The sequence below is a fragment of the Streptantibioticus rubrisoli genome (genome assembly GCF_024436055.1).
GTDB classification, from domain to species: Bacteria; Actinomycetota; Actinomycetes; order Streptomycetales; family Streptomycetaceae; genus Streptantibioticus_A; species Streptantibioticus_A rubrisoli.
The window spans coordinates 1-57076 of the sequence record NZ_JANFNH010000037.1; the positions used below are offsets into that span (position 1 = coordinate 1).

Annotated in this window: 52 protein-coding genes and 6 pseudogenes (1 of these 58 cut by a window edge); 21 read left to right on the forward strand and 37 right to left on the reverse strand. The window is 69.9% G+C overall.

Annotation, left to right across the window (positions count from 1 at the left end; translation table 11 throughout):
- Nucleotides 1-17: 17 nt before the first annotated feature.
- Both NON19_RS24425 and NON19_RS24430 read left to right on the forward strand, forming a co-directional pair.
- Nucleotides 18-98, forward strand: coding sequence for a DALR anticodon-binding domain-containing protein (locus tag NON19_RS24425; protein ID WP_255930763.1), 81 nt, complete (start codon nucleotides 18-20; stop codon nucleotides 96-98).
- 175 nt (nucleotides 99-273) lie between these two features.
- On the forward strand, nucleotides 274-660 hold the full coding sequence (locus tag NON19_RS24430; RefSeq protein WP_255931216.1) for a transposase: 387 nt from the start codon (nucleotides 274-276) through the stop codon (nucleotides 658-660).
- On the opposite strand, the gene NON19_RS24435 is transcribed toward NON19_RS24430, so the two are convergent.
- The 4 genes from NON19_RS24435 to NON19_RS24450 all read right to left on the reverse strand — a co-directional run bounded on the left by NON19_RS24435 (nucleotide 599) and on the right by NON19_RS24450 (nucleotide 3027).
- The gene (locus NON19_RS24435; protein WP_255931217.1) at nucleotides 599-1261 is read right to left on the reverse strand and encodes a cupin domain-containing protein; all 663 of its coding nucleotides are present in this window, start codon (nucleotides 1259-1261) and stop codon (nucleotides 599-601) included. The genes NON19_RS24430 and NON19_RS24435 overlap by 62 nt on opposite strands.
- 295 nt (nucleotides 1262-1556) lie before the next feature.
- Nucleotides 1557-2441, reverse strand: coding sequence for an NAD(P)H-binding protein (locus NON19_RS24440; protein WP_255931218.1), 885 nt, complete (start codon nucleotides 2439-2441; stop codon nucleotides 1557-1559).
- An 86-nt stretch (nucleotides 2442-2527) separates the two neighbouring features.
- On the reverse strand, nucleotides 2528-2728 hold the full coding sequence (locus NON19_RS24445) for a hypothetical protein (protein WP_255931219.1): 201 nt from the start codon (nucleotides 2726-2728) through the stop codon (nucleotides 2528-2530).
- Nucleotides 2695-3027 (reverse strand): YncE family protein, encoded by a 333-nt coding sequence (locus NON19_RS24450; RefSeq protein ID WP_255931220.1) that lies wholly within the window; start codon nucleotides 3025-3027, stop codon nucleotides 2695-2697. Before NON19_RS24450 ends, NON19_RS24445 begins: the two co-directional genes overlap by 34 nt.
- Before the next feature lie 690 nt (nucleotides 3028-3717).
- On the opposite strand from NON19_RS24450, the pseudogene NON19_RS24455 reads away from it, so the two are divergent.
- Nucleotides 3718-4646, forward strand: a pseudogene (locus tag NON19_RS24455) (LysR family transcriptional regulator).
- A gap of 447 nt (nucleotides 4647-5093) precedes the next feature.
- On the opposite strand, the gene NON19_RS24460 reads toward NON19_RS24455, so the two are convergent.
- Nucleotides 5094-5801: a TetR/AcrR family transcriptional regulator gene (locus tag NON19_RS24460; protein ID WP_255931221.1), complete on the reverse strand. Its 708-nt coding sequence runs from the start codon at nucleotides 5799-5801 to the stop codon at nucleotides 5094-5096.
- A gap of 309 nt (nucleotides 5802-6110) precedes the next feature.
- Between NON19_RS24460 and NON19_RS24465 the strand changes: the two genes are divergently transcribed.
- The 4 genes from NON19_RS24465 to NON19_RS24480 all read left to right on the forward strand — a co-directional run bounded on the left by NON19_RS24465 (nucleotide 6111) and on the right by NON19_RS24480 (nucleotide 10994).
- Nucleotides 6111-7316, forward strand: a complete 1206-nt coding sequence (locus tag NON19_RS24465; protein ID WP_255931222.1) for an amidohydrolase family protein — start codon at nucleotides 6111-6113, stop codon at nucleotides 7314-7316.
- A gap of 63 nt (nucleotides 7317-7379) precedes the next feature.
- Nucleotides 7380-8942: an MDR family MFS transporter gene (locus NON19_RS24470; protein ID WP_255931223.1), complete on the forward strand. Its 1563-nt coding sequence runs from the start codon at nucleotides 7380-7382 to the stop codon at nucleotides 8940-8942.
- 522 nt (nucleotides 8943-9464) lie between these two features.
- Nucleotides 9465-9905: a lasso peptide biosynthesis B2 protein gene (locus NON19_RS24475; protein WP_372514268.1), complete on the forward strand. Its 441-nt coding sequence runs from the start codon at nucleotides 9465-9467 to the stop codon at nucleotides 9903-9905.
- A 180-nt stretch (nucleotides 9906-10085) separates the two neighbouring features.
- Nucleotides 10086-10994 (forward strand): glycoside hydrolase family 19 protein, encoded by a 909-nt coding sequence (locus tag NON19_RS24480; protein ID WP_255931224.1) that lies wholly within the window; start codon nucleotides 10086-10088, stop codon nucleotides 10992-10994.
- 356 nt (nucleotides 10995-11350) lie between these two features.
- On the opposite strand, the gene NON19_RS24485 is transcribed toward NON19_RS24480, so the two are convergent.
- Both NON19_RS24485 and NON19_RS24490 read right to left on the reverse strand, forming a co-directional pair.
- A complete protein-coding gene (locus NON19_RS24485) occupies nucleotides 11351-12016 on the reverse strand; it encodes a hypothetical protein (RefSeq protein ID WP_255931225.1) in 666 nt (221 codons plus the stop codon).
- A gap of 230 nt (nucleotides 12017-12246) precedes the next feature.
- Nucleotides 12247-12402 carry a hypothetical protein gene (locus NON19_RS24490; protein WP_255931226.1) on the reverse strand — a complete coding sequence of 52 codons (156 nt, stop codon included), beginning with the start codon at nucleotides 12400-12402 and terminating at the stop codon, nucleotides 12247-12249.
- Between the two features lie 79 nt (nucleotides 12403-12481).
- Here NON19_RS24490 and NON19_RS33940 point away from each other — a divergent pair.
- Nucleotides 12482-13487: pseudogene (locus tag NON19_RS33940) on the forward strand (IS630 family transposase).
- A gap of 28 nt (nucleotides 13488-13515) precedes the next feature.
- Here NON19_RS33940 and NON19_RS24505 read toward each other — a convergent pair.
- Nucleotides 13516-14388: an SDR family oxidoreductase gene (locus NON19_RS24505; RefSeq protein ID WP_255931227.1), complete on the reverse strand. Its 873-nt coding sequence runs from the start codon at nucleotides 14386-14388 to the stop codon at nucleotides 13516-13518.
- A gap of 144 nt (nucleotides 14389-14532) precedes the next feature.
- Between NON19_RS24505 and NON19_RS24510 the strand changes: the two genes are divergently transcribed.
- Nucleotides 14533-14937: a winged helix-turn-helix transcriptional regulator gene (locus NON19_RS24510; RefSeq protein WP_255931228.1), complete on the forward strand. Its 405-nt coding sequence runs from the start codon at nucleotides 14533-14535 to the stop codon at nucleotides 14935-14937.
- Between the two features lie 368 nt (nucleotides 14938-15305).
- Here NON19_RS24510 and NON19_RS24515 read toward each other — a convergent pair whose 3' ends face one another.
- From NON19_RS24515 to NON19_RS24600, 18 genes and pseudogenes are all read right to left on the reverse strand, one after another.
- Nucleotides 15306-15911 (reverse strand): NADase-type glycan-binding domain-containing protein, encoded by a 606-nt coding sequence (locus NON19_RS24515; RefSeq protein ID WP_255931229.1) that lies wholly within the window; start codon nucleotides 15909-15911, stop codon nucleotides 15306-15308.
- A 592-nt stretch (nucleotides 15912-16503) separates the two neighbouring features.
- On the reverse strand, nucleotides 16504-17067 hold the full coding sequence (locus tag NON19_RS24520) for a phage tail protein (protein ID WP_255931230.1): 564 nt from the start codon (nucleotides 17065-17067) through the stop codon (nucleotides 16504-16506).
- Nucleotides 17064-19028: a putative baseplate assembly protein gene (locus tag NON19_RS24525; RefSeq protein WP_255931231.1), complete on the reverse strand. Its 1965-nt coding sequence runs from the start codon at nucleotides 19026-19028 to the stop codon at nucleotides 17064-17066. Before NON19_RS24525 ends, NON19_RS24520 begins: the two co-directional genes overlap by 4 nt.
- A complete protein-coding gene (locus NON19_RS24530) occupies nucleotides 19028-19462 on the reverse strand; it encodes a GPW/gp25 family protein (protein WP_255931232.1) in 435 nt (144 codons plus the stop codon). Before NON19_RS24530 ends, NON19_RS24525 begins: the two co-directional genes overlap by 1 nt.
- Nucleotides 19459-19770 (reverse strand): PAAR domain-containing protein, encoded by a 312-nt coding sequence (locus NON19_RS24535; RefSeq protein ID WP_255931233.1) that lies wholly within the window; start codon nucleotides 19768-19770, stop codon nucleotides 19459-19461. The genes NON19_RS24530 and NON19_RS24535 overlap by 4 nt, the downstream gene beginning before the upstream one ends.
- Nucleotides 19771-19849: 79 nt before the next feature.
- Nucleotides 19850-21679, reverse strand: a complete 1830-nt coding sequence (locus NON19_RS24540) for a VgrG-related protein (protein WP_255931234.1) — start codon at nucleotides 21677-21679, stop codon at nucleotides 19850-19852.
- Nucleotides 21676-22398, reverse strand: a complete 723-nt coding sequence (locus tag NON19_RS24545; protein WP_255931235.1) for a CIS tube protein — start codon at nucleotides 22396-22398, stop codon at nucleotides 21676-21678. Before NON19_RS24545 ends, NON19_RS24540 begins: the two co-directional genes overlap by 4 nt.
- Before the next feature lie 82 nt (nucleotides 22399-22480).
- Nucleotides 22481-22909, reverse strand: coding sequence for a phage tail protein (locus tag NON19_RS24550; protein WP_255931236.1), 429 nt, complete (start codon nucleotides 22907-22909; stop codon nucleotides 22481-22483).
- Between the two features lie 18 nt (nucleotides 22910-22927).
- Nucleotides 22928-23488, reverse strand: a complete 561-nt coding sequence (locus NON19_RS24555) for a hypothetical protein (RefSeq protein WP_255931237.1) — start codon at nucleotides 23486-23488, stop codon at nucleotides 22928-22930.
- A gap of 2473 nt (nucleotides 23489-25961) precedes the next feature.
- Nucleotides 25962-26120 carry a DUF6760 family protein gene (locus NON19_RS24560; protein ID WP_188273132.1) on the reverse strand — a complete coding sequence of 53 codons (159 nt, stop codon included), beginning with the start codon at nucleotides 26118-26120 and terminating at the stop codon, nucleotides 25962-25964.
- A complete protein-coding gene (locus NON19_RS24565; protein ID WP_255931238.1) occupies nucleotides 26117-26608 on the reverse strand; it encodes a hypothetical protein in 492 nt (163 codons plus the stop codon). The genes NON19_RS24560 and NON19_RS24565 overlap by 4 nt, the downstream gene beginning before the upstream one ends.
- Nucleotides 26605-27045 carry a phage tail protein gene (locus NON19_RS24570; RefSeq protein ID WP_255931239.1) on the reverse strand — a complete coding sequence of 147 codons (441 nt, stop codon included), beginning with the start codon at nucleotides 27043-27045 and terminating at the stop codon, nucleotides 26605-26607. The genes NON19_RS24565 and NON19_RS24570 overlap by 4 nt, the downstream gene beginning before the upstream one ends.
- Before the next feature lie 85 nt (nucleotides 27046-27130).
- On the reverse strand, nucleotides 27131-28690 hold the full coding sequence (locus NON19_RS24575) for a phage tail sheath family protein (RefSeq protein ID WP_255931240.1): 1560 nt from the start codon (nucleotides 28688-28690) through the stop codon (nucleotides 27131-27133).
- Between the two features lie 380 nt (nucleotides 28691-29070).
- Nucleotides 29071-29269: pseudogene (locus tag NON19_RS24580) on the reverse strand (IS982 family transposase); the annotation flags it as partial.
- A 58-nt stretch (nucleotides 29270-29327) separates the two neighbouring features.
- Entirely contained in the window at nucleotides 29328-31469 is a 2142-nt protein-coding gene (locus tag NON19_RS24585) for an ATP-binding protein (protein ID WP_255931241.1), read from the reverse strand.
- The gene (locus NON19_RS24590) at nucleotides 31466-32170 is read right to left on the reverse strand and encodes a Pvc16 family protein (protein ID WP_255931242.1); all 705 of its coding nucleotides are present in this window, start codon (nucleotides 32168-32170) and stop codon (nucleotides 31466-31468) included. Before NON19_RS24590 ends, NON19_RS24585 begins: the two co-directional genes overlap by 4 nt.
- Nucleotides 32167-35322, reverse strand: coding sequence for a hypothetical protein (locus NON19_RS24595; RefSeq protein ID WP_255931243.1), 3156 nt, complete (start codon nucleotides 35320-35322; stop codon nucleotides 32167-32169). The genes NON19_RS24590 and NON19_RS24595 overlap by 4 nt, the downstream gene beginning before the upstream one ends.
- Nucleotides 35323-35465: 143 nt before the next feature.
- Nucleotides 35466-36188, reverse strand: coding sequence for a helix-turn-helix transcriptional regulator (locus NON19_RS24600; protein ID WP_255931244.1), 723 nt, complete (start codon nucleotides 36186-36188; stop codon nucleotides 35466-35468).
- A 275-nt stretch (nucleotides 36189-36463) separates the two neighbouring features.
- Between NON19_RS24600 and NON19_RS24605 the strand changes: the two genes are divergently transcribed.
- Together NON19_RS24605 and NON19_RS24610 are read left to right on the forward strand one after the other, a co-directional pair.
- Nucleotides 36464-37777, forward strand: coding sequence for a COG1470 family protein (locus NON19_RS24605; protein ID WP_255931279.1), 1314 nt, complete (start codon nucleotides 36464-36466; stop codon nucleotides 37775-37777).
- A 90-nt stretch (nucleotides 37778-37867) separates the two neighbouring features.
- A pseudogene (locus tag NON19_RS24610) lies at nucleotides 37868-38020 on the forward strand (DUF6444 domain-containing protein); the annotation flags it as partial.
- Between the two features lie 465 nt (nucleotides 38021-38485).
- On the opposite strand, the gene NON19_RS24615 reads toward NON19_RS24610, so the two are convergent.
- The gene (locus NON19_RS24615) at nucleotides 38486-40285 is read right to left on the reverse strand and encodes an eCIS core domain-containing protein (protein WP_372514270.1); all 1800 of its coding nucleotides are present in this window, start codon (nucleotides 40283-40285) and stop codon (nucleotides 38486-38488) included.
- A gap of 279 nt (nucleotides 40286-40564) precedes the next feature.
- Nucleotides 40565-41116, reverse strand: a complete 552-nt coding sequence (locus NON19_RS24620; protein ID WP_255931245.1) for a sigma-70 family RNA polymerase sigma factor — start codon at nucleotides 41114-41116, stop codon at nucleotides 40565-40567.
- A 651-nt stretch (nucleotides 41117-41767) separates the two neighbouring features.
- Between NON19_RS24620 and NON19_RS24625 the strand changes: the two genes are divergently transcribed.
- The gene (locus tag NON19_RS24625; RefSeq protein WP_255931246.1) at nucleotides 41768-42232 is read left to right on the forward strand and encodes a GNAT family N-acetyltransferase; all 465 of its coding nucleotides are present in this window, start codon (nucleotides 41768-41770) and stop codon (nucleotides 42230-42232) included.
- 9 nt (nucleotides 42233-42241) lie between these two features.
- Here NON19_RS24625 and NON19_RS24630 read toward each other — a convergent pair.
- Nucleotides 42242-42685, reverse strand: a pseudogene (locus NON19_RS24630) (integrase); the annotation flags it as partial.
- A 237-nt stretch (nucleotides 42686-42922) separates the two neighbouring features.
- On the opposite strand from NON19_RS24630, the gene NON19_RS24635 reads away from it, so the two are divergent.
- From NON19_RS24635 to NON19_RS24665, 7 genes and pseudogenes are all read left to right on the forward strand, one after another.
- Entirely contained in the window at nucleotides 42923-44251 is a 1329-nt protein-coding gene (locus tag NON19_RS24635; protein WP_255931247.1) for an IS701 family transposase, read from the forward strand.
- 80 nt (nucleotides 44252-44331) lie between these two features.
- A pseudogene (locus NON19_RS24640) lies at nucleotides 44332-44574 on the forward strand (integrase); the annotation flags it as partial.
- Between the two features lie 326 nt (nucleotides 44575-44900).
- Complete coding sequence (locus NON19_RS24645) at nucleotides 44901-45404, forward strand: RNA polymerase sigma factor (protein ID WP_372514274.1); 504 nt, start codon at nucleotides 44901-44903, stop codon at nucleotides 45402-45404.
- Entirely contained in the window at nucleotides 45401-46231 is an 831-nt protein-coding gene (locus NON19_RS24650) for a zf-HC2 domain-containing protein (RefSeq protein ID WP_255931249.1), read from the forward strand. The genes NON19_RS24645 and NON19_RS24650 overlap by 4 nt, the downstream gene beginning before the upstream one ends.
- 32 nt (nucleotides 46232-46263) lie before the next feature.
- On the forward strand, nucleotides 46264-47073 hold the full coding sequence (locus NON19_RS24655) for an ABC transporter ATP-binding protein (RefSeq protein ID WP_255931250.1): 810 nt from the start codon (nucleotides 46264-46266) through the stop codon (nucleotides 47071-47073).
- Nucleotides 47070-48461 (forward strand): hypothetical protein, encoded by a 1392-nt coding sequence (locus NON19_RS24660; RefSeq protein ID WP_255931251.1) that lies wholly within the window; start codon nucleotides 47070-47072, stop codon nucleotides 48459-48461. Before NON19_RS24655 ends, NON19_RS24660 begins: the two co-directional genes overlap by 4 nt.
- Nucleotides 48458-49024, forward strand: coding sequence for a hypothetical protein (locus tag NON19_RS24665; RefSeq protein ID WP_255931252.1), 567 nt, complete (start codon nucleotides 48458-48460; stop codon nucleotides 49022-49024). Before NON19_RS24660 ends, NON19_RS24665 begins: the two co-directional genes overlap by 4 nt.
- Nucleotides 49025-49091: 67 nt before the next feature.
- Here NON19_RS24665 and NON19_RS33490 read toward each other — a convergent pair whose 3' ends face one another.
- The 3 genes from NON19_RS33490 to NON19_RS24680 are packed head-to-tail and all read right to left on the reverse strand — an operon-like array spanning nucleotide 49092 to nucleotide 50170.
- Nucleotides 49092-49556: an integrase core domain-containing protein gene (locus NON19_RS33490; protein ID WP_308213728.1), complete on the reverse strand. Its 465-nt coding sequence runs from the start codon at nucleotides 49554-49556 to the stop codon at nucleotides 49092-49094.
- A 9-nt stretch (nucleotides 49557-49565) separates the two neighbouring features.
- On the reverse strand, nucleotides 49566-50018 hold the full coding sequence (locus NON19_RS33495) for a helix-turn-helix domain-containing protein (RefSeq protein WP_308213729.1): 453 nt from the start codon (nucleotides 50016-50018) through the stop codon (nucleotides 49566-49568).
- On the reverse strand, nucleotides 49910-50170 hold the full coding sequence (locus NON19_RS24680) for a hypothetical protein (protein WP_255931253.1): 261 nt from the start codon (nucleotides 50168-50170) through the stop codon (nucleotides 49910-49912). The genes NON19_RS33495 and NON19_RS24680 overlap by 109 nt, the downstream gene beginning before the upstream one ends.
- 255 nt (nucleotides 50171-50425) lie before the next feature.
- On the opposite strand from NON19_RS24680, the gene NON19_RS24685 reads away from it, so the two are divergent.
- A complete protein-coding gene (locus tag NON19_RS24685; protein ID WP_255931254.1) occupies nucleotides 50426-52384 on the forward strand; it encodes a transglycosylase domain-containing protein in 1959 nt (652 codons plus the stop codon).
- A 27-nt stretch (nucleotides 52385-52411) separates the two neighbouring features.
- Here NON19_RS24685 and NON19_RS24690 read toward each other — a convergent pair whose 3' ends face one another.
- From NON19_RS24690 to NON19_RS24710, 5 genes are all read right to left on the reverse strand, one after another.
- Nucleotides 52412-53281, reverse strand: coding sequence for a hypothetical protein (locus tag NON19_RS24690; protein WP_255931255.1), 870 nt, complete (start codon nucleotides 53279-53281; stop codon nucleotides 52412-52414).
- A complete protein-coding gene (locus NON19_RS24695; RefSeq protein WP_255931256.1) occupies nucleotides 53278-53838 on the reverse strand; it encodes a SigE family RNA polymerase sigma factor in 561 nt (186 codons plus the stop codon). Before NON19_RS24695 ends, NON19_RS24690 begins: the two co-directional genes overlap by 4 nt.
- Nucleotides 53839-54150: 312 nt before the next feature.
- Complete coding sequence (locus NON19_RS24700; protein ID WP_372514272.1) at nucleotides 54151-54606, reverse strand: integrase core domain-containing protein; 456 nt, start codon at nucleotides 54604-54606, stop codon at nucleotides 54151-54153.
- A gap of 73 nt (nucleotides 54607-54679) precedes the next feature.
- Nucleotides 54680-54829, reverse strand: coding sequence for a hypothetical protein (locus NON19_RS24705; RefSeq protein ID WP_255931258.1), 150 nt, complete (start codon nucleotides 54827-54829; stop codon nucleotides 54680-54682).
- A 98-nt stretch (nucleotides 54830-54927) separates the two neighbouring features.
- Nucleotides 54928-56235, reverse strand: coding sequence for an MFS transporter (locus tag NON19_RS24710; RefSeq protein ID WP_255931259.1), 1308 nt, complete (start codon nucleotides 56233-56235; stop codon nucleotides 54928-54930).
- 123 nt (nucleotides 56236-56358) lie between these two features.
- On the opposite strand from NON19_RS24710, the gene NON19_RS24715 reads away from it, so the two are divergent.
- Nucleotides 56359-57076, forward strand: partial view of a phytanoyl-CoA dioxygenase family protein gene (locus NON19_RS24715; protein WP_255931260.1) — the 5' portion only. 197 nt of this gene lie beyond the right edge of the window; 718 of the gene's 915 nt are visible here — the first part of the coding sequence; the start codon lies at nucleotides 56359-56361; the stop codon falls past the right edge of the window.

Below are 57076 nucleotides of genomic sequence, written 5' to 3' on the forward strand. Positions count from 1 at the left end.
ACCTCACCTGTGCCCGGCTGTGGTTGACGGAAGCCAGCACGCTGGTGCTGCGCAATGGGCTGCGGCTGCTCGGAGTCTCGGCACCGGAGCGAATGTGAGTACGGACCGCTGCCCACTCCCCGCTAAGGGGTCGTGCTCTCCCGGGCGTTTCACCCCGGGGAGGAGGGCGGCTGAGATGTGGCTGATGCTCTGGAAGCCGTACGAGCCGATGGCTAGACGCTACTTGGCTTGGGGGGAGAGGCCGACTGACCTTCCCCTCGTAGCGTAGCGACCATGACTGCAGGGGAAGTTGCTAGTCATGATGGGCAAGCGGCTGAAGTTCGACGGGAGTTCTGTGAGGGGGCTGTGCGGATCGTCATCGAGAGCGGCAAGCCGGTCGCGCAGGTCGCGAAGGAACTGAAGACCAACGAGACTACGCCAGCCAGCTGGGTGTCCCAGGCTCGCAGGTCCAGCGGGGCCGGGCGGGTGGGTGAGAGGGGGGAACTCGCGCGGCTGCGGCGGGAGAACGCGCAGCTGAAGAAGGCGTCGTACGCATCTCCGACTGATCCGATACTCGCGGCGATGCCGTCCGTGTCGAGGGGCGAGGCCCTGGAACTGGTCACTGTTCTGCGGTCGGGATCGGTTCGTGCAGGAAGAGGATCGTGCAGCCCGTCCCGCTGAAGGTCTGGTGCTCGATGGGGTGCGGGTAGTCGACGAAGTCGCCCTTGGACCGGTGCGCCGTGCGCCGGGTGCCGTCGGGGAAGACCAGCTCGTCGTCGGCCTCACCGTCGAGGAACAGGAAACGGTGGGCTGTATGGTGCGGGTGCCGGGGCGAGGAGGAGCCCGGCTCGAAATAGGACAGCCCAACGACCCGCTCGTCGAAGTTCTCGTCGAAAGTGACGTCGAGGAGCAGCCGGAACCACTGGCCCGGACCCGACTCCTGCCACCCCTGCGGGCTGAACACGTCGTCGGCCGGTGCTCCCAGCCGCCTGCCGGTCAGTACGAGGGCCAAGGCGCCGTCGGCGCTGGACACGACGTTCCTGTCCCCGGGCAGCGCGGCGTACGCCCCGCTTCGGTGGTCCGCGGCGCGTCCGGTGCCGTCGGCCGCGATCGAGAGTCGGCCGTCCAGCACGAGAATCCGGTCCTCCGCGGACCCCGTAAGAGCGCATTCGCCTCCCGCCGCGAGACGCAGCAGCGAGAACGAGTCGCCCTGGGCGGAGTTCAACAGCTCTTTCGTCCAGACCCCTGGTACCTGCTCGCCGCCGCTGCGGGTCGCCGCCACCCACCTGACGGGACTGAAAGTTGAGGCATGGCTCGGCATTGTCCTCCTCCGCTGGTCGGCAACCCTGCCAGATCGCACCTGTTCAGTACGCCACCCGATCCGGCGACGTCGGCGCCGCACCGCCCGGCCCGGCTGCGCTGATCCGACCTGCCGCTGCGGTGCCGTGTCAGTGTGGTCCGCCAACAGCAGTTGTCGGAAGGGGTATTCACGAGCCGGGCCGAATTCGCGGTTCGCCGCTAGGCGGGGGCAGGACCGGCGGTGTGCTGACGCCGGTCGTGACCTTCGGTCTGCGGGCTCAGGCCGTCACGGCCGGCTTGAGGATCTCCTCGCACCACTGCCGGAACGTGGTCGGGGTCGTCGACTCCGAGGTGCGCGGTTCGGCGTTGTCGAGGCCCTTGTTCTTGGCGTCGAACATGTCGGCCATCCCCTGCGCCATCCCCTCCGTCATCCCGAAGCCGGTCATGCGCGCCTTGAAAGCCGAGCCCGGAATCTGCTGGTAGGCCACCTCGGTGCCGAGGACGTCGGAGATGATCCGCGCCATGTCGCTGGGCGACAGGTCCTCGGGCCCGAGACAGGCGACCTGGCTCACCCCCTCCCACGCGTCGTTGAGCAGCAGTTGCGCGGCAGCGGCGGCGATGTCGCGGGTGGCGACGGTGGGGGCCTTGAGGTCCGGGTCGATCATCATGGAGAACTTGCCCTGCTCCTTGATCGCACGGGCGTGGTTGAGGAGGTTGTGCATGAAGGACGGGCAGGCCACCGCCCGGAAGGCCACGCCCGATCCGGCGATCAGGTCGCACATCGCCAGGGACGAGGTCACCAGGCCGGCGTGCTCGGCCAGGGGCGTCCCGCGGCCGAGCGCCGTGATGGCCACGACGCGCGGGACGCCGTGCCGGGCGAACGCCTCGGCCGCGGGACGCGTGAAGTCGACGTACGCGGCCTGGGTGCTCGGTGCGTCGCCGTCGTCCGGCGCGAGCCAGAAGACGGCCTCGGCGCCGTTACACGCCCGGTCGATGACAGCGGCGTCGCCGTGCGAGCCCTCGACCACCTCGGCCCGCTCGTGGACCCCGGGTGCGAGGCGCGAGGGGGCGCGGGCAACGAGGCGCAGCGACGCCCCGCGGTCGAGCAGTTCGTCGACGAGCAGACGGCCGATGGTGCTGGTGGGCGCGGTGATGACAATCACGGTTGTGCCTTTCTGGCTCTGGTTGGCGGGTGACGAACGTGGGCGCGCGGCGGCCTGTAGCGAGATCACCCGCCGACGGGGTGGGGTCAGGCCGGGCGCGGGATGTAGGCCAGGCCGTGGGCGCCGGACTCGCCGAACTCGGCGTGGTCAAGACGGGTCAGGTGCTGCAGCGTCTCCAGGTCGACGACGTCGACGGTGGACGAGGCGTAGCAGGCCACATAGGCGATCCGACCGTCGGGAGACGAAGTGATGGTCAGCGAGCAGAGCCCCGCCTCGACCTCGCCCAACTGCTCGCGGGTGTCGGCGGAGAATCCGTGAGGCGACCGGGCGCCATGTGGTTGGTTCCGGACGCCGGGTCGGGTTCCCCGCGCACTTCGCCCACGAGCAGCTTTCCCGTCGAGGCCAGGTGCATCGGCATGGCGGCGTTCTCCATGGGCAGGGTGTCGACGACGGACGCCGTCCGGGTGTCGACGACCTTGATTCCAGGGACCGTTGTCTCCTCGGAGGAGAAGGAGCCCTGGTACGGCGAGGCGACGAAGGCGTGCGTGCCGTCGGCGGAGACGGCGAGTCCCTCACTGCCCGGCACCTCGACCTTCGCGGTGAGGTTCCCCGTTCGAGATCGAGGACCGACACGAACGGCGCCTCCTTGTTGGCGACGTACCCGATGCCTCCGGCCGCATCGATGGCGACCCAGTGCGAGCCGGATGCGTCGGTGTCGATCCTGCCCAGGGGCTGACGGGTCTGGGTGTCGATCACCACGACACCGCCGGGCCGGTCCGCGGAGCCTTCCACGGTGACGTACAGGCGACCACGCGCCGCATCCAGCGCGAGCCCGTGCGGCGCGTGTTCCGGGGCGAGGTCGACGACCTCGACGATGCGGCGGGTGTCGGGGTCGATGACGGTCAGCTCGGTGCGCCGACCGTTGTTCGCGTGGTAGAAGCCCGAGTGGTACGTCGTCGTGCACCACAGCAGCCGCTGGGTTGGGTCGAAGCACAACTCGTGTGGCTCGGCAAGGGTTTCGAGGGAACCGAGGTGCTGGTCGCAGGCGGCGTCGCAGAACGAGACCGAGGGCCCGCTCTGGCTGACGACGGCCACCACATCGCCTTCTCGACAGGCGCGTGGGGACTGTTTCATGGTGAATTCTTCTCCACAGTGGATGGTTGGTCCGGTGTTCTCGCGGACATCTCCGCTCTCCGCACGCGCGGGTCCGGCAACAATGCAAGGATCGGCACTCAATCATTGACTCAGACGCAAAAGTGCAGCTCAGGAGTAACTCGTGGACCTCAACCTGCTGCGCGCCCTGGACGCTCTTCTCCAGGAGAGCAGCGTGACCCGCGCGGCCGAGCGCCTCGGCACGTCACCCGCGGCGGCCAGCCGCACCCTGGCCCGACTCCGGCGTGCCGTGGGCGACCCACTCCTGGTCCGCGCCGGCCAGGGCATGGTCCCCACCCCCAGAGCCCTCGAACTCAGAGAGGAGGTGAGGGCGTTGCTGCGCGGCTGCGACAACGTCCTGCGGCCCGGTGCCGGCTTCGAGGCCTACATCTCCAGCGCACCTTCACCGTGCAGTCCACCGACCTGCTCCCGGCGGGCCTTGCCGGTCCCTTGACCGACCGGATTCGGGCCGAGGCCCCGCACGTGGACGTGGTCTTCCTGCCGGAGGCGCTGGAGGGCGGCCCCGCGCTGCGGCAGGGCTCAGTGGACGTCGAACTCGGCGTCCTCGGACAGCTGGACCCGGAGATCAGAACCCAACCCCTCGTCCAGAGGGTGCTGGTGGGGGTCGCCCGGAGCGGTCACCCCCTCTTCGAGAAGCGGATCGACGTCCGCCGTTTCGCCGCGGCCGACCACATCGGCATCTCCCGGCACGGAAGACGTCTCGGCCCCATCGACCAGGCCCTCGTGAAGCGCGGGCTGCAGCGCCGCATCGCGGTCGTCGTCCCCAGCCACACGAGCGCGATGATCCTCGCCCGGGACACCGACCTCGTCGCCCTCACCCTGGCCGACTGGCTCCCCGAGACCACCGCCGCACTGGGACTGCGCACCTTCCCCATTCCCCTCGACCTGGCACCCCTCGACCTCGGAATGGCCTGGCACCCCCGCAACTCGGCCGATCCCGGGCACCGGTGGTTCCGCGACCACGTGGCAGCCGCCGTCCTGGCCCCGTCAGGGCCGGGGGACGATACGTCTCAGGGGAGCACGGCGTCGTAGAGGCGAAAACGGCGGGCGTGCGCACTCAAGTTCTCACCCGGGCCCGCTCCCACCACCGGGGCGGATGAAGTTTTCGGCGGGGGCAGGAGTCTGCTGCGCGCGGCAGGCGGCCGTTCACAGACGGAACGCGGTTCTATGCGTCTACGCGCTCCGGCAACTTCCCCTGTCCGTCGTCTCGTTGATTTCTTTGCCCGAAGACGGCCGTCTGTGGCTGGCAACGCTGCTCACCATGGCCGGGATGATAGAGGTCGGCGATGCGGCTGTGGGTCCGCGGCGGCGAAACCCCGGGATGGTGCTCGGTGCGGGCGCGGCCGCACTCGTCCCTCTCGGTCGGCGTGGCGGTGGCTGTGCTGACCAGCGCCACTTCGGACGAGATGGGTCGCAGCCTCCGGATGGCACCGCTGCCGCGCGGAGAGATGGCCCAACTCGGCAGCACCACCGGGGCCTTCACGCGGGATGGGTGTCTGGGGCGGGGGCGGGGGCGGTGAGGATGCCGTTGAGGAGGACCTGGAAGGTCCAGGTGCGTCGTTCGCGCGGGCTGCCGGTGAACAGAACGTCGGATGTCGCTGCCAGGTGCGGGTAGCGCTCGGGTGAGGCGGCACGCAGTGCATCGGTGAAGGCGGTCCACTCCTCCCGCGCTTCCGGTGCCTGGCGCCGGCTTCCGTGCTCGGCGGCAGCCGCGGTGGCGAACTGCAGGAGAAGGTCGACGGCCCAGCCGGCGCGTTCGCCTTCGATGCCACCGGACTTGAGGATCGCCAAGAGCCCTTCGAGCAGGGCGAGGTAGTGCTCTCCCCGCGGGCGCGCTACCAGGGCGGAGCGGGCCAGGCTGGGGTGCTCGTACAGGACCTGGATGTAGGACGTGAGGACGTCGATGAGACGCTCGCGCCAGGGCCCGTCTTCCGGCACGGAGCCGAGGTCGACTTCGCCGAGCAACTCGTCGAGGACCGCGGCGTGCAGCTCGGCGGTGTTGCGGAAGTACACGTACAGCGAGGCCGGACCGGTGTCGAGTTCTTGGGCCAGGCGGCGCATCGTCACCCGCTCCAGTCCTTCGCTCCTCATGAGCGCGACCGATGCAGCGACGATCCCGGCGCGACTCAGGGCGGGCTTGGCTGGGCGCTCCCGGCGGCTCTTCGCAGCCTCGGTGCGTGCTGTCATGTGGACAGCTTAACGAACATGTTCGCGGACTCCAAGCGGGGCAACGGCTCATGAGGCTGGCGGCAGGGGCGCTTCGTTGCCTTCGACTGCTGTTGGTTCGCTACAGAGCGTAAGAACGTCCGTTCTCCTGTGTGGAAAAGGCTGAAAAGCGCTCCTGTAACGAACTTGTTCGTAGCGAACATGTTCGTTACGCTGGCCGTGTCAGCGCCCACCTTGAGAGCCGTCACTGAGACTCGTGACGGCCGAACGAGGTCGGACGGGTCTCGGTCCGGCAGGCTTCGGGCGCACGTCAATCACGAGGAGCGGTGCATGTCCACGTTCATTGCGAATGTTCGGATCTTCGACGGCGAACATGTTCGTTCGGAACGGACGGCGGGGATCGAGGGAACCGAGATCGTTTCCGTCGGTCAGGAGCCCCCCAAAGGGGCGGAGGTTGTCGACGGGCGGGGCGGGACGCTGCTACCGGGTCTGATCGACGGCCACGTCCACACCTCGCTGGACGGGCTGAGGCTCGCGCGGATCTTCGGCGTGACCACCGAGCTGGAGATGCAGGGCTACTGGACGCCGCAGCAACGCAAGGAGATCGACGAGGACGACGACCTCGCCGACGTCCGCTCGGCGCTGCTGTCCCTGATGGCGAAGGACGGCCATCCCCACGAGTTGATCGCCGAGCTGGCCGAGCACCGGCCTGGCGGGGGCGGCTGGACACCGCCGTCGGTCTCAACCCCGGCTGAGGCGGTGGCCCACGTCCGGGCGATGGTCAGCCAGGGGGCCGACTACATCAAGGTCATGATCGAAGAAGGCACCGTGATGGGCCACCCCGGGCTGCCCATGATCAGCACGGAGGCGCTCAAGGCCGGCGTGGCGGAGGCGCATCTGCTGGGCAAGAAGGTGATCGCGCACGCGATGACGCTGGCCGCCACCGAGCAGGCAATCGAGGTCGGAGTGGACGGCCTGGCGCACCTGTTCATCGACCGACCGCACACCGAGGAGATCGTCTCGGCGATCGCTGACGCCGGCATCTTCGTCACCCCGTGCTTGGTGATCAGCTCCTCCGTCATGGGAGGCACCGGCCAGGCGCTGGCCGACGACCCGCGGGTGGGCCCCAAGCTGCCGCCTGAGTGGCTTGCCACGCTGCGCGGCACGTTCAACAAGTACCCGCAAGGCAGTCTGGACCAGGTGCTGGCGAGCGTGGCCGCCCTGCACAGCGCACGCGTTGACATCATCGCCGGCACCGACGCCTCCATCCCCGTCCCCACCCACGGCGGGGTGGTGCACGGCGCGAGCCTGCACCACGAACTGCGACTCCTGGTCGAGGCCGGGCTGACGCCCCTGGAAGCGCTGCGCGCCGCCACCTCCGTCCCGGCGCGGCGCTTCGGCCTGGACGACCGCGGTCGGATCGTCCCCGGGGCGCGCGCCGACCTCGTCCTAGTGGACGGTGACCCGACGACCCGCATCGAGGACGGTTTGTCCGTTCGGGCGGTCTGGCGCCGTGGCGCCGTCTCCACCGACTAGCCGTTCAGGCCCGCTCGCCGTCGGGCGACCCGTGCCGCCCCGTTCTGAAAGGAGTGGTCCGCCATGACCACACCCAACTCCGCACCGCCTGACGGGGTTTCCCAGCCCGTCGTCCCCAACAACATCCGCTGGGTGCTGCTCGGCATCATGCTGGCCCTGCTGCTGTCCCAGCTCGACGGCCTGATAGTCGGCACCGCGATGCCCACGATCACGAACGACATCGGCGGTGTGGATAGCCTGTCGTGGGTCGTGACGGCCTACACCCTCACCACCGCCTGCTCCACGCCGATCTGGGGCAAGTTGGGGGACCTGTACAACCGCAAGGCCATGTTCCTGGCCTCCATCGTGGTCTTCCTGGGCGCGTCCGCACTGTGCGGGATGGCCTCGACGATGAACGAGCTCATCATCTTCCGGGCCCTGCAGGGCGTCGGCGCTGGCGGCCTCGGCGCGGGTGCCTTCGCGCTGATCGGCGCCCTGCTGCCGCCCCGGGAACGCGGCCGCTACCAGGGCATGGTCGCCATCGTCATGGCGGTCGGCAGCATCGGCGGCCCGCTGGCGGGCGGCGTCATCACCGGCCACCTCGGCTGGCGCTGGGCCTTCTACATCAACCTGCCCATCGGGCTGATCTGCATCGCGTGGTGCCAACTGCTACTGCACGTCCCGCACACCCGCCGCGGCAAGGTCGTGATCGACTGGCTGGGCATCACCTTGATGACTGCCATGGTCGGCACCATCGTGATGGCGGCCACCTGGGCGGGCAACACGTATGCCTGGGGCTCGTGGCAGATCCTCACGCTCGCCGCGGCCGCGGTGGTCCTGTTCGTTGCCTTCATCGTCTCCCAGCGGCGTTCCACCGAGCCGCTGCTGCCGCTGCGCATCTTCACCGGCAGCCGCAACTTCCCGCTGGCCGCCGTGCTGCTCGTCGTGGCGGGCGTGGCCATGTTCGGCGGCACGCTCTATCTGCCGCTGTACCAGCAGACCGTGCAGGACGCCTCCGCCACCAACTCCGGCCTGCTGTTGCTGCCGATGATGATCGGCACCGTCATCGCCTCCAACATCGCGGGCAAGGTCATGACCAAGACCGGCCACTACAAGATCTTCCCCGTCATCGGCGCGGTCTGCCTCACCATCGGCATGGCCCTGCTGTCCTCGATGGACATCCACACCTCACGAACCGTCACCAGCGCCTACATGGTCCTGGTCGGCGTCGGCACCGGGTTCACCCTGCAGATGGCCAACACCATCGCGCAAAACAGCGTCGAACTCCGTGACATGGGCGCCGCCTCGGCCTCCACCAACCTGTTCCGCACACTCGGCGGCTCCCTGGGGGTCGCGGTGTTCGGCTCCCTGTTCACCCGGGCCATCCAAGGCCACGCCCCGGCCGACGGCGCACCCGGCGAGGGCGCACACTCGGGCGGCTTGGCAGTTGCCCACCTGCCGCGGGCGGCCAAGGACGCCTACCTGCAGGCAGTCGTGCACGGCACCCACCACATCTTCCTTGTGGCCTCGATCGTGGCGGCCGCCGGCCTCGCCGCCGCGGTCCTCATCAAGGAGGTGCCGCTGCGCGGCAAGCCCGCACAGGTGCGTACCGCACCCGGGCCGAAGGTGCGAATGGCAGCGAAGTAGCGCTGGCCTCGGCAAGTGGTCGCGGGCGGCCACTCGTCCGGCCGCGGGCGTGGCTGGCCGGGTGCTCGCCAGCTCGTCCGGCAACTTCGAGGTCCCGGACAGCCAGCCTGGGCCGCGGGGGCAGATGAACGCCTTGTGCGCCCGCAGTCGCCACACCTGCACCGGCGCGTCCGCGCCCACGTTGCTTAGGGTGTCCGTCCAGCCCCCCAGCGCGTCGGCGGGGCGGCGGCCTCGGGCGAGGAGACCCGCGAGGGCGATCGCGTAGAGCTCCCCCCACTTCTACTTCGCTCAGCAATGACGCATGCCACCTACGTTGCCGCCGAAGGGGGTTCAAAAAGCCCCGTGGAAATCCGTTTCCGACCAGCGGGGACAACGCACACGATCTGGACGCTGCGGGAGATGACCGAGACGGTGCTTATGGAGATTGAGTCGGCTCACGCCTGATCGTTGTGCGAAGTCCTGGGACACCGGGGTCCGTCCGCTCCCGGCATCTCCCCATGGCGGCAAGGCGGTTGGCGCATCGTGCACGCCCGCGCGACGACTCGGTTCATCGGCGTCACGTCTGGGTGGTCGTATCGGCGCGCGGGGCGGGCGTACCTCGCGGTCGCCACGGCTCGACTGCTGACCACACTGCCGCCCGCACACATCCGGACGGCCTTGCGCATCGCCCGCTGCAGCGCCGCACCAGCCGATGTCGCACAGGCGCAGGCCGCCCGCGACGCCGTCGTTGCCGTCAGCACTCGCTGCGCGGGGCAGGGCTGCCTGCAACGGTCCCTGGCCACAACATTGTTGTGCCGTCTCGGCGGCACCTGGCCCACCTGGTGTACCGGCGTGCGCACCGTTCCCTTCCGCGCCCACGCATGGGTGGAGGTCGATGAGGTGCCCGTCGGTGAACCCACCCCTCCCGGCTACTACACCCCCACCCTCACGGTCCCCTGTCGATCTCGTCCAGAGCGCGCCTGAACAGTCGTGCAAGTCCGAGCTACCACAGCTGAACGGGGTCCGGCCCCACCAACTACCGGCCAATGCCGGGTAGTTGGAGAAGCTTTACCGGTCTCCACCTTGACTGGTCCAGACCAGTGTGGGTTGAGTGGTGCACGCTCGTCGAGCCAGCGTCCCCCCACGCAGTAAAGGAGTGATCACGTGTTGAAACGGCGCGTCACAGGTTTACTCGCCGCGCTCGCGGTGGCCGCCACCATGGCAGTCGCCCTGCCCGTGTCCGCGTCCACCGCCTCGGCGGCACCACGCCAGGCGCTGAGCTGCGGCAACTACCCAGACTGGGTCGCCGGCAGGTCGTACGTCGCCGGGGACATCGTCAGATACTCCAACGGCCAGTACTACCGGGCCAGTCACGACAACCCGGGCTATGACCCCACTATCAGCACCTGGTACTGGGACCCTTACAGCTGCAGCGGTCCAGGGTCCGGTTCTTCGGGATTCGTGGTGAGCGAGGCCCAGTTCAACCAGATGTTCCCCAACCGGAATCCCTTCTATACCTACAGTGGGTTGACCGCCGCCCTCAGCGCGTACCCCGGCTTCGCCACCACTGGCGGCGACACCGTCCAGAAGCAGGAGGCAGCGGCCTTCCTCGCCAACGTCGCCCACGAGACCGGCGGTTTGCAGTACGTGGTGGAACAGAACACCGCGAACTACTCCCACTACTGCGACTACAGCCAGCCCTACGGCTGTCCGGCCGGGCAGTCTGCCTACTATGGCCGCGGTCCGCTCCAACTGAGCTGGAACTTCAACTACAAGGCGGCCGGGGACGCCCTCGGCATCGACCTGCTCGACAACCCGTACCTGGTACAGAACGACTCCGCGGTGGCGTGGAAGACCGCCCTGTGGTTCTGGGACACCCAGAACGGCGCGGGCAGCATGACCGCCCACAACGCCATGGTCAACGGCGTCGGCTTCGGGGAGACCATCCGTAGCATCAACGGCAGTGTGGAGTGCAACGGCGGCAACCCCGCCGAGGTACAGGATCGCATCAACTACTACCAGAGCTTCACACAGATCCTCGGTGTCACCCCCGGCGGCAACCTGGGTTGCTGACCCGGCCGAAGGCGCCCCAAGGTCGAGTGTGGTTGTCGTCGCACCCCGCCCCCTGCGCGGCCTGGCGGACCTGTGGACGAAGAAGCCGCCGATCACCTGCTGCTCGACATCCTGGTGACCAACCCGCGTGACACCGCCGGGGTGGGTGCGAGAAATGCGCGAGCGCGGGAGAGCACGGCATCAGGACGCCGGGCTGTCCGCAGCGGTCTTGACCGCCACACGGGACGGGCCGAGGAGGGGGCGCCGAAGACCAGCCTGAGCTTCGCTCGGCCAGGATGGCTCTCCCCGGCCCCCCGATACGTCGAGGAGAGAAGCCTGCGGGGCCTCGCACGGCGCGGGGTGCGCGGTGCGGGGTCTTACGGGTGGTACTTCTCCTCGACCGTCTCGGCACCGCCGGACTTGGGGTTCATGGTGACGCGGACGGTCACACTGCTGGTCTTCGCAGCCGTCTCCAGCTGGTCCACGGTGCACTTCGACGTGCCATAGCCGTCGTGGCCCATGGTCACGCGGCCGTCGGTGCCGGAGCAGATCGCGGCCGCGCCGAGGATCTGCGTGGCGTTGGAGACCAAGAATGCCTGCTCCGTGCCGCCGCCCTGGGGCTTGACGATCAGCTTGCCGGGCGCGAGGTACTCCAGCGTGCCGACAATCGTGCGATGGTCACCCGCGTTGGCGACGCCGCTCCCGGCAGAGGCGGACACCGGCGGGCAGTAGCCGGTCTGCTCGCCAATGGCGTTGATCTCGGCGTTGGACCTTGTGTCTCCCGCGTAGTCGATCTGGTTGGTGCAGCTTATCCCAGGTTTCTTGGGGGTACCTGACGGCCTGGCGTGGTCGGAGCCGTGGCTGGCCTTGACACCGGATTGGGAACCGGATTGTCCAGAACTCGTGGACGCGGACGAACTCGTGGACGCGGAGGAACTGGCGGAGGATGAGGCGCTGTCGGTGCCGTCGTTGCTGCATGCCGTGAGCGACAGGCCGACAGCTAAGGCGGCAAGGGTAAGCGCCGAGATCTTCCGAACGGACATCTTTTCTCCTTTGGATGGGGTGTGCTCCCGGTGAACACGCCCGCTGACTATTCAGACCGAACCTCTGTCAGATGCGTTGCAGGCAAAGGGTCGTTAAGACACACCTGTGACATGGATGGCGTATGCACACTCACCATGCTGCGGAACCCGACCGGGAGAGAGATCCGCTACCGTCGAACTTCGCCGTCGACCGCGTGGATCCGCGGAAGCACCCATCCGCTGGTAGGACTTCAGCAGCGCCAGCAGCGCCAGCTGATGGCCGCCGGAGTTGGTCCGTGCCTCGCCCACTCCACCTCCTCCCGGCTCGGCGCGAAGAACAGGTGCAGCTCACGTGCGGTGATCAGCCGCTTGAACCACGGATACGCGGTCCGCTCGATCGCCGTCATCCCTGAAGTCCTCTACTGGGGTTGAACTCGTGATGTCGTAGGGACTGATGGCTCGTCGTCCGTGCGGTATCACCGGAGCATGCGGTATCCACAAGGAGGCGGGGTGACTGCCGAACGGCAGTAGTTTCGCGAGCAGTTACGGCTCAAGGCAGCCGAACGGTTCGCCCAGGGCGAGGCGAGCACGGTCATCGCCAAGGCCCTGCGCATCAACGTCCGCTCGGTACAACGGTGGCGGCAGAAGCGGGAGGAGGGCGGTCCTCGGGCCCTGCGGTCGCAGGGGCCGGCATCGCTGCCGAGGCTGAGCCAGGAACAGTTCGCGCAACTAGAGGCGGAGCTGGCCAAGGGGTCGGCTGCGCACGGCTGGGAGGACCAGCGTTGGACACTGGCGCGGACTGCTGGCGCGTAACGGCTGGTCCTGGCAGGTCCCGGCCCGACGGGCCATGGAGCGGGACGACGAGGCGGTGGCCGGCTGGGGCAAGGAGGTGTGGCCCTGCGCGGAAGACTTGCGGCGGTCCGTGGAGCCTGGCTCGTCTTCGAGGACGAAGCCGGATTCTCCATGACGCCGCCGCACGCGAAGACCTGGTCACAGCGCGGCCGGACCCCGGTGGTGCGGCTCCGCGGCCGCTCCCGCAGACGGATCTCCATCGCCGCGCTGACCTGCTACAAACCCGGTCACCGCTCCAGGCTCATCTACCGGCCCCGCCATGACGACGGCCGTCGCGATGGGCGCAAAAGCTTCTCCTGGCGCGACTACCGGGACCTGTTGATCGCAGCACACCAGCAGCTCGGCGGCCCGATCGTTCTCGTCTGGGACAACCTCAACGTCCACAAGGCCGCCGACCTGCGAAAGTTCGCCGAGACCCGGGACTGGCTGGCCATCTGCTATCTGCCGCCCTACGCGCCCGACCTCAACCCCGTCGAGGGGATCTGGTCCCTCCTGCGACGCGGCTGGCTCTCCAACGTCGCTCAGCACCCCCGAACACCTCGTCCAGCGCATCCGGCGCGGCCTACGGCACATCCAGTACCGCAGCGAACTCCTAGACGGCTGCCTCGCCGAGACCGGCCTGACGATCAGACTCACCTGAGGAACCCGGCCACATCACGAGTTCAACCTCAGTAATGCAGGGCGGCCGCGAGTGCCTCGGCCAGGGTCATGGGCGGTCGGCCGATCAGGCGGCGCAAGTCGCCAGAGTCGGTGTACATCTCGCCGTGGCTCATGCCGCGGTCAGCGTCAGCGAGGACCTCCGCCAGCTCGGCGGGTAGGCCCGCGGCGGCCAGTGCCTGGGCGAAGTCGGTCACCGGGAGGTCAGCGTAGGTAACCTGCCTTCCGGCCACAGCGGAGATCGCGGTGGCGAGCTCGGTGAGGGTGAAGGATTCGTCGCCGCCGAGCTCGTACACGGTGCCGGTGTGGCCTTCGGCGGTGAGGACGACCGCTGCGGCCTCGGCGTAGTCGGCGCGGGACGCGGCGCTGATACGCCCCTCGCCTGCCGCGCCGACGACGGCGCCGTTCTGCAGGATCTGCGGCAGTTGGCTGGTGTAGTTCTCCAGGTACCAGCTGTTGCGCAGCAGCACGCTGGGGATTCCGCGGTCCAGCAGATACTCCTCGGTCTCGCCGTGCGTGGCACCGATGACGGTGGTGGCCGTGTCCGCGTGCGTCGTGCTCGTGTACGCCACCAGCGACACGCCTGCGGACGCTGCGGCGTCGATCACGCGGCGGTGGTTGGCGACTCGATCGCCCACGGGGACCGAGGCCGAGATCAGCAGCAGCCTGTCCGCCCCCGCGAATGCCTCGGCCAGGCCGTCGGTGTCCGCGAAGTCGGCGCGGCGTACCGTGATGCCTCGGTCGGCCAGGTCCTTGATCCTGGTGATGTCCCGGCCGGTCGCGATGATGTCCGCGGCCGGGATCCCGCGCCGCAGCAGTGCCTCGACGGTGAGCCTGCCCAACTGGCCGGTGGCTCCGGTGACGACGATCGCCATGATGGTCATTCCTTCCTTCCGCGCGTGCCTCGCACGCCTGCCGCGGTCCGTCCGCGGCTGGATGGAACACAGACTGACCTAGATACTCTCTGCTGGGGAGTAGCCACTTCTTGGTAGGGTACTTACTGGACCGATAGCATTGAGGTGAGCCGTATGGCTGCTGTGGAAAACGTGACCGGGCCCCTACCGTCATTCGATCCGTACGAGCGCGGCTGCCCGTCGAGGGACCTGCTTGACCAGATCGGCAGCAAGTGGGCGGTCCTCGTGCTGGGCGAACTCGGCCGGAACGGGACCTCCCGGTTCGGCCAGCTCCGGCAGGCGCTCGCGGGCGTGAGCGAGAAGATGCTCACCCAGACGCTGCGCACCCTCGAACGCGACGGGCTGGTCAGTCGTACCGTCTACCCAGAGGTGCCGCCGCACGTGGAGTATGAGCTGACCCCGCTCGGCCAGACGCTGCGGGAACCGCTGAAGGCGCTCACGGAGTGGTCCGTGCTGCACATCGAAGAAGTCATCACCGCCCGCGAAGAGTACGACGACCGCACTGAGCGCACCAGGTAATCGGCGGCGGCCGGCGGTCTGGTCATAAACGGCTGCCTCGCCGAGACCGACCCGACAATCAGACTGACCTGAGCAACCCGGCGACATCACGAGTTCAACCTCAGTAACCCGACGCCAGAAGTCAACGCGAGCGACGCACGCCCGCACTGGCGTGGCGAGCTGGATCACTTCCTGCGCCTGGGCGAGTTGATTCCCGGCCAAAGGCGAAGTCTCGGCCCGAACCTTGTGTCCTGCGAACAGCGAGCGGGTGGGCGGGAACCAAGGGGACCAGCGACCTACGAGGCGTGTAGGAATGCCGAACTTCGGCTCTGCTGGGGCGAAGTGACGTCACGGGCGTATGTTTCTCCCGCCTCCGGGGCGCGGTCCCGTCAGCTGCGCTTGAAGAACTCGACCTCCGCCAGGGCGATATGGCGCCCGGGACCCGTACCCGCCGCCGAGCGCACGATGAGTTGGACCGTGACGACGTCGCTGATGCCCGTCGGCACGGTCTGCGGCCCCGGCTTGTCGTTGAGCGTGATCGCCTTGTGCGCCACCTGCCCCTTCGATGTGATCGTGACGAGGTCGACAGCGATGGGCCGCGCCTCGCTGTGGTACACCTGAGGGTCCGTCGACGCTCCATTGGTCACCACGAGGTCCACTAGGCGGAACGGCGCCAGGAACCTGAACGTCAGCGAGTCGCCGACCGCGGGGGCGCCCCAATAGCTGTTGCTGAAACCGTCCGTGGCGTTGCTCGCCGGGTGACCGGGGACCTCGGAGCTTGCGGTGACCTTGGACGGGCTGACGGCCGTCGCGCCGCTGAGCTTGTCGCGGGTGTCCTCGAAAAGGGAGCGCCCCGCGGGCAGCAGTAAGAAGCCCCCTACGGCGAGGGCGGCCAGGACGGCCAGCGTCACGACCGCGCGGAACAGACGCCCCGAGCCGCCGCGCACCCGGCGACGGAACGGCCAGTGGGTGCGCCACCACGGCAGTGGGACCACCGGCGCGCGCGCCTGGAGCGGCGCGGCGCAGCGCCGACAGAACTTTCGCCCGGGCTGGTTCGGAGTGCCGCACGCCGAGCAGGGCGGACCGTCCGTCTCGCGCACCTGGGCGGGCCGCACGACCGGACGCGCCGCCACGGGCTTCGCGGGCTGGACGGCGGTGATGGGGGCGAGAGCGTCGGAGGCCGACTGCGACGGAACGGGAGGGGCCGGTTTGGTGGGTGATGCCGGGGTCGGCTGCGCCTGTGGCGCAACGGGCTCGGCGGGGCCGACAGGCACGGCGCGAGGGGCACTACTGGCGGGACCGGCAGGACCAGCGGATTGAGGAACTGCATCCGCGGCGGTGCCGGGTGTGCTCTGCGGTGCGTTGCCCGGCGCGGTCGCCGCGTTGTCTGCGGGCATCGCCGTGTCGATCCCCGGGGCAGGGGGGTTCGCCGGGGCGGCTGCCGCCCCGGCACCGGTTCGCGATGCCGCTGTGCAAGCCCCCGACCCGCCGCTGTCCAGGGACCACCCCAGGTAAGAGCCGCAGTTGCCGCAGAAGTCGTCCGTCTCACCGTTGGCGGCTCCGCACGCCGGACAAGAGCGCATGCCGTCAGTTCCCTTCGTGTGCGGGCGGTCGGGGCAGGATCTCGACCCGGCAGGTGACATGGACGGGGCAGGCCGCCCGCACGATGTCGAGCACCTCGGCCTCGTCCACGGTGGCGGTCCGCCCCGGCCGCACGCGGACCACGACTTCACCGGCAGCCCCTGCGGGCAGCTGCGAACCCGCAGTTGCCGACCAGGTCGCGCCCCCGCCGTCGATGACCTCCGCCTCCACGCCCAGGCCCTGGCGGAGCCGTTCGACGAGTCCGCGCCGGGTGCCGCGCCTGCGGTGCAGCTCCATGGCGCGCACGACGATGTCGCGGCGACGCTCTTCGGGCCACTCCGGCTCGACGGCGGTGCCCACCCAGGAGGACAGCCACTCGACGAAGTCCGACGGCGCCAGCCGCGGATCGAGGTACGCGGGCAGGTTGTCGAGCGTGGACAGGACAGGCGCCAGGACCGTGTCGAGCCCGGCGGTGAACCGCTGTGCGAGATCGTCGTCGGCGTACAGCGCGGGCAGCAGCCCGCCGATGGGATGGCGGCTCACAAGCCCCTCAATCGCGGCCCTGGTCATCGCTGGACTCCACCCAAGTCCGCCTCGTTGACGACCACTTGGTGCTGGTATGAGAACACCAGCTCGTGTGCCGCGACGTCGATCCGCTCGGCCGGCGCGCCGCGCCGCCCGGTGATCGGGTCGGCGGGGAACAGCCGGACCTCCTCCACCAGGCCGCTCCCGGCGACCCGCTGGAGCACCCCGAAGACCTCCCCGTACTGAACGGGTCTGCCGAACGCCCAGCCGTTCCCGGCCGTCCCGCCGCGCAGCGGGTTGAGGTGGCGGTACAGCGCCGCGAGCGCGGCCTCGCGCACCCGGTCCGCCTGACCGGCGGGCACCACCAGCCGGGCGACCACCGTGACGCCCTGGTAGGCGGGCGGCTCCACGACGAGACGCGTCCCGATGAGGCGCCGCTCATCCAGCTGGGTCGCGATCGCGCTCAACACCTGTTCGGAGGGGATCAGTTGCTCGAAGCGCAACCGGTCGCCGTCGTCCGCGACCGCCTCGGGCACCACAAGCACCCGCACCGCACCGCCCTCACCGGCGGTGGCGGGCACACAGCGCACCCGGCGCACCGACGGCGCGGCCTGCCGAGCCACGATCTCGTAGTCCTCGGCGGTGACGGCACGCTCCTGCATACGCAACGCGTTCGGCGCCCGCAGCTTCGCGTTGTCGACGCTCTCCCCGTCGACGCCGCCGCGCGCCGCCTCCCGGTTCTCCACCCGGGCGACGTACGGAACGGAGCTGCGCAGCACGGAAATCGCGCCGCGCGCGACGTTCCCGCCCGCCCCGCCGCCGGTCCGATAGCGGAGCACCCGTACGTGCGCGCCCTTCTCGGGCACGGCGCCGTACGTGCGCAACGATCCGTCGGGCTCGCGTACGGCGGGCGGGAACGCGAACGTGCCCGAAGTCGCGTCGATCACCACGTGACGGTCGTCCGGCGACGAGTTGCCGAAGTGCTCGACCGCCCGCCACGTCTGCCAGCCCTGGTCCGAGGACACCTCGACGACGGGCGGCTCCCCGTCGAGCAGGATCGGCGGCCGGGCCACGGAGAACCGCTGGCCCGCGACCCCCTCGGATATCCCGAGGGACACGTCGGTGACGGTCTCCGCGTGCTCGACGGGCGCCGTGCCGCCGACGGTGAACACCTCAGCCTCGCGGACCGTCGGTGACTCCGAGTAGAACGGCTGCCCAGGCTCCGGCTCCGTGACCCGGCAGCGCAGCCAGCCCCCGCGGGTGCCCGCGACCACCGAAGCGGTGTGCCCCGGCGGAACGTAGACGATCACCTCGCCCGGCCGGTTGAGCCCGCCGGTCGTGTCGGAGCCGGTCTCACAGGGCAGCCAGCGCGCGCCGTCCCACGCCTCCCACACCAGCGGCGGCTGGCGCGGGTCGACGCCGACGCCCTCGACGCGGCTGTCGAGGTGTATGGAGAGGATGCACCGGGGGACGGCGGCGGGCAGCCTGAACAGCATCGCGTCACCGGGCGCGGGGGCGGCCTGGAAGCATCGGATGTCCCGGGCCTCGGCGAGCGCCGTCGTGCGGTCCGTCTGCTCCCCGCTGACCGGCGCCGTCACCAGGCGGGTCAACTCACTGGGCAGGATGGGAAGTTCCTCGGTGGTGGCGAACACCACTCCTTCGTCGGACTCGCTGCGTGCCGTCGCGACCTCGGTCCCGGCCCGCAGCGTCACCGTCTCGGGCTGCGGCGCCGACAGCCAGAAGTCGACTTCGGCGGTGGCCGCCGCAGGCGGGAACAGCCGGATGCCGAGCAGGTCGAGGAACGCCGAATAGTTCTTCTCCGGCACCCGGTTGAGGCGGTACAGGAGCTGGTCGACCATGTACGCGAACGTCTCGATCAGCGTCACGCCTGGGTCCGAGACGTTGTGGTCGGTCCACTCCGGGGCGCGCTGTTGCACGTACCGCTTGGCTTCGTCGACGAGTTGCTGGAAGCGGCGGTCGTCCAGATTCGGTGAGGGCAGGGCCATCAGCTCGCCTCTCCGTACGAGGCGCCGTCCACGGCGCCCTCTTGGGAGGGGATCGTGTAGAAGGGGAAGACCAGGTTGCGGCGGTCGTTGGTGGATCGCACCGTGTACCGCACGTCGATGTAGAGGACGCCATCGTCCACCGCGTCGAACGCGATGGCCACGTCGTTCACCTCGATACGCGGCTCCCAGCGTTCCAGGGCCACGCGCACCTCCTGGGCGATGAGCCCGGCGGTGGCGCCGTCGCCCGGCGCGAAGACGTAGTCGTGGATGCCGCACCCGAACTCGGGCCGCATCGGCCGCTCGCCCGGGGCGGTGCCGAGCACGAGCCGTATGGCCTCCTCGATCTCCCGGTCCCGCTCGACCATGCCGATGCCGCCGGTGGGGCCCACGCGCAGTGGGAAGCCCCAGCCGCGCCCGATGAACTTCTCGCTCACGCCACCCCCCCGATCAGGACGTTGAACGCGCCGGTCACGATCTGCGCCCCGCAGGTCGTTTTGTCCTGCATGCGGGCGGCGGGCAGCCCGCCGATGAGCACCTCGCCGGTCAGGAGCCCGGCCGGATTGGGCAAGACCAGGTTCGCCGGGCCCAGCTCCACGTGGGGCACGCACTCATGGAGGCTGCCGACGACGGCGGCGGGGCGGCCCCCGATGAGCACGGTGGCGACCGCGAGCGCCCCCGGGGGCGGGGTGGCGATGATGCCGCCGTGGTTGGTGGCGTCGCCCGTGCGGGCTGCGGGGGGCATGGTCTTCTCTCCTTGCCGGTCCGGATGGCCGTCCACGGATGGCCGATGATGAGTTGGTCAACAGCCGGTTTCAGTTATTTCAGTTGATGCGAATGAGAGCCGCCTTCACAACGGCGAGCAGACCGCCGTCGACGTTGACCTCGGTCTTGCCGTTGATGTTCACCGAGGTGCCGTCCACCTTGACTTCGGTCTTGCCGCTGATGTCCACCGAGGCGCCCTTCACGGTCACGTTGCCCGTGCCCGCGTCGAGGGTGATCCCGGAGGGGGACAGGGTCACGGAGCTCATCGGACGAGAACCGCTCGAGTCGTACACGGTCATGGAGACGCGGTTGCGGCGCTCGTCGAGCCGGACTTCGAGCCGTTTGTCGCCGCTGGCGAGCCGCACGCCGGCGGGCCCCCTGCCCGGGGCGTCGAGCAGCTCGACGCGGTTGCCCGAACGGGACACCAGGGAGCGCCGGTTGACCGTGCCGCGCGAGGAGTCCACGAGGGGTCCCACGTGCGGCGAGGGCTTGTCCACGCCGTTGTACAGGCCGCCGATGACGTACGGGCTGTCGAGGAGTCCCTGCTCGAACCCGACGAGCACCTCGTCGTTGACCTCGGGGCTGAACACGCCGCCGCCCCCGCGACCGCCCCACTGCACCGTGCGCACCCAGTCCGTCACGTAGTCGTCGTCCAGCCACGGGAACTTCAGGCGCACCCAGCCGCGCTCGCCGCCGCCCGGCTCGCGGATGTTGGTGACCACGCCGATCGCCAGGCCCGGTACGCGCGGCCCCCGGGAGGGTGCGTTGCCGCCGGTGACCAGGCCCGCGAGGGAGCGGTCGGGGGAAGTGCTGACGAGCAGTGTCGTGCGGTAGCCGCCCTGCGGTTCGAGGACGTGGTGAGCGGCGGTCGCCGTGTAGCGCCCGCTGAACGCGGGGCCGACGTTGCCGAGTGCCACGGGCAGACCGGCACGCAGCATGGGGTTTCCCTCGACGACCGCCTCCAGCTCGGTGAAGCCCGAACTCACCGACCCGGCAACGGCATGGGCCACCGCCTCGGTCTCCGCTTGTGTGCGGTACGGCATGTCGGTGACGGTCAGCCGGGACGACCCGCCGAACGCGCTGCTGACCACCGACGGCTGCATCCCCGGCGTCACCGTCTGGCTGCGCACGGACGGCTGCCGGGTCACCAGCGGGGTTTTCGTGTTGACGTCCCAGCCCCGCACCTCGACGCTCCCGGCCCCGTCGGCGCTGGTGAGGACCGCCCGCAGGGCCAGGAGGTTGCGCGAGTACTCAAGGACCATCGGGTCCTGCGTGGCCGGTGTCGAGGGGGCGGGCGCGGACGCGGCGGGGTTCGGTCTCACGAACTGGAGCAGCCCCTTGTCGTCGACGCGCACCTGCGCGCCGCTCTCACCGGCCAGGAACTGCAGGAAGTCCCAGTCCGAGACGTTGGCCTGGGACAACTGTCGGTACGTGATCGGGGCGGCTTCGACGCGCCCGCAGGCGAGCCCGGCCCCGGCGGCGACTTTGCGTACGATGGCGGAGGCCGTCATGTTGCGGTAGGCCACCACCTTGCGGCCGCGTTGCAGCCGGTGTGCCTTCGAGTACGCGCGCACCACGGTGAACGACCCGGTCGTGTCGCTGTCCAGTTCGAGGGCCGTCACCTCCCCGGCGAACAGCAGCTCCCGTGCCTGCCCTTGGACGGTGACGACCGAGACGCGCAACTCGGTGCCGATGGTGATGCCGGTCGCTTTGAGCAGTTCGTGGTCCGGGTCGCGGTACGTGAGGACCGCGGCGTCGGGCAGCCCGACGTTCTCGTCGACCACGCAACTCACCAACTGCGTGATCCACTCGGTCGGCAGCTCAGCGGGAGCCTCCACGATCGGGTCGGCGGCGAAGGACCGGCCGCCCTGCGCCTCGGGGGTGGTCATCGTGTCTCCTCCCGTACGGCACTCTGCGCGTCCGGCACGAGCAGTTCCGTGCCGGGCACGAGCACCATGGGATCGTCGATGCCGTTGGCCTCCGCGATCATCCGCCAGGCCGTGGCGTCCCCGTACTCCCGCCAGGCGAGCAGCGGCAGGCTGTCGCCCGCCACGACCCGGTGGGTGCTGCGCGCCTCACGCGCACCCGAGGTGGGGTTCTGGCCCGGCGGGTCGACGCTGGCCTCCTCGATGGACAGACTGCACTTCGCGCGCAGGGGCTTCCCGTCGACATCGAACAGCGTGTAGTCCACGGAGAGTTGGGACACCACACCGTTGAACGCCGTTGTTTTGGTGGAACCCCAGTTGAAGCGCACCCAGGGGCTCGCGGGTTTCTTCCGCGCGAGACTTCTCTGCGTCGGCACACACGCCTTCATCAGCTTCTCGACTGTCCGTTCCACCGAGTTGTCGTGCTTTGCCGTCCCGTCGAGGAACACTTCCAGGCTCAGCGAACGCGGCCCGCTGCCGACGAACTCGGGCAGCGCGGACTGCCCCGCCATCCGGGAGGGAGTGCGCCGCCACTCGGTGTTCTTGCTCAGCGACAGGGACGACGGGTTGAACTGCAGCTCGATCAGCTCAAGCACGCCGCCAGGCTTCGCGCCGACCCTCGCGGGCGGCTCCATGATGGTGAGCTGGGCACGGGTTCGGCTCGTGCCGACTGCGGGGGACATGCCGTCTCCTCCTTCCGGTTGCGGTCATGGCGTTGGCGACGTGCACAAGGGCCTTGTGAGGCTGAGTGATTGACGGGAAACGTCAGGAGATCTCCAGCCCCTCGTGTGCGATCTCCAGGGTCTCTATGGCGGCCTCCGAGTTGGCGGGATCGAATGACGGGCCCTGCCAGCGGACCGGCACGATGCCGAAGACCTGCCAGCTGATGATGGGGGTGAGATTCGGCCTGAGCGCGACGATCTCCCCGTCCTTGGGCACGACATGCTGGATGATCTGCTCGAACCAGCGCGCGATCTTGGCCGTGTCCTTGGTGACGGGTCGGGTCAGCGTGATGTTCGACCAGGTGACGCGGCCCGGCAGTTGCCAGTCGAAGCCGTTGTTGCCGCCCTCGGCGTACGTCTCGATCTCGACCTGGGCGCCGAGCCCCGAGCAGGTCTGGAAGGTGCCCAGGTCGTTGTTGCCGATGGCGAGCCTGAAGAACGGCGTTGTCGCGAAGATGTCGTCGGTGGTCATGTGGCGGGTCCCTAGTTGTCAGCGGCGGCCGTCGTACAGCCGTCCGGCACGTTCTCGTCCACGGCGCAGATCGGCGCGCAACAGCCGGGCCACCGGGTCGATGAGCCGCCGGGCGAGATCTTCCACGTCGATTCCGTCGCCGTGCTGCGGTGGCACCGGGCTCTTCTCGGCGGACGACGAGGACTTCTTGACCGGTACGGGTATGCGCGAGCGGGGCGGCGCGGAGCGCACTGGAACGTCGGTGGCGCCGCCCTCTTCGGGGGTGCGCTGGATCGCGGCCGCCGAGGCCGCCGCCTTGAACGGCGCGGTGGGGCGGCCGTGCGGGTTGGGCGCGTCGGGGGCCCCTGCGTCCGGGAACCGGGGGACCGTCGTCGGTGGCGCCGTCGCGATCGGCAGGCGCTGTACCGGTGCTGTCGCGGTGGGTGCGACGGGCGGTGCGGGACGTACGACCGGGGTGCGGTGCGGCGCGCGCACCCCGGGGACGGTGCCCGCGCCGGATGGGTGGGCGGAGCCCTGATCCAGGGGTGCGGGATCCCGCGCCGCGAGGGGGGACCGCACCGCCGGGAGTGCGGTGTGCACCACCGGAGGCGGGCCGTTCGAGGTCCGTAACCCATCGCGACGCGCGGGCCCGTCCCGGTGCTGGGACGTCCTCGGTGAGCGGGGCGTGCCCGGCTGCAGCGAGGGCTGCGGTCGGGAGGGCGCCGTCTGCACGGCGGTCACCGGATCGCGGTTCCATCGCGCGGCGACAACCGGACGGGTGGTGGCGGCAGGCGGAGTGGGCGACGTCGCCGAAAAGTCTGCACGCGTCACGGTGTTCACGCCGAGCGACCGCTCGGGCAGCAGTGCGCGTGACCGTTGCAGAACCGGCAGGGCGGCGGCCCGTGCGGCGCCGTACAGGGACCGTCCCGTCGCGCGCGCCTTGGCCAAGGGGGTGCTGCGCGTCGCAGCCGCGCGCTGCGCGGAGGCTGTGTGGTCAGTCCGTTGTGCGGGGGAAGTCGCGGACGCGGCGGGCGAGATGGGGTTGACGGGCGCGATAGTCCGCTGCGCCGGGGCGGGGCGCCCGCCCAGCAGCGGGGCACCCGGAGCAGTGGCCGTCGGTGGCAAGGAGGAGAGCGGTGTGCCGATGCCGCTTCGGGGGCGCGGTCGCGTCCCGCTTGAAGAGGCGTCGGCGCACGGCAGTTGGGGCGTGCCTGCCGCGGGAGCTGGAGTCGGCCATGAAGGTCCGGCCGGTTCGGGAATGACCTGGCGTTGTACGACGGGCATGGATCCGGGCGGCGCCATCGCCCCGGCGGGCGGCAACGGGCGTGCGCTGGTGGGGAGTTCATGGAGCGGTTCACCGAGTGGGGGCCGTACGGTCGTGTCCCGCTTCGGGGACGGGGAGGGAGCGGGCACGGCATCGCCTTGAATGTCCGCTGTTGCGGGTGGTGTGGGTTCGGGGTCGGCTTGGCGTTGTACGAGGGGCATGGGTCCGGACGGAGTCGGTGACCCGGGGGCGGGGGTGGCGCTGGCCGGGCTGGGCGCGTGGTGTGGCAAGCGGCGTGCGCTGGTGGGGAGTTCATGGAGCGGTTCACTGAGTGGGGGCCGTACGGGCCTGTCCCGCTCCGGGGATGGGGAGGGAGCGGAGGGGGAGGTTTCGGGCGCCGCGCTGCGCTGGGCGTCCGGTGTTGTGGGAGCGGGCGTGCGCGGTGCGTTGCCCGTCGCGGGAGCGGGTGGTGTGGGTTCGGGGTCGGCCTGGCGCTGTACGGGGGGCATGGGTCCGGGCGGAGTCGGTGACCCCGGGGCGAGGGTGGCGTTGGCGGGGCTGGGCTCGGCGGAGACCAACCGGCCCGCATTGGCGAGTAGTTCACGCACTGGTTCGCCCGGCGCGTGCCGCGCGGGCACGTCCCGCTCCGGGGCGGGGGAGGTCGAGGGCGTCGCACTGCGCTGGGCGTCCGTCGTCGCCGGAGCCGTACCGGAGGCGGGCCCCGCGGCCCCGGGTGACGCGGCGGGGCTGCCCGAAAGTGCCGCGTCCGCGCCGCCGCCGAGAGGTGCCGTGACGCGTGGCGTACCGCCGTCGCCCGAACGCGCGGGAGCCTGCGGCGGGAGGGCCGTCACCCTGCGCAGCGGCATGGCCGGCCGGAGCGCGACAGTCAGATCGGGACCGACCCGTCGCGGCCGGGCCGGTACGCCGTCGCCCGCGCGCGGCGAGGGCGAGGGCGCACCGGGAGCCGCGACGGGAGGTGTCGGCGCGCCGCCCTCACGTGGAACCGCGGCTCGCTGCACGGAAGGTGAGGTGGCCGGGCGAAGCTGCCGCTTGGGGAGTACGAGGGCGTCGGGGCTGAGTTGCCGCGGGCGTACGGTGTGCGAGGCCGCACCGCCTGGCGTGTCGCCCTGGTGCGAGTGGGAGCCATCCGTCGTACCGCCCTGCCGCCCGCCCGCGCCGACTGTCGGGTGGATCTGACGTGAGCGTGGTCCGCCCGTCGTGCCTTCCCCGCCTGCGGGTGTGGCTCCGCCGCCTACCTCCCGCCGCGGGTTCGCCGGGCTCGCACTGGTGCCTCGTCGCTGGGCTGCCGTGTGCCCGGCGTCCCCGGCTCGTACCGAGCGGCGTACAGGCGGCGCGGCGGAACCCCCGGCGCCCGTCCTGGCGGAATGCTCAGGTTCGAAGTCGGGCTCGGCCTCCCGCCGCACCGCGCGCAACAACAGTGGGCCGCCCGCGGAGACCGAACTGCGGGCAGTCGACGGGCGGGCGACCCCGTGGATCATGCCCACCGGGGCGTCCGGCAGGACCGCGTGGCCGAGGTCCGTCCCGAAGGAGGGGTTCTGCCACGCGGCGAGTTGCGATCGGAACAGCAGCCCATCACTGACGCCGAGCGCCGAGCGCGCGATCGTCACCGTCGGCTGGGCGACCTGTCGCCAGCCGCCGTCCCAATCGCCGAGCGGATGAGCCTGTGCTGGTCCGGTCTGCGAGGACGGCTGCGGGGCCTGGGCAGACGTCAGGGACGGCCGGTCCGGGGCGAACCCCTCAACCGGCCGGTCCGCGTCGCGACGGAACCTGTCCCAGAACGCCATCCGTTCAACCACCTTCGTTCGCACGGGTGTTGATCCGCGCTATCTCTCGCACCCACTGCTGACGTTCGGCGTGGGTGAGGTCGAGGATGTCCTCACGCTGCCAGTGGAAGTGATAGGCCACGTACGCGATCTCCTCCCGCAGGCGGGGGAGTGCGTACGTCACGATTCCCCCAGGCGCCCACCCGAGAGGTCCACCTCGAACGAACCACTGCACAGCGGGCAGGTCACCGCGGCGTGCGTATGGCCCTCGCTGTTGATGCGCCGGTAGAAGTCCTGGAGAAACGCGACGTCCGTGGCGTACATCCGCTCCACGATCTCGGCGTGCACATTCTTGATCTCGCCGAGCCGGGTGATGACCTGGCTCAGCAGGACCACGCTCAGATACGCCGGGTTCTCCTTGACCCGCAGGTCGATCTGGGGCCGTAGCTCGTCCCGGGCGGTGGCGAGGCGCATCGAGCCGCGCCGGTGCACGTTGCCGTCCTCGTCGACGTACCCGCGCGGCAGCTCGAACTCGAATTCCGTCCGAAGACCTTGCTGGTTCGGCGCGGAGCGTGAAGCCGATACGGTGGCCCGCAGCGCTCCTTCCTCGGGGTCCGATGCCGCGTCCAGGAGCTCTTCCAGGCTGCCCGGCGAGACGGTGCGACGCCTCATGTGACCTCGATCTCCTCGAACGTGATCGTCACGGTCTCGGTGGCAGCCGTGGACTCACCGGCCTTGAGCGCGGGACCTTCCCACTTGCTCACCCAGGCGTTCTTGAGATTGACCGTGCGGACGGTGTTCTTCTCTGTGTCCTTGTACTCGATGCTGATGTGCTGGCGTGCGGAGTTGATGGCGCCTTTGTTCAAGGTCTCCTTGATCCACTTGGTGAACTCGCTGCTCTTGTCGAGTCCCCGGACGATCGTGACCTCACCGGCCTTCCTTGCCCCGGGCTGCTTGCGGATGACGTTCTCGCCCCGGTTGGTCGTCTGTTTGATCTCGACGACATCTTCCTCGACCGTGACTCCGCTGACCGACTGGATCATCTCGACGAGGTATCCGCCCAGTTGCACGCCGAAGACGTGAGTAGTGAGAGCATCACCATTTGCCATAACTGTGAATCACCTTTCGTGCTTCGCCTATTTCCCATTTCCCAGGAGGTGGCCGGTCGGGCGCGGGGCCGCCGGGCCCCGCGGCTCACTCGTCGACGAGACTGGTGCTGTCGGAGAACTGCGAGAGGCGGAAGATCACGAACTCGGCCGGCTTGACGGGGGCGACCCCGATCTCGCAGATGACCTGACCGAGGTCGATCGACTCCTGCGGGTTGTTGTCCCGGTCGCACTTGACGTAGAAGGCCTCGTCCGCGTTCTGGCCGAAGAGCGAACCCCGGCGCCACTCCTCGGTGAGGAACGCGCCGATGTTGCGCCGGATGCTCGCCCAGAGGCGGTCGTCGTTGGGCTCGAAGACGACCCACTGGGTGCCCAACAGAATCGACTCTTCAAGGTAGTTGAAGAGCCTGCGGACGTTCAGGTAGCGCCAGGCCGGGTCCGAGGACAGGGTGCGCGCACCCCAGATCCGGATGCCGCGCCCGGGGAAGGCCCGGATGCAGTTGACGCCGATCGGGTTGAGGAGGTCCTGCTCGCCCTTGCTGAGCCGGAGACCGAGGTCGACCGCGCCGCGGATGACCTCGTTGGCGGGCGCCTTGTGCACGCCGCGCTCGGCGTCGCTGCGCGCCCACACGCCGGCCACGTGACCGCTGGGCGGCACCGTGGTGTTCCGACCGGTCGCCGGGTCGAACACACTGATCCAGGGGTAGTACAGGGCGGCGTAGCGGGAGTCGTAGCCCGCCTCGTCGTTGCGCCAGGTGCGTACCTGCTGGGCGTTGAGGCCGGGCGGGGTGTCCAGGACGGCGACCCGGTCACCCATCTGCTCACAGTGCGAGATCACCGCGAGTTGCACGGTCCTGAGGCCCTCGGCGTCGATGTCGCCGCGCTGGTGGGCGCTCATCAGGTCCGGAACGACGACCATCGTGACCTCGTCGATGGCCTCAAGGCCGGAGAAACCGGTGCGTGCCGTCGCGTCACCGACGTACTCGGTGGGGTCGAGGCGCGCGACGCCGTTGGACGAGGAGGTCTTGGCGGGTGCGGGGGCCGGGGCGGCGGCGAGCGCGACGGTCTGGCTCTGCGGGCGGCTCTGCGCCGTGCCCCGCTGCTCGGTGACCGTGATGAGCTTCGACTCGCGCAGTTGCGTGAGGAGGTAGTTCTTGACGTTCTTGCGGACGGAGACGTCGTAGCTCTCGGCCACCTTGTCGCCCTGGCGCACCAGCAGTTTGAAGCGGTCCTCCGGCGGGTTCTCCCCGTCGGCGTCGGCGATCTCCACGGTCAGGCCGGAACCGGCCCCGGGCAGCGCGGCGAAGAGGAAGCCGCCGAGCGCCACGGGCTCGGGCGCCGCCTCGACGGCTGCCGGGCCGCCGTTCGGGGAGGCGCCGTCGGAGGGCCCTCCGACCCGGACGATGTAGGCGGTGCCGCCGCCGTTGGCGAAGTAGCCGTAGACCGAGTGCGCGAGGTACGTGTCCGAAGTGAAGCCGCCGAACGTCTGCACGTACTGGTCCCAGTTGGTCACCAAGGTCGGCTCGTGGAACGGGCCGGTCTCCGCGAAGCCGACGAAGGCAGCGACCGCGGTGCCGACTCCTTCGATCGGCCTCGCACCGGACTGCACCTCTTCCACGTACACGCCCGGGGTGAGGTACGAAGGCATGCTCGCTCCTTAATACGTCGGCGGTCACTTCGGTCACTTCCGAGTCTCGAAGCCGCCGCCGCCGCGCGACAGGGCGCGGAGTCCAAGGCCAAGGGCAAAGTCGCTGCCTTTTGCGGGCACGTCCCCGGGCCTTTCCGACGGCGTCGCGCGTGATCTCGCCCCCGCGGCCCGGCGCACCACGGCGGCGGACGGCCCGGCAGGCACCTTCAACTAGCCCCGAGGTGCAGCGACACGCGGGGCGAGAGGCAGCGCCGATCGCCCTGGATGAATGAGTCCAAGGGGTGCGGGTGCGGTCAGTGACCGTAGGCGGTCAATGACCGCTTGATGGGCTGCCCAGTCCTGGCGTTGCGCCAGATCGTTGCGGTCAGCGCGACCTGCCCGGCCCGGCGCAGCCAGCGCCGCTCGGAGGTGTACCCAAGCAGGGCGGACATCACCGCGAGCGTGAGTAGCTCAGCGTCGCTGAGCGTAGGCGCGATCCCGACCGCCGGCCGGGCGGGCAGCAACCACGGCGAAGCCTTCAACTCGTCGTGGATCCGGGCATTAGAGTGCTGTCGCGAGGGTGTCCAGGTCTGTCATCACACACTGACCGTGGACGCCCTCACGTCATGTCCGCAGGCACTCCCTTGGACCCATTCATCTACGGCCGGGTCGGGTTCCGCTGCGCCTCGTCGAGCCAGGGCCCGAACTCGGTCTCCAAGACGAGCCGTCCGAGCTTGCGGTACTCCTGCAGGATGGCGGTCACGACCTGTGCCATGCCCAGTGGGCGGCCCGAATCCGCCGCGAGATACGCCGCGGTCACCGCGCAGGCGCGGATCGACCCCCCGGCCAGCTCGAAGCGCTCCGCGCAGAAGTCGAGGTCGAGCGCCTCGTCGCGCGGCAGTTCGGTGCCGAGGCACCGGTCCCACAGTGCGCGGCGCTGGCGCACGTCGGGCATCGGGAACTCCGCGATCACGTCCAGGCGCCGCGTGAACGCTTCGTCGAGGTTGGCGCGCAGATTCGTGGTGAGCACGGCGATGCCGTCGAACGACTCCATACGCTGGAGCAGATACGCCGACTCGACGTTGGCGTGCCGGTCGTGCGCGTCCTTGACCTGCGACCGCTTGCCGAAGATCGCGTCCGCCTCGTCGAACAGCAGCACCCCGTTGACCTCGGACGCCTCAACGAAGATGCGCTCCAGGTTCTTCTCGGTCTCACCGACGTACTTGTCCACGACGGTCGACAGGTCGACGACGTAGAGCTCCATGCCGAGGTCGGCGGCGATGACCTCGGCGGACATGGTCTTGCCCGTGCCCGACTCGCCGGCGAACAGGGCGATCACCCCACGGCCGCGCCCGCCGCCCGGCCGCATCCGCCACTGCCCGAGCACCTGCTCCCGGTGCCGGGCGCGCAGCGCGAGCTCACCGAGCTGGTGACGGGTGGCCGGGGGCAGTACGAGGTCGTCCCAGCCCACCGCGGGCTCGATCCGTCGGGCCAGGCGCTCAAGACCGGCGCCGTTCTGCGCCCGGACGGCGTCGCGCAGGTCGGCCGCGGTCACGGTGCGCCCCGCGAGGGCGGCGACCCGGGTGGCGACGGTGGCGGCCCTGCGCACCTGGCCGGAGTCGAGGCGGTAGACGGCGAGCGTCCCGGCGAGTTCGTCGTCCGGCGCGGGGTGCGCGGCCCCGATGGTCTCGGCCGCTTCGGTCAGCGCCCGCCGCCACTGCCGGGCACCCTGCTCCGGTGACGGCGGGCTCACGGTGATCCGCACCGGGCTCTCCGCCGCCCACAGCGGGTCCCAGCCCTTCCTGCCGTAGGTGATGAGCGGGACGCCTTCAGCCGCCGCGCACAACTCCCGCAGCAGCATGGCGCGTTCTGGGCGCTCGGGTTCGAGGGCTTCGAGCGGCCCGAGCACGATGCCCCCGCCGCTCAGCCTGGCCTCGGTGGCCACGACGCGTGGCAGGTGGCCGAGCGGGACGTGGGCCGCGGTGGCGGTCTGCGCGACGAACGCCGGGACGTCGAGGACCAGCGGACGGCGCCCCGCGGCCAGCAGCGAGCCGACCGCGAGGCGCCCGGCGTCGCCGCCCCGGTCCAGCAGGTGGACCAGGCCGCCGCCGGTGCGGGCGGCGGCCGCCACGCGGTGACTGTCGTCGTCGTGCGCCGCGTCGAGGTCGAGGTGCGCCGTGCGGCCGTGCTGGACGCAGAGGAGGCCGAGCAGTCGCCCGTCTGGCTCCTCGTTCCCGAGCAGGTGCGCCGTCACCCGGTCCGGCACCCTCAACGCCCTGGAGAGCTGGGGGCGTTCGGGTTCGCCGATCTCGACGAGGCCGCCCGCCACGAGCGGCGCCGACGGCGCGAGACGGAAGCGCGCCGCGCTCGCGGCGGGAAGGCCGCACAGCTCAAGGGCCAGGCCGACGGTGGGCCTGCGCCGGGTGAGGTCGTCGTTGAGGTAGCCGTAGAGCCGCTCGAACCGTGCGTCGAGGTCGGGCGCCATGGCGACGAGCAGCAGCTCCACGTCGAGGGGGGACAGACCGAACGCGGCGGCCAGTTCGTGCAGGACGGAACCGGGCGGAGGTGTGGCGGGCTCACCGGTGACGGATCCCGACGCGGGGGACTCGTCGAGGATCCGCTCCACCGCCTCGGGAGTGAGGTACTGCCCCCGGTACGGATCGTCCGGGTCAGGGTCGACGGCGCGGCGCGCGGCCACCGCCTCGCGCACCCGCTGCTCGATGAGCCGCAGCCGTACCCAGAGGTGGTCGTCGAACCGGCCGGGATCCGCGCCGGGCAGCACATGGACGGCCTGGGTCATTCCTGACGACCTCCTCGGCGGCGCCGCGCGGGCGTGGGCCTGCGTTCGCGCGGCGACGAGAACCCGTCGGGGCCGGGGTCGCGTATGCCCTCATAGCGCAACTGCCGCCGCGGTACGTCGTCGTCCGTCCCCGAGGAGGCGGCGACGGGCTTCACGACCAGGCCCTCGGTGACCGGCGGTCCCGCCGGCGTGCGCTCACCGGCCAGCGGCGCGGTGACCGTCACACTGATCGACGCTTTCAGCTCACCGCCGAGCGCCGGCCACACGTCGGAGGCCGACTGACCGTCCGGGCCGCCCGCCGTGAACAGCGGTAGGGCCAAGCCGAGTTCGGCGAGGGAGCCGGTGAGTACCCGTCTGGGCAGCATCTCCTGAGCGATCAGGCACCGCAACACCTGGGAGAGCAGCCGGTGTTCGTCCTGCGGGCGGTTGGTCCATGCCGTGACCAGATACGTCAGCTTGAACCAGCGCGGCGGCGTGCGCCATGCGACGACCAGGCCGTCGGCGTCGTACTCCTCGCCCGTGCCGGAGCGTCGCCGCGTGGTGTCCTCCTGGATGTCGTACAGGAACGCGCTGACCGTCGGGGCGTTTCGGCGCGCGGACCAGTCCCGGGTCGGGGCGTCGAAGACGAGGTCCACCCCCGCCTCCTCCAGGCCCGCCTCGGCGAGCAACTGCCGCAGTCCCTCGTCGACTTCGTGGATCATCGGCGCTCCACCTCGTCCGGCGGCTGTACGCTGCCGTTCACCACGAGGAACTTCGTCGTGACCGGGCTGAAACCCGGACCGCTGGCGGTGATGGTGCGCGGCCCCGTCTGGTCCTTGGTGAGGATCAGGAGCTGGCCGATGAACGTCCCGTCCGGGCCGGGGATCGTCGGCGCGGCGGCCGCCGTGATGCCTGGCTTCCAGGTGAAGACGACGGGCGCGCCGGGCGGGAAGTCCGTGCCGCGCACCGAGGTCACGAACCCGGGCTTGCCGATGGGCGGTACGGCCACGATGCGCGGCTGGAGGATGCGCAGTGGCGTACGGGCGAAGTTGTCGTTCGGGTTCGCGTCCGTGCCGGTCGTGGTGAGCGTCCCGGTGACCTGGGTCCGCTGCGCCTGCTTCGGGTTGAGGACGACGCGGACGACGTCGGAGGCGCCCTGGGCCAGGTCGGGGAGCGCGCACTCCAGGGAGTCGTCGCATCCGGCCGGCGGCGCCCCGTACGGGATGTCCGGGGGCAGCCCGAGCTTGATGCGCAGGCCGGTGGCCAGAGCGTCGCCGCCGTTGCGGACCGTGTACGTGACGACGACATGTCCGCCGACGTAGCCGGGGTTCGGCTGCGCGGTGATGGTCACGCCGGGGCCCGCTTCGGGCGGGGTCGGTGTCGGAGGCGTGGGCGGGGTCGGCGGAGTCGGCGGGGTTGTTGGAGGCGGCGTCACGGGGGTGACGGGCACGACGGTCTCGGAGGCGTTGTTGGTCGGATTGGCATCGAGGACGGCGCCGTCGACGGACCAGCCGATGCGCTGCTCGCCGGTGTTCACCCCGGTCACCTTCACGATGACGGGCACGCTCGTGCCGGGCGCGATGACGCCCAGACCGCACTGGAGGGAACCGGCGGGGCACTTCCCCGTGGGGCTGGCCAGCCCGTCGACGCGCAGACCCGGGGGCGGGGCCGCGGTGAACACCGTGCCGGGGGAGGCCGCGGGGCCGTTGTTGACGACGGTGAGGGTGATCGAGGTGGACGAACCGACCTTGAGCGACGGCGACTTGGCGGGCGCGCGCACGGCCAGGTCGACGGACTGCTGGATGCTCGGCTCCTTCTGCCGTCCGGGCAGCGCCTTGGTGAGCCAGACGACGTGTCCCGTGGTCAGGTCCAGGGACTTCAGGGCCTCCGGCTCGTTGGGCGGGAGCCCCCTGCGGGAGCTGAACACCAGCGTCTTGCCGTCGGCGGACCAGGCCACGTCGCGCGGCTGGAACGGCCCGGTCACGGTGGAGTCCGGCAGCGGCTGGCCGCAGGCGCCCGGATCGCCGCCGAGACCCGCGGGGGCCACCACCTTGCAGCCACCGCCGGTCAGGGACGCTACGAGGAGACCGTCGCGCTCGTTGACGCGGCCGCCGCCGTCCTTACGGTTGAACGCGAGGGTGCGGCCGTCGGGCGAGAACGCCGGACTGTCGTCGATCACGTCGCACGCGCCGGGGCAGATCGTGGCGCTGAAGTCCTTCTGCTGGTCGAGGGCGTTCACCGGTACGGTCCAGATGTGCTTGTTGCCGCCGCCCCCGTTGATCACCTCATTGCGGGTGAAAGCGATCGTGGTGCCGTCCGAGGACCAGGTGGGCTGTGCGTCACCGCCCGTCGCCTGACCCGCGGGAGGCGTGATCTCGTGGACGATTGCCCCGGTCGCCACGTCGGAGATCAGGATGCGGCCGGGCCCCGAGGCGCTGCCGACCCCACCGGGCGACGTCCTGGTGAACGCGAGGAACTTGCCGTCCGGCGAGAAGGTCGGGTCGGTGTCCCAGTCCTTCGGGCCGCGCCCCGCGAGCGGCATCGGCGCGGCGTGCGATCCGTCGGCGTCGGCGAGCCAGATCCGCTCGATCCTCCCGTTCGGCGAGTCCTCGAAACGCGTCAGGACGATGTGCCGTCCGTCCGGAGTGTAGTTCTGCCGCTCGTCCCAAGGGTCGTATCCCGGGGCGGGGTTGAAGAGCGGATCGACGGCCGGGTCCGTGTTCGTGTCGGCCGCGGGGTCCTCCTTGAGGATGGTGAGACCGAGGTCCCGGGGGTCCGAGCCGTCCGGCCGCGTGTCCTGGAGCGTCGCGACGTGCACCGCGGGCGCGGACGTGCGTGCGACGAGCACCTTGCCGCCGTTCAGCGGGCCGAGCCAGGTCGGCGAGTCGACCGCGCGGTTCTCGCTGAGCACCAGTTGGGGCGCGTTTGTCGCGTGCGCCTGTGTGCGGTAGACGTGGTCCCAGTCGCCCTCGCAGCCACAGGTGCGGTCGGGGCTGAGGAAGAGAAGGCCGTTGCCGTCAGGCAGCCAACTCGCGCCTTTCGTACGCCAGGTGGCCGCGACGCCCGCGAGGAGCGGACCGTCGGTGCCCTTGCCGTCGGTGACGCGCAGGCTCGGGGTCTTCTGCTCCCTCGCGGTGAACGTGTAGGCGACGAGGTCACGATGAGCGGGGTCGTCCACCGGGTTCCACACCGGCTCGGTCGCCTCCCCGGCCTGGGCGCCGGTGAGGAGGGTCGCCGTGCCGCCGTCCAGCGCCCGCGTGTAGATCTGCCAGCCGCGCAGGGGGTCGGAGTCACTCGCGTACGCGATGCGGGTCCCGTCGGGCGAGACGGTGGGTGACACCTCGTTGGCGGAGGAGTCGGTGAGCCTGCGCAGCCCGGAGCCGTCGGTGCGCACCAGCCACAGGTCACGCTGCTGCTGGCCTGCGGGGCCACCGGGCTCCGCCGAGTCGAACACCACCGACTTCCCGTCCGGGGTGAGCCGGGGATGCGCGGCATCGCGTCCGGTCGTCAGCTTGCGCACTGCGCCGGTCGCGTCGCGCAGGTAAACCTGCGGCTTCACATCGTCGCGCAGGCTGGTGAAGACCGTCACGTCGCCGTGTGCGGACGGCTGTTGGTCGAAATGGGTGAGCCCGGCACCGAAGAGCGGCGTGCTCGACGTGGTCGTGCTGACCTCGCCGAGGCTGCGGTGCTCCGTACCGGCGTAGGCGATCCGGCCGGCGCTCGACGCGGCCGCGTCCGTCGTGTCGGCGTTGGCCCGGCCGCCGAGGTCCTGCCCGAATACGGCGCTCACCGCGAGCAGGGGCCCGAGCAGCAGAAGGGCGGCAGCGATTCTGCCTAGCTGGTGCCACCTGGTGGGGCCAGCGGTGCCGATCACGGTCCACCTCGCAGTCCGGGGCCAGTCTCCGAGCACCACCCTGGCGGCCGGGCCGGGCCGTGGACAGGCCGCAGGGACCTGTCCCGGGGGAAGACCTCATTGCGCCTTCGGGCAGGAGCTGGCGGCCTGCCGGTCCCGCCCCGCTATATGAGCCCGTGGCGCATCGCGTATCCGACCGCGTGGGCGCGGTTGCGCAGCTGCAGACGGGTGGTGACATCGTGCAGGACGTTCTTCACCGTGCGCTCCGAATACGAAGTCTTCTGCGCGATCTCGGCGGTGTCGAGGCCCTCCGCGACGAGTTTGAGCATGTCCGCCTCTCTCGCCGTGAGCGTGGAGTAGGTGGTTCCGCGCGGGTCGAGCCCGGAGTGGTGCATGCCGCCCAGGTAGTCGAGGAGCTTGCCGAGCAGGTCACCGGGGAGCATGCCCTCCCCGTTCGCGAGGGCCGTGATCAGGTGCACGAGCCGGTCCTGGTCGGCCTCCGCCCGGCGTAACACCGCCGAGACCCCGCACTCCACGACGGTCGGCAGCGCCCTCGATCCGAAGGAGGCGACGACGAGCCCGGTCCGGGTGGCGGTGTTGCGGCGCAGTCGGTGCAGCAGTTTGACGGCGGCGTCGTCCACGGTGTCCACCACGACGAGTGATGCCTGTGCGCGGTCGGCCTCGGAGTCCGTGAGCAGGTCCACCTCGGGCCGCTGGCGCAGCTGTTGGACGATGCCGGTATGCAGGATCAGGTCCTCCGCGTAGACCGACACGGAGACGCGGCGGGGTTTGGTGTGGGAAGCCGAGAGCACTGTCGCCCTCAGCTCGGCCGACCTGGGGGATTGCGCCGGGACCGTGACCGCGCGCGGTTCGTCGTGTAATGCCATTGATGCGTACCCTCTCCAGAGATCCTTTAGGCCAGACATGCCAGGGAAGCCGTCCGTAGCAGGACAGGCACGGGTCTTCGGGTGGTTACGTGCGTGGTGCGGGTGGTGAGTGCCGCGCAGTCGGGCTGCGCGGTGCGGGAAGTGAGGGCAGCGCCGAGGTGTGCGTCGGGGGCACTGTGACTGCCCGACCGTTGCCCTCCTGCCTCTCGTGACACGGATGGCACAGCCATTAGGTTCACCGCGTGACCGCATCTGCTGCATCTGCCGAAACTGAAATTCCGCCAGTGACGGTGACGCCCGGCGGTGAGGCGACCACGACCCTGACCGTCCGCAACGGCAGCGACATCGTCGAGGCCTACACGCTCGAAGTGGTCGGTGACTGCGCCGCGTGGAGCACCGTCGAACCGACCAGGGTCTCGCTGTACCCCGGCACGTCCGAGACGGTGACGGTACGCCTCGCCCCACCCCGCTCGCCCGAGGTCCGTGCCGGGGACCTCCCGCTCGGCGTTCGCGTACTGCCCGCGGAGAACCCGGAGTTGGTGCAGGTCCCGGAGACGACCGTCCACGTCGAGGCGTTCCGGGAGCTGCAGCAGGAACTCCAGCCGCGGCGCCGACGCGGCTGGCTCGGTGCCCGCTACCGCGTCGCCGTGCGCAACCAGGGCAACACCGCCACGGACGTCGCCTTCACCGGCCAACAGGCGGGTGAGGAACTGCGGTTCGGCTTCACACCGAGTCGGCCCCGCCTGGAGCCGGGGGAGTCCACCGAGGTCCGCCTGCGCGTGCGGACCGGCAAGTTGATCTGGTTCGGCAAGCCGGTCACGTGGCCGTTCCAGCTCGGTGTGGCGCACTCCGAGGAGACCACCTCCGACGAAGAGGGAAAGGGACAGGGACGGCCGCCGAGCGGACAGCCCCTCGGCAGTGAACAGGCCCCGCTGGAGGGCGAGTTCGTCCAGCTCTCGGTCCTCCCGAAGTGGCTGCTCGCCGTGCTGGCCGCGCTCCTGGCGCTGCTGCTCGCATGGTTCGCGCTGGTGCGGCCCGCCGTGCAGAGCACCGCGAAACAGGCCGCGAACGACGCCGTCAGGAAAACCAACCCGAGCCCGAACCCCAACGGTGCCCAACAGGGCGGCAAGCCCGGTACGGGAGCCGGTGGTCAGGGCAATCCCTCGGGCGGCGGCGCGACGGGGTCGGGCGGCGGTAGTGGATCGGGCTCGGGACCGGGCACGGCCAACGGCCAGCAGAGCTCGGCGACCATCGACGTCCAGACGGACGGTGGCGCCACGAAGACGGGCACCTACCAGGTCCCGGCCGGGAAGCTTTTCGGCATCACCGACATCGTGGTGGCCAACTACCAGGGCGACGAAGGGCTGTTGACCATCACCTTCGGCGACCGCAAGATCACCACCATCGCCCTTGAGACCTTCCGCAACCAGGACTACCACTGGGTGACTCCCATCGACATCCCCGAGAACGCCACGGTCACCGCGCAGGTGACGTGCGCGAAGCCCGGCACACCGGCCACGGGGACGCAGGCCTCCGGATGCGACGAGGTGCTGAACGTCAGTGGTGTGCTGAGCGACGTCAAACGATGAGACAAACCCCTCTGGGAGCGGCATCGGGTCTGCCCGTTGAGCAACGGAAAGTCCGGGCCCGGGTGCGTCCGAAAAACGCCGTACAGCCTGATGGGGACACGTGCTCCGAGCGGCGTGGCGCCGCTGGCGGCGCTGTGGGGGCTGAACTCGCGGAATTCCTCGAAGCCGCCGTCCAGTGACGGGCTGGGCGAGCCGGCGCCGCCGTCGTTGCGGAAAACGTCCGGGACGCGGTCCGGGAAAGCCCGCGGGCGCGCCGAGCGACACCCGCGCCGGGGCGAGGAAGCAGACGAGACGGTCACACAACTGCCCGCCCGGTGCGGGGGACGCGGCCGGGACTCGGCGGATGCCGAGGTGACCGGGGCGGTCTGCCACCAGGCCTTCGACGTCCCGCCCAGCGAACTGCCGATGATCGAGCACCGCCTTGACAGGCGGCGCTGTGCGGGCTGCGGCAGTCGACTGCCGCGGTGGCGCCGACCGGGGTGGGCGCCTTGGTCCGGACCCGTCGTCAACGGCATCGGTGAGTCTGACCGCCCGCTGGCACCTGTCGTTCGGGCGGTGCGGTGCGCCCCACTCCCTGCCGACGTCCTCGGTAACCCGGTCTCGACGCGGGCCCCCGTGGAACCGGGCGGCGGGACCGGGCGCCTGGAAGAGCTCACCCGCGTGGTGCGCGAGCTGATCACCAGCGCACCGGCGGCGGGGCCGTCGCGATCAGCCCTGCATCAGGATCGTCAGGACCAGGCGGTTGTCTCCGCTCTCGGGGGTGAAGCGGTTTGCCCAGCCCCACTGCTCATGGAAGCTCTGCTCCGCGGGCCCGTACATCTGGAAGTACCACTGAGGGTCACCTGAGCTCAGGGTGCCCTGTTCCTCGTGGCGCGCGAAGTTCTCCATCGTGACGTGGTCGCGTCCGCTCTTGGCCACGATGCTGGCGAAATGGAAGTCCAAGCTGCCGGAGGTGGAGTCTTCGCGAAGCGCCTTGATCATGAGGAGGTCACCGACGCCCGCTTTCGCCGTGAATTCGTTGACCTTGAACTTGCTGTACGCGGCCTGGAGTCGGGGCCTTTTTGCCTTGTCGTCGCGGTACGCCATGACCCGCTGGATCAGCTTGCTCACGACGGCCGTCAGTTGCGGCAGTTCTGTCTTTTCCTTGCTGACCGCGGACTTGGCCTTTTCGTAGCGGGCCCGGAAGTCGTCGGCCTCCGCCGAGCTTTCCAACTCGCCGAGGACCTTGATGAGGGATCGGAAGTAGAGGTCCTCACCGGTGTGGTCCGGCGCAGGCTTCGAGGTGATCTCCCTGGCTATCTCGTTGCAGCGCTGTGAGAGCCGCACATCCAGACCGCGCTGCAGCGGCTGGCCGTGCTCGGGGTCCACCTTCACGGGCTCGACCTGCCACAGCGTCAAGTGTTTGTCGCTCACCTTGATGTCGAGGAACCGCCTGGTCCGCTGCAGCGTCAGATAGCCCTGTCCCTGGTCGAGCCGCACCTTGCCGCGCAGGAGGGCGTTGGCTTGGTCGATGCGCTCGGACGTGGCGAAGAACGTCTTGGCCTGGCGGCCGTCGATGATGTGCTCCACCGCCAGGTCCATCTTCTCGGCCAGGCGCAGCGGCACGCCGCCTTTGTACACGACGTTGAGGCTGCCGTCGGCCGCCACGAAGCTGTTGGCCTGCCGGGGCCCGTGCTGCGGGTCGTGGACCACGCGGGGACGGGCCTGCTGGCTGGGGAAGAAGTCCGCCGCAGGCGGGCCGGGTTGACCCTGTTCGTTGAGCGTGCCCGCACGCGGGTAGTTCGCGTCGCCGGGGTTGACGACGACGAAGCGCTGCACGGGACTGGCCCCCGTCGTTTGCCCCGACGCGGTGCCGTGCGCGGCGTGGTCGTGGTGTGCACCGTCGTGTGCCTCGCGAGAGGCGTCGGCTGCGGCAGGGAGGGACCGGGCGAGGGCGCGGCGGGCGTTGTCCTCGGCGGCCCGCTCGAAGCGGTCCGAGGGGTCGCTGACCCGCAGTCCGTTGCCGTGGTCGGTGCCCGCGACGGGTCCCTGACGCTGCTGGATCACGTGGGTCAACTCGTGGGCGAGGGTGTGCCGGTCGCCGCCTCCGTCGCCGAGGACCACGTGGTTGCCCGAGGTGTACGCGCGCGCTCCCAGTTCCTGCGCCGAGCGCTGGGCGTCGGCACCCGTGTGCACCCGTACGTCGGAGAAGTCCGCGCCGAGGCGGCCCTCCATCTCCGTGCGCACGGCTCCGTCGAGCGGCTTGCCGGAGGTCCCGAGAACTTTGGGGACCGTGGAGGGCTCCACCGGCGCCGCGATCGGGGCGTAGCTGTCCAGCGGGGGCCGGGCCCGTCGCTGCAGCGCGCGCACGACTGCGGTGTTCCCGGCGGTGCGCTGGAGGTCGAGCACGGCGGCCGGAGACAGGAGCCCGGCGGGGAGCCGCTGCGTCGCGCGGTCTGCTCGCTCGGCGCGCGGCTGTCTCCGAGGCGCCCTGGCGGTCGGGCCCTGCTCCTGATGTACGACGCGCACGGGCGCCTCCCTGGGTGATCCCGTCGACGGTGAACCGATCTCTCCATGGTGCCGGTGCGCGCGGGGTCGGACGAGAGACAAAAGGGCAGTCCCGCATGCCCTGTCGGGGCAGATCGCCTTCCGTACGCGGACCTTTCAGGACACGGCGACTCCAGCGTGCGCGGGCGCCGCCGCGAGGAATCTCACGCCCCGGTCTCCGGATGTCCACGATCAAGGGGAAGTGTCAGCCCGCGTGTCGCCAAGCACGGCGAACGCCTTTCGTAGCGTCTGACGTAACCGTCAAATGGTGGTGGTCACGCCGCGGCTGCTGAGGCAGTCGCGCAGCGCCCGCACCGCGTAGTGCGTACGGGACTTGACCGTTCCGGGCGGTAAGCCGAGCACGCGTGCCGTCTGGTTCACGCTTCGCCCCATGTAGTAGACGTGCAGCAGGACCTCACGCTGGAAGGGCGCGAGATCGCGCAGGGCCTCGACCATGACCTGCGCGGTGAGCGCGCGGTCCACGCCGTCGGCCACCGGCAGGTGCGTGATGTCCTGACCCACCTCCTCGGGTGGTCGCGCCTGCCGTCCCCGGTAGCCGTCGATCACCAGATTGCGCACGACGTGCAACAGCCAGGGGCGCAGCTCATCGCCGGGCGGGCCGAGTTCGGCTGCGTGCTGCCAGGCGCGGATCGCCGCCTCCTGCAGGATGTCCTCGGCGCGGTGCCAGTCACCGCCGAGCATCCGGGCAGCGAAGCGGAGCACCACGGATCCGTGGCTCGCGTACAGCGCGCGCAGGAGCGCCTCGGCCGATGGGGTGTCACGGGCGGTGGCGGAGGATGTTAAAGCAGGCATGGCCGTTGCCTCCGGGCGACTCCTGGTGCACTCCCGGTGCACGCTGACGTAAGCGCTCCGAACTGACCGGGCGCATCCGTCACTTGGAGCGTTCCAAGCAGTTATAAGGCCATACGGGCATGGTCAACGGGCCCGTTACGCCGCGTCTCGCGACCGCCTGTGACCGGTCTGCTCCAGGGCGACGGGCAGGCGACGTGCCGCGTTGCCGCGGGGCGGGTAGCCCGGATGCCCGAACGGTCAGGATCCGGGCCCGCTTGCGGCCCGGCGGCCTCGCGGCCACTGCCCGGATCGTGCCCGGGACGGGCATTCCAGCGGTCGTGCGCGTTCCGCGCGTGTCGCCTGCCAGCAGACCGTCTTCTGCAGGGGACAGCCCACAGCAACGGGCACAGAGGGGGCGCTGCCCCCACACCTCCGCCGTCGCCCAGGGCCCGCTGGACCGCCCAATCCGCAGGGGGCGCTGCCCCGCATCCCGCGCCTTTGGCGGCGGGTCCCGGCCCTGCCCTCAAGTGCTCGGCCGTTTCGCGGCCTGCGCGTGATGCGGCAGTTCCGTAGGTCGTGGAACTGGGCGCAGAGCACCGGCCGCTGGCTTGGAAGACTCTGGTGAGGGAGAAAGCCGGTGCCCTCCGTGCCGAGAGCTGCCAGGATTCCCGCATGGAGATCCGCCGCATCACTGAGGTTGAGGCCGTCAAAGATGCCGGACTTCTGTTCGACGCGCCTCCTCTGCTGGAAGCGACTGAGCGGTTCCTGGCGGACGAGCGCCACCACCTCCTGATCGCCTACGTGGACGACGTCCCGGCAGGGATGGTCACCGGCGTCGAGATGACACACCCGGACAAGGGCACCGAGATGTTCCTGTACGAGCTGGGCGTGGAGGAGTCGTTCCGCGGGCGCGGTGTTGGCCGGGGCGAGCTGTGCTACCCACTCGCCGGTCGGATTCGTGGTGACGCCGAGAACGTGGACGCGCCGGGTGGCGATCTCCATGACGAAGAAGACGTAGAGGCGCCTCAGAAGGACGGTGTCCACGTGCAGGAAGTAGCAAGCGAGCAGCGTGTGGGCCTGGGAGCGAAGGAATGTGTGCCAGGTCTGTTGGGTGGTGCGCTGCGGTGCGGGTGGTAGGCCCGCGCGGCGCAGCACGCGTCGGATGGTGGCGGCCGCCACGCGGTGGCCGAGGCGTCGCAGTTCACCTTGGATTCTGACGTAGCCCCAGGTCGGATTCTCTGTGGCGAGGTGCTGGATGAGCGCGGCGAGTTCGTCGGGCAGTGGTGGTCGGCCGGGCTTGGCGGGTGGCTGGCGCCATTTCCACCGGACCAGGCGGCGGTGCCAGGCCAGCAGTGTGCTCGGGGTGACGAGCCGGTGTCGGCGCAGTGTGGTCGGCAGCTGCCAGGCGAGTGCGGAGAGTATCGCGCGGTCGGCCCAGGACACCCGTGGCCGCTCGGTCTGGCAGCGGAGCACTGAGACCTCGTGGCGCAGGAGAAGGATCTCGGCGTTCCTGGCAGCTGACGAGCGCCCCAGCAGCGCCAACCAGTCCAACACCCGGCAGAAGATGAAGTACAGCAGTCGCAGACCCACGATCAGGGATCATGCCCGGGCCGCGGGGACGTGCAAAGCCCCTGGTCAACCGCGATGCGCCAGTAAAGACACCCCGGCATCACTCGTGTTTCGCACTTTTCGCGATCGGGAGGCGTGTGAACGCGCGTAGGTCCGGCTACCTGATCGGGTGAGCTTGGTCCTTCTCCGCACAGGATGTGACGCGAAGACAGAAGCATCGGCGGTGACTGTTTCACTCTGGTTGAGAGTGATCCGCCGATGCTTCTTGATGGAACCATACCGCCGTCCGTAGCGGCTGTGCTGGCCGTCTGCCGTTCCTGCTTCACGGTGCCGACGTTCCGGACCTTCTGCGTGCTGGTGACGGGAATGATCGCGCAGACTCGCCACCGCACGGTGTGCGGGATGCTGCTGGGCACGGGGCTTGAACGAGTGTGGCACCACGCCCGGTGCCACCGGTTGTTCTCCGCGGCCCGCTGGTCGGTCGACGAGGTCGGCCTGGCTCTGGCCGACTTGATCGTCGCACGTCTCCTACCGGACAGTGCGCCGCTAGTCGTCACAGTGGACGACACCTTGTTCAAGCGGTCCGGTCGCAAGGTCTTCGGGGCAGCCTGGCAACATGACGGAGCCGCCAAGACACCACGCCCGGCGGGGTTCGGCAACTGCTGGGTCGTGGCCGGCCTCGTCGTAACCGTGCCGTTCTTATCCAGGCCGGTATGCCTTCCAGTCTTGGCCCGGCTGTGGCAGCCACGCCACACCGGAAAGATCGCCCTGGCTCGCCAGATGGTCGAACTGCTCGCCGCCCGCTTCCCCGACCGCACCGTGAACGCGGTGGGCGATGCCGCCTATGTCGGTGAGCACCTACGCGGCCTGGATGCGCAGATCACCTGGACCAGCCGCCTGAAAGTCACCTCCGTACTGCACGAACTGCCACCCCCACACACCGGGAAGAAGGGACGACCGCGCACCCGCGGCCCACGCCTGGGCACCCCGACCGACCTGTCCCAAGTCCTTGACTGGCGGCGCGTGAAGGTCCGTCGCTACGGACGGGTGGACACCGTGTTTCTGGCCGACCGCATCTGCCTGTGGTACGGCTGCTTCCACACCCTGCCGGTCCGCGTCGTGCTGGTCTGGGACAGCAACTGTGGCCCCGGCACCGGGCTGGACCGCGGCTACGGCGCGGCCCTGGTCACCACCGACCTGACCAGCCCAGCCGAACTCATCGTGGAACGCTACGCGGCCCGGTGGGCGATCGAGACCGCTTTCCATGATGCTCGCCAGACCCTCGGCGTCGGCGAGGCCCGCAACCGCACCCAACGCGCGGTCCAGCGCACCGTCCCCTTTGGACTGCTCGCCTACACCGTGGTCCTCATCTGGTACGTGCTCACCGGACACCAGCCCGCCGACACCGAGCAACACCGCGCACGGGCCCGCTGGTACACCACCAAGACCCAGCCCTCCTTCGAGGACATGACCGCCAAGCTCCGCCGCACGATCATCGCCCACCGTTTTCGCGGCCCACACCCCCACCAGGCACAACCCGAAGAAATCCAGGCCATCCTCACCGCCTGGGCCATCGCCGGAACATGAACATCAAGAACTGCGAAACACGAGAGAGTCCTGCGGGTGCCGATTAATCATCCGGCCTGTTCAGGCAGCGCGTTGGTACTCGTACCTGCCGACGCGAGCTGCTCGACCGCACCTGGATCTGGAACCAGAGCCACCTGCTGTATGCGCTACGCGAGTTCGAGTCGTTCTACAACGAGCACCGCCAGCACCGGACGCTGAGCCAAGCCGCACCACTGCGCGCGCTACCCGCACTCATCGCCGACCCGGGCCAGATAAACAACCTCGACATCCACAGACGCGACCGACTCAGCGGTGTTATCCACGAGTATCGATATGCCGCGTGATCAGCACGGATGATTTATCGGCACCCGCAGAGTGAGTGCTTCAGTTGGCGGGCTGGACCTTCGGCATCGATTGCGACTGCGAGTCAGTCGGCGTACTCGGTCAGGGCTGTGCCGGGGAGGGTGAAGCACCGCGAGACGCCAGGGTTCACCACGAGCCGGGTCGAAGCCAGCGACCGGGTTCGCGGGGATCGCAAACCTCCACAGACGGCACTGTGACGCAGGTCACGGTAGATGCAGAACCTGCGCGCCGCATCGGGCGTCTGGCTGGTGTGAGATCACGCGGGAGAGCATTGGACGAGCTGGACGAGGAGCGCCTCGTTCGGCTGGTGGCCAGAGGTGACCGCGCTGCGTTCGACGAGTTGTACCGGCGCACGTCGCCGTGGCTGGCGGTGCGGTTGCGCCGCCGCTGCGCGGACGAGCAGATCGTCGCCGAGGTCATGCAGGAGACCTATCTGGCGGTGTGGCGCGCGGCTGGCGCGTTCGCCGGGAGCGCGGTCGGGGGGACGGGCGTCGGGTGGCTGTGGACGATCGCGGCGCGGCGCCTCGTCGACGCGTTCCGGCGCCGTGCCCACCACGCCGAACCGCCGGTCGCCGCCGCCGAGCGGACGGTGGTGCCCGCGGCGGAGGACGAGGTACTCGCCGGGACCGTCGGCGGCGAGGTCGGCGAAGCCCTGCGGCAACTGGCGCCGGAACTGCGGCAGGTGTTGCAGGCCATGGTGCTTGACGGGCTTTCGGTGCGGGAGACCGCCGTCCTGCTCAGACTGCCCGAAGGCACGGTCAAGACCCGCGCCCGCCGGGCCCGGATCGCGATGCGGGAGGCACTGGCATGAGCACGGACCATGCGTCGATGCGGTTGATCGACGAGTACGCAGTTGGTGACGTGACGATGGCCGCGGACACGGTATGGGCGTTGGAGGCCCATCTGGAGACATGCGCGCCGTGCCGGAGTCGCCTGGCGGCCTGTGTGGCCACCGAGGCGCCCGGCATCGCCGCGCTCGTCGACACCGTCCGGGCCGGTCTGGAACCGCAGTTGGACGCGGCTGGCAGGGCGGCGCCCTCGCGGCGACACCGCCCGCGGTGGGTGTCGTCCTGGCTGACGCCGGGCATGACCCCGTGGCTGGCCATGACCGTCGTCGTCACCTTGATGGCGCTGCTGTTGGACGCGGTCGCGTCGCCGTCGTTCTTCGGTGACGCCTCGCCCGTGTTGCTAATCGCGCCTGTGCTGCCGCTGTGCGGTGTCGCCGCATCGTGGTCACGCGGCCTGGACCCGGCGCACGAACTGACGGCCTCGACCGCCCGGGCCGGCCTGCCCCTGCTCCTCAGGCGCACCACGGCGGTTCTCGTGGTGGTCCTACCTGGGCTCCTGGTGGGGGGATGGCTGACCGGAACCATGACGGCCGCGCAGTGGCTGCTGCCCTCCCTGGCCTTCACCTCCACCGCCCTGGCGCTGGGCAGCGTGGTCGGCGTGACCCGCGCCGCCACCGGGCTGGCGGTCGCGTGGGGCGTCGTCGTCGTGGTACCCGCGTGGGCCACCGGCCACGTCCCCCTTGCCCTGCGGCTTGTCCTCCAGCCGGACCAACTGCCCGGGTGGGGGCTGCTCCTCGCGCTCGGCATCGGCGCCGTGATCGCCCGCAGAAACGCGTACTCAACGCTGTGAAACCATCGTCGACCCTCGAAAGGGACCACCGTATGACGCCCACCGCGAGCGCGGCCGACACCGCGCCGAAAACCTACGCCTGGGAGATCCGGGCCGGGGGCCTGAGAGTACGCGTCGGACGCAAGAAGATGGCCGTCGACGGGCTCGACCTCTGCCTGGGCATCGGCACCCACGGCCTCCTGGGGCCCAACGGAGCGGGAAAGACCACCCTGATCCGGACGCTGGCCACCGTGCTGCGCCCCACTGAGGGCGAACTGGAGCTGCTCGGTACCTCCGTGGGCGGGATGGTCGACCACCGGGCCCTGCGTCGCCGGATCGGCTACCTGCCGCAGGATTTCGGCTACTACAAGCGCTTCACGGTGCGTGAGTTCGTCGAATACATGGCCTGGTTGAAGGAGGTTCCGAAGGCGGACGTGCCCGGGGCCGTCCAGCGGGCGGTAGAACGGGTTGGCCTGGCGGACCGCGCCGACCATCGGATGAAGACCCTGTCCGGCGGCATGGTGCGGCGGGTCGGCATCGCCCAGGCCATCGTCAACGACCCCGCGGTGCTGCTGCTGGACGAGCCGACAGCCGGCCTGGACCCGGCGCAGCGACTGCGCTTCCGCGAGCTGCTCCAGGAACTGGGCCGCGACACCTGTGTGGTCGTCTCCACCCACCTGGTCGAGGACGTCGCGGCCGCCTGCTCCGACGTGGTGCTCTTCGCCGACGGCCGCCTCGTCTTCCAGGGCACGCCGGACGACCTGGCCGCGGCGGGTGGCCCCGAGTACCCGGGCGACAGCCCCCTGGAGCGCGGCTACTCGGCGCTGCTGCGCAACTCCGGTCAGCAGGGAGGCACCTGGTGAACGGACGTGTCCTGCGCATCGAACTGAGGCGCTCCGTCGCCCCGTGGCCCGGCGTCGTCGTCCTGGCAGGCAGCCTGGCGGTCTTCTGTCTGATCGACGGGATCTGGTGGAAGGGCACCGCGGGGTGGACGGCCCAGTGGACCTCCATGGCCCTGTGGACCCGGTACCTGCTGGTCTTCTGGTGGCCGCTCGTGGTGGGCCTGGGAGCGGTGTACGGGCTGCGCGAATCCCGCTCGCGGACGGCCGAACTACTGACGACCACGCCGCTGCCGGCCTGGCGCCGTGCGGCGCTGCCGACCGGTGCGATGGCCCTCGCGCTGGCGTCGGGCTTCGGCCTCCTCATCCTGGTGGGCGCAGTCCAGGTGGCCCGCGGCGCCACCACCTACACACCTCTCGGCTGGCTGCCGATCTCGCTGGTGGCGGCGCTGGCCCTCGTCGCGTGGGCCGTGTTCGGCATGGGCGCCGCGCGGGCCGTGCCCTCCGTGCTCACCCCGCCGGCCCTGACGGTGTTCTTCTTGCTGACGGCCCTCCTCCTGCAGCAGAGCAATGAGGGGGCGCTGCCTTCGAGCACCGCGCCGAACCGGCTCGCCCAGCTGTCCCCGGCGACCGCGGAGCCGCGGCAGATGCTGCTGACCCTGTCCGGCTCCGTGGACCTCGGTCAGACGCTCTGGCTGCTCGGCGTGCTCGGCACCGGCTTCGCACTGCTGTCGGCCGCCACCCACCGGGCCCGACTGCTCGCGGTGGCCCCCGTCCTAGCCGGCGCGGCCCTGGCCCTGCTGATCCTGCCGGCCGCTGCGCGCGGCACCTACGTCGTCGACAAGGCCGCCGCCACCCTGGTCTGCGACGGACCGGTGTGCGTTACCCAGGCGAACCGCTCACGCCTGCCCGAGCTCGCGCCGAGCGGCAAGGAGGCGCTGCGCGTGCTGCACAACGCCCTCGGTGACAAGGCGCCGAACTCGGTGCGGGAGGACACCGAGCTGCGCGCGCTCGGCGACCCACGCGAACTCTCCGGCAACGTGGTGTTGATCGACTTCGACGACCCGCTGATCGCCCACGCGGCGGGGGCCGAACTGACCCGCCTCCTGGTCGCCCAGGGCCTGGCACCGAACTGCGCACCGCGCACCCCCTGGGAGGGCGGGGGGCAGATCGACATCCCCGCACAGAGCATCGCCGCGAGCTGGGCCCTCGGCAATCGCCAGTTCGAACCGCTGCAGGTGCCGGACACCTACGCGTACTCGCAGGGTGCATGGGCGAACGCCAAAGCCGCCTGGGAGAAGCTGACGGCCCTTCCGCCGGCCGAGCAGCACTCGCGGATCGCCCAGACGCATGCCGCCGCGCTCTCCTGCAAGGACGAGCTCGCGGCGCTGACGGGGGAGACATCCCCATGAGATGGCTGATCCTGTACGCCCGTTCACGACAGGTGCCCACCTCCGCCGCCGCGGTCGCGCTCGTCGCGCTGGCGGTGTGGGCTCTCAACGGTCCAGGACCGGTGGACCTGGGGATCGCGGTCCTGGTCCTCACCGCGAACGTGGCGGCCGCTTCCGTCGGGCTCGGCGGGCAGGATGCCGCGCTGGATCGGACGGCCGCGATCCGGTGGATGCCCCGGCGGGCGGCGCACGTGCTGCTGGCCGGCGCGGTCGCCGGTGCGGCGCTGCTGGCGGTCCAGGCGGCGGGAGCCAAGCTCGCTCCGGCTGCGCTCGTCGTCCGGGACAGCGCGGGCCTGGTCGGCCTGGCCGCGCTCGGGGCGGTGCTGTGCGGGGCACAGTTCGCATGGACCCTGCCGATCGGCTGGCTCGCGTTCAGCCTCCTCGTCCCGGTTCCGCCCGGCATCGCGGGAGAGGTGGGCGGCTGGGTGATCATTTCTCCCGCCACAACGGCGGCCACCGCGACCGCGTGGGCCCTGCTGGCGACCGGCACCGTGCTGTACGCCACAGCAGGACCAAGGCGGTAACGGACACCATCGCGCGTAGGCCTTCAAAGTGGCTTCGCCGACTGTGAACTGGTGTTTCTTCGGGTTGTCAGCCTGCTCGGTGGTACTCATTGATGAGTCCTGCCACGGCCGGTCGGCGTTCGATCCGGGCTGTGGGTAGCGGTATGACGTTGGGGTCGTCGAGGGGTGCGAGCTGGTTTCGGCTTTGGTGGGGCCGGTGGCTGTTGAAGTGACGGGTGTACTGGTGAAGGAGTTTCTCCGCGTGGCCTCTGTCGAAGATCAGTAGCCGGTTGGCGCATTCCTCGCGTATAGAGCGTATGAAGCGCTCGGCGTGCGGGTTGCAGTTGGGGCTGCGGGGAGGGATCTTGGTGACGGTGATGCCTTCGCTGGTGAAGGCGGCGTCGAAGGCGGCGGTGAACTTCCGGTCGCGGTCGCGGTCGCGGTCGCGGATGAGGTGGGTGAAGTTTGCGGCGCGGTCGCCGAGTTCCCATAGGAGCTGTCGGGCCTGTTGGGTGGTCCAGGCGGCGGTGGGGTGGGCGGTGACGCCGAGGATGTGGACGGTTCAGGTGCGGACCTCCATGATGAACAGGGCGTACAGACGCTGCAGTCCGATGGTGTCGGTGTGAAAGAAGTCCGTGGCGAGGAGACCGTTGGCCTGGGCCTTGAGGAATTCGGTCCACTCTCTGCGCGCGGTTTGTCCGCGGCGCCCGGGCGTGAGCCCTGCGGCGCGCAGGATACGGCGGACGGTGGCTGTGCTGATGGTGTGGCCGAGGCGGCGGAGCTCGCCGTGCCCGCGGCGGAACCCCCACCGTGGGTTGTCGGTACCGAGCCGGATGATCAGGTCGCGGAGCTCGTCGGATATCGGTGGGCGCCCTGGTGAGGGTGGCTGGGTCCACTTCTGTTTGATCAGGCGCTGGTGCCAGGTGAGCAGGGTGCGTGGGTCACGATCCGGTGGTCGGGGAGTCGCTGGGGCAGGAGCCGGGCGAGGGCGGCCAGCAGTGCCCGGTCCGGCCAGTCAGGTTTCGGCGCGGTGACCTGGCGTCGCAGCACCGTGACCTCGTGCCGGAGGATGAGTATCTCGGCGTTCTTCGCCGCGGTCGACCGGCACAGCAGGGCCAGCCACGCGAAGGTCCGCGTGGTCATCAGGTAGATCATCCGTACGAGCATGACGAAGGATCCTGCCCGACCGCGGGGACAACGCCCAGGCCGGCAGCCGTGAAGCAGTTTTGAAGCGCTAGGCGGTGTCCGGCAGGCCTTGGGCATCAGTCGCCGCGACCGCAGTCGCTGTGTAGCCGACGGGCCACCCACCGAAACCTTCCGGTCAATTTCCGAATCGATGTCCCGAAGACACCGACAACTCGCGTTCCAAGGAGGTGACAGCAGTGGGTCCGCAGGGCCCGCACAACGGAAACGGCCATACGTATGCCCCACAATTCGCGGCCCGATCAGTCCGTTCGCGGACGCCGCAGCCCGCAGGCCGCCGCGCCAGCCCAGGAGTCCTCCGCCGCCGACCCGGCACCCGAGTCACCGAAGCGGGGGCGGGGGCGACGGCGCGCCGTCACCAGGCGGCGGCTGATCGACTACCCGCGGGCGGCCAAGCGCGGCCCACGCCGCTGGATCCCGTCACCACGACAGCTCGCCGTGCTCGTCTTCGGCCCGCTGTTGCTCCTGGCCGCGACCTGCGCCGTGCTGTACGCGAACGTGACCATCCCGGACCCCGACCAGGACGTCACCCGGCAGGCGACCGTGGTGACCTATGCCGACGGAACGGTGATGGGCACGATCGGTGTGACCAGTCGCCGCAATGTGCCGCTCTCCCAGGTTCCGTTGACCGTGCGGCACGCCGTACTCGCCGCGGAGGACCGGGACTTCTACCAGGAGTCGGGGGTCTCCCCGCAGGGCATCGTCCGGGCGATCGTCGCCGACGTCCAGGGCAAGCCCTTGCAGGGCGGCTCCACCATCACCCAGCAGTACGTCAAGAACGCGTTCTTGAACAGCTCCAGGACCATGGCCCGCAAGCTCGACGAGCTGTTCATCTCCATCAAGCTGGACCACGAGCGCAGCAAGGACCAGATCCTGCAGGACTACCTGAACTCCATCTACTTCGGCCGCGGCGCCTACGGCATCGAAGCCGCCGCCCAGGCGTACTTCGGCCGCGACGTGAACGCCCTGGACGTCAGCCAGGCGGCATACCTGGGCGCGATCATCCAGGCGCCGAGCTCCTATGACCCGGTCGCCCGCCCCGAGGTGCTACCCGTGATCAAGGACCGCTGGAGGTACGTCGTCAACGGGATGGTCTCCTCCGGCTGGCTCTCCGCTGACCAGGCGCGGCGGCTGGCCTTTCCGCGGCTCCAACCCGTACAGCAGCATCCCTCGGGGGACCAGGCGCCCTATCTGATGGCGCTGGCGACCGGCGAGTTGAACGCGAACGGCATATCGGAGCAGCAGATCGCCACCGGTGGTCTGCGGGTACGCACCACTGTGCAGCGCCCGGCGGAGCAGAAGGCCGTTCAGGCGGTGCGGGACAAGGTGCTCTCCCAGCTCTCCGCCGGCCGCGCCGTGGACGCCGACGTACGCGTGGGCTTCGCCGCGGTACGTCCTTCGGACGGCGCCATCATCGCCATTTACGGCGGACGGGACTTCAACCACCGGGAGTTCAACGACGCCACACAGTCGGCGGTCCCGACCGGGCGGATCTTCAAACCCCTGGTCGCGGCAGGGATCCTCGACACGGACGACGGGCCGCTCACCGCGGACCTGGACGACCGGGCGTTCTCCCCGGACAGCACGGCGCTGGACACCGACGACCACAAGAAACAGGTCCAGGCGATACGGGCCGCGGTGGTCCGGCTGGGGATACCGGACAAGTCGCTGGGGCTGTCGAGCACCGACGGACTGCTCACCGGCGACGTCTCGCCCCATGTGCTGGACATCGCCGGTGCGTACGCCGCGTTGGCCGCTCACGGCATGCGCACCGCCCCGCATCTGCTCGCCGATGTGTCGGACGCGCACGGCAGGACCCTGTACCGCGCGCAGAGCCGTCCGACGCGGGCCCTGGACCAGGACGCGGCCCAGCGAACCGATGCCATGCTGTGCAGGGCGACGGTCCTGGCGGACCCCGATCACGCACCCGCCCCATGGGTGTTCGGCGGTACCAGGGACTGCGGGGTCAACGGCGAGTCGCTGTCCGATGGATCAGCCTGGTCCGTGGGGGCCAGTGACCAACTGGCCACAGCGGTCGCGCTCTTTCGCGACGGCCCGGATCTCAAACCTGATCCCAGGTCCCGTTCGCTGGCGGGTGTAGCGGGCCAACAGACGGTCAAGGGCGACGGGTTGCCCGCGCAGACCAGGGCGGCCTTCCTGACGGCGCTGCGCTCGTGAACCCGCCGCACAACAGGCGCGGCACGGTCAGTCGCCGGTGTACAGACTGACCATGCCGCTCTGGTTCGCGTTCGCGGAGCCGGTGAACCTCAGCACCGAGGTGGAGTTCCCCGACCTCGTCTGACAACCGACCACCACCGTCTGCTTCTCCGACACGACCGGCGCGGCCAGCACCAACTCGCCGGCGAAGTACCGGCCCGCGCCGATACGTTCGCCCCCGGGCTCCTGGGTGACCCGCAACTGCCCCGCGCACCCGTCGGGCAGCACCACGATGGTGCGCGGGCTGGGTGACTTGACGGCGAACGTCACCGCCACGGGCGCCGAAGGACTGCCAGGGGACGCGTGGTCCATGAGCACGTACGTCCCGGCATCCGTAGGGCCGTTGCCGCCGTTCAGCGCGGTGCTGAGCAGTGCCACATGGGTGAGGCCGCTCGACTCGCGCCCCTGAACGAGCATGAGCAACCGGTGGCCCAGGATGTCCTGGTGGAGAACTCGCACATCGGTGTGGGCGGTCCTGGACGCCACGTCCCACAGTTTCACCAGAGAGGCGGGCAAAATCCCGGAGGGCAGTGCCGCGCCGGGCACCGCGGACGGTGACTCAGCGGGGGCGGGATCCGCTGGCGCGCCGGACCCACGGCGTGCCGACGGCGCATGTGCCGCGGCCTGCGCGTCATGGCCGGAAGCCGTCCAACCGCCCCACAGCAGCCCGAACGTCAGCGTCCCGACGGCACATGCCGCGACGCAGCCGACCACCACCCCCGTGCGGCGGCGCCGGGACGCCGCCACCCTGGCCCGTACCCGGTCCGGTAGGTCCGCGGGGGGCGGTCCGGCCTCGGCGGCCACCTCGACCAGCTTGTGCCACAACTCCTCGGCGAATCCATCGGATTGTTCCGTCATCGTGCCCTCCCCTGGGTGAGCTGCCGGGACCGGTCCATGACGGGGTGGTCCTGCGGTGCCGCCGTATCCCGCACGCCCAGGGCGAGGCGGAGTTGCTTCAGGCCACGGCTCGCCAACCGCTTGACGTTCCCCACCGAGCAACCGAGCGCGTTCGCGGCCTCCTGCTCGCTCAGCCCCATGTAGTGCCGCAGCACCACCACCGCCCGGGTGCGCGGTGCCAGAGCGGCCAGCGCCCGGCGGAGCAGGTCGCGGTCGTCCACCTCCGCGGTCGCCTCCCCGCCGCCGGTGTCCGGCAGGTGCAGCGTGAGGATCTCGTGCACCCTGCGCCGACGCATCCGGCTGATGTGCGAGTTGATGATCGCGGTCCGCACATACGCCTCCTCCCGCCCCTGGGACATCGCACGGTCCCAGTGCCGGAAGCAGTTGGCCAAGGCGGTCTGCAGCAGGTCCTCGGCAAGGCCCCGGTCGTTCGTGAGCAGGTAGCACAGGCGAAGCAACGTTGCGGAGCGCGCCACCACGAACTCCTCGAACCGGGTTTCCCTCTCACTTCGACGCACACCGCTCCTCCCCGGCCGCCTGTGGGGGGACGACGGCCACCGCATCTCTCTTCAACGCGACCTGGGCGGCAAGCGGTTGTAACCGGGCGCCGTGACCTGTGCCACGGCGTGCGCGGTCAACCGCCGTGTGGCTGCTGGAACGTGCGGCGGTAGGTGTCCAGCGTCGCCCCCCACCGTGCGGTGGAAGCGACGGCACAAGGTGGTGCCGGTTTCGGCGGCGAAGCTCCGACCGAGGTTGCACAAGGAGCTCACGAAGAAGGCTGTCAGCCGTGTGGGTGCCGGAAAGTACATCCGTGCTGGTCAGGCTGCTTGTCAATACTCGTGGAGGGTTCCGCCGAGTCGGTCGTGGCGGCGTATGTTCAGTTGGGCGATCTGGTCCGGATCGATGACCGGTGTGCGCCGTGCTCTCAGAGGTGAGCTCTGGCCGAGGGCGCGGTGGGGCCGGTGCGAGTTGTAGTGGTCCTCGAACTCGCGTAGTGCGTTGAGGAGGTGGCGTTGGTTCCAGATCAGTGTGCGGTCGAGGACCCCACGCCGGCAGGTTGCCACCCAGCGCTCCATGACCGCGTTCCTCCGCGGCATCAAGTGGTGGAGCAGGGCGGCGAGGAAAGTGCGATCCTCGGGCGTGAAGTGGGGGCGTGCTTCGTGGAGTTGACGCTCCAGCGCAATGAGTTGGTGCCGCAACGCCAGGACCTCCACGTCCTTGTCCGAACCGCTTCTCGGCAGCAGCCTCAGCGCGGCGAAGGCGTTCGTCATCGTCAGGTAGGCCAAGCGGCGCAGCACAATCGGTCATCGCGCCCCGCGCCCCCCGACCGCCGGTGGTGAGATCGCGCGATTCGTCCTCTTACCTGCGCGGATGCACTTCTCGGCACCGGCAACGCTCGGCCCACGAGATCCGCGGCCGCTCGACCTTGTGCGCGGCGGAGGAGCGCCCCAGCAGCGTCAGCCAGTCCAGCAGTCGGCAGAAGATCAAGTACAGCAGTCGCAGACCCACGATCAGTGATCACGCCCGGGACACAGGGATGCGCAAACCATCAGACTCACTGCGCCAGTAAAGACCCCTCAGGCCCCCGCCCCAAGCCGTGGTGCGGATCAGGCCGAGGGCGACCGGCAGACCGGAGGTGCCTCGCCGCCGGTGGTGCGCCCGAGTTCCTCCGCCTCCTCCAGCGTGCGGGCCCTCCGGAGCGGAGACCACGTCAGCCAGAACGAGACGACGAGGTAGGAGAGCCCGACGAGCCAGAGGGCATTGCCGGGGGAAAGCGCGTCGGAAAGGGCGCCGCCGATGAACGCGCCCAGCGGCAACGTCCCCAGCGCGACCAGCCGGTAGCTCGCGGTCACCGCGCCGAGTTGGTGCTCTGGCGGGATGGCCTGACGCAGACTCACCGCGAACACATTGAACAGGGCCACACCGAAGCCGTTCAGCACCATGGCGATCGAGGCGAGCACGGCCACGTAGGCGCCGAAGTGAGCGACGACCGGAATGAGCAGCAGGCCGCCGGCGGCCAGGACCGCCCCCAGCGCCACTGTGCCGCCGACGGTCCAGCGCTTGGCCAGCCGGTTGGCGCAGAGCGAGCCGATCAGGGCGCCCACGCTGCCGACGCCGGTGATCAGGCCCACGGTGGTGCCGCTCATGCCCAGTGCGCGGATTGCGAACACCAGGAAGACGGTGAGGAAGGCCTTCTCGTGCAGGTTCGACAGACCGGCTTGCACGCACAGGTCCCGGATCGGGCGCAGAGACCAGGTGTAGCGGAGCCCGGAGCCGATCGCTCGCACGGCTGACTGCCGAGGCTGCTCGGGTGCCTTGACGCCGCGGAGCAGCATGCCGCTCACAGCGGCGCCGGCGGAGCACGCGGCGGCGACGGTCAGCGTCGGTGACAGTCCCAGCCTGCCGATGAGGAAACCGGCGGCGGACGGACCGGCGAGGGTGCTGATCGAGTACGTCGCTTGATGCAGACCGTTGGCCGCGGCGATGGAGTCCACCGGCAGGATCCTGGGGAGCGTTGACTGGTAGGCCACCTCGTAGAAGACGGTGGCGACACCGATGACCACGGCGGCCACGATGAGTTGCCCGAAGGTCAGCCCCTTCGCAGCCTGGAAGACGCCAAGCAACGCCAGCGCCGCGCCCTGGGCGACGCTGGCGGCGACCAGCGCGCGGCGTGGCGGGTACCGGTCGACCATCACCCCGGCGATCAGCGAGAGCACCACGATGGGAACGAACTGCACCGCCGAGACGAGTCCCACGCCTGTTCCGTCTACATGGAGATACGTGACCGCGATCAGCGGCAGGAGGAAACTGGTCACCTGCCCGCCGAAGTGTGCTGAAATCTCCCCTAGCCAGATGTTGCGAAAGGCTCTGTTTTCCGTGAGCAGGGTACGGACTTCCCTGTCGAATATCGCCACTCAGGCCCCCGTGCGAGCGTTCGGCAAGCAGATCGAAAGGAACGCTAGCATGCCGCACCGATCTCCGCTAACGTGTTCGCTGAGTCATTGTCATGGAGGCTTTCGGATGATAGGAGTTGAGGCATGGTTGACTATCCTGGACTTACCGCCGAGGAAGTTGAATTGCTCCCCTCTGAAGAGGATGTCCGCCTCTATTCCGAGCGGGGTTGGTATTTGTCGGAGAAGCTGCTCAGCGATGCCGAAACGGAGGCTCTGACCGAGGCTAGCGAGCGCTACTACGCAGGTCAGCGTGGCCGTCAGCTTCCCATGCGTCCGGACCGGCTGGCTGACTGGACGCCCGCGGACGGCGACGTGCAGCGCAACAACGACTACATCCACTATCAGGACGAAACCATTGCGGGGATTCTGCGGAAGCCCGTCATCGGAGCCGTCGCCGCCAGCTTGGCGCAGACGGACTTGATACGTACTTTCCAGGCGACGCTGATCTACAAGCCGCCGATCGCCGAAGAGGCGTCGAACATTGTCTCGTGGCACTTCGACAAATACTTCTGGCCCACTTGCTCTTCGGGCAAAATGCTGACCGCTTTCATCCCGTTCCACGACTGCACCGAGGAGTCGGGGACCATCACCATGGTGAACGGAAGTCATCGGTGGTCGCACCGGCACCGTGCCGATCGTCCGGTCGGCGACCCGGAGGACCTCGGACGTGAATACCTCCTGAACGGCGACGCGGAAAAGAACGAGGCCGTGGTGGAGAAGGTGCCGGTGCACATCCCCAAAGGACACATGACCTTCCACCACTGCCTCCTTTACCACGGCAGCGGAGCCAACCGCAGTCCCC

Coding starts and splice junctions, on each gene's coding strand:
- NON19_RS24430 (WP_255931216.1), top strand. CDS start 274: ATGACTGCAGGGGAAGTTGCTAGTCATGATGGGCAAGCGGCTGAAGTT.
- NON19_RS24460 (WP_255931221.1), bottom strand. CDS start 5,801: ATGACAGCACGCACCGAGGCTGCGAAGAGCCGCCGGGAGCGCCCAGCC.
- NON19_RS24465 (WP_255931222.1), top strand. CDS start 6,111: ATGTCCACGTTCATTGCGAATGTTCGGATCTTCGACGGCGAACATGTT.
- NON19_RS24470 (WP_255931223.1), top strand. CDS start 7,380: ATGACCACACCCAACTCCGCACCGCCTGACGGGGTTTCCCAGCCCGTC.
- NON19_RS24485 (WP_255931225.1), bottom strand. CDS start 12,016: ATGTCCGTTCGGAAGATCTCGGCGCTTACCCTTGCCGCCTTAGCTGTC.
- NON19_RS24490 (WP_255931226.1), bottom strand. CDS start 12,402: ATGACGGCGATCGAGCGGACCGCGTATCCGTGGTTCAAGCGGCTGATC.
- NON19_RS24505 (WP_255931227.1), bottom strand. CDS start 14,388: ATGACCATCATGGCGATCGTCGTCACCGGAGCCACCGGCCAGTTGGGC.
- NON19_RS24510 (WP_255931228.1), top strand. CDS start 14,533: ATGGCTGCTGTGGAAAACGTGACCGGGCCCCTACCGTCATTCGATCCG.
- NON19_RS24520 (WP_255931230.1), bottom strand. CDS start 17,067: ATGACCAGGGCCGCGATTGAGGGGCTTGTGAGCCGCCATCCCATCGGC.
- NON19_RS24525 (WP_255931231.1), bottom strand. CDS start 19,028: ATGGCCCTGCCCTCACCGAATCTGGACGACCGCCGCTTCCAGCAACTC.
- NON19_RS24535 (WP_255931233.1), bottom strand. CDS start 19,770: ATGCCCCCCGCAGCCCGCACGGGCGACGCCACCAACCACGGCGGCATC.
- NON19_RS24540 (WP_255931234.1), bottom strand. CDS start 21,679: ATGACCACCCCCGAGGCGCAGGGCGGCCGGTCCTTCGCCGCCGACCCG.
- NON19_RS24545 (WP_255931235.1), bottom strand. CDS start 22,398: ATGTCCCCCGCAGTCGGCACGAGCCGAACCCGTGCCCAGCTCACCATC.
- NON19_RS24550 (WP_255931236.1), bottom strand. CDS start 22,909: ATGACCACCGACGACATCTTCGCGACAACGCCGTTCTTCAGGCTCGCC.
- NON19_RS24565 (WP_255931238.1), bottom strand. CDS start 26,608: ATGAGGCGTCGCACCGTCTCGCCGGGCAGCCTGGAAGAGCTCCTGGAC.
- NON19_RS24570 (WP_255931239.1), bottom strand. CDS start 27,045: ATGGCAAATGGTGATGCTCTCACTACTCACGTCTTCGGCGTGCAACTG.
- NON19_RS24575 (WP_255931240.1), bottom strand. CDS start 28,690: ATGCCTTCGTACCTCACCCCGGGCGTGTACGTGGAAGAGGTGCAGTCC.
- NON19_RS24585 (WP_255931241.1), bottom strand. CDS start 31,469: ATGACCCAGGCCGTCCATGTGCTGCCCGGCGCGGATCCCGGCCGGTTC.
- NON19_RS24590 (WP_255931242.1), bottom strand. CDS start 32,170: ATGATCCACGAAGTCGACGAGGGACTGCGGCAGTTGCTCGCCGAGGCG.
- NON19_RS24600 (WP_255931244.1), bottom strand. CDS start 36,188: ATGGCATTACACGACGAACCGCGCGCGGTCACGGTCCCGGCGCAATCC.
- NON19_RS24620 (WP_255931245.1), bottom strand. CDS start 41,116: ATGCCTGCTTTAACATCCTCCGCCACCGCCCGTGACACCCCATCGGCC.
- NON19_RS24625 (WP_255931246.1), top strand. CDS start 41,768: ATGGAGATCCGCCGCATCACTGAGGTTGAGGCCGTCAAAGATGCCGGA.
- NON19_RS24635 (WP_255931247.1), top strand. CDS start 42,923: ATGCTTCTTGATGGAACCATACCGCCGTCCGTAGCGGCTGTGCTGGCC.
- NON19_RS24650 (WP_255931249.1), top strand. CDS start 45,401: ATGAGCACGGACCATGCGTCGATGCGGTTGATCGACGAGTACGCAGTT.
- NON19_RS24655 (WP_255931250.1), top strand. CDS start 46,264: ATGACGCCCACCGCGAGCGCGGCCGACACCGCGCCGAAAACCTACGCC.
- NON19_RS24665 (WP_255931252.1), top strand. CDS start 48,458: ATGAGATGGCTGATCCTGTACGCCCGTTCACGACAGGTGCCCACCTCC.
- NON19_RS24680 (WP_255931253.1), bottom strand. CDS start 50,170: ATGCTCGTACGGATGATCTACCTGATGACCACGCGGACCTTCGCGTGG.
- NON19_RS24685 (WP_255931254.1), top strand. CDS start 50,426: ATGCCCCACAATTCGCGGCCCGATCAGTCCGTTCGCGGACGCCGCAGC.
- NON19_RS24690 (WP_255931255.1), bottom strand. CDS start 53,281: ATGACGGAACAATCCGATGGATTCGCCGAGGAGTTGTGGCACAAGCTG.